General features: G+C 45.1%; 48 protein-coding genes and 7 tRNA genes (2 of these 55 running past the window's edge). 35 read left to right on the top strand and 20 right to left on the bottom strand.

Annotation, left to right across the window (positions count from 1 at the left end; all coding sequences use genetic code 11):
- From AC6R16_RS17705 to AC6R16_RS17725, 5 genes are all read right to left on the bottom strand, one after another.
- Positions 1 to 157 carry the 5' portion of a substrate-binding periplasmic protein gene (locus tag AC6R16_RS17705; protein WP_500675255.1) on the bottom strand. 626 nt of this gene lie to the left of the window's left edge, so 157 of the gene's 783 nt are visible here — the first part of the coding sequence; its start codon is at positions 155 to 157; its stop codon lies beyond the left edge, outside the window.
- Positions 158 to 317: 160 nt separating this feature from the next.
- Positions 318 to 1,463 carry a dihydrolipoamide acetyltransferase family protein gene (locus AC6R16_RS17710; RefSeq protein WP_500675256.1) on the bottom strand — a complete coding sequence of 382 codons (1,146 nt, stop codon included), beginning with the start codon at positions 1,461 to 1,463 and terminating at the stop codon, positions 318 to 320.
- Entirely contained in the window at positions 1,460 to 2,443 is a 984-nt protein-coding gene (locus tag AC6R16_RS17715; RefSeq protein ID WP_500675257.1) for an alpha-ketoacid dehydrogenase subunit beta, read from the bottom strand. The genes AC6R16_RS17710 and AC6R16_RS17715 overlap by 4 nt, the downstream gene beginning before the upstream one ends.
- Positions 2,436 to 3,542, bottom strand: a complete 1,107-nt coding sequence (gene pdhA / locus AC6R16_RS17720; protein ID WP_500675258.1) for a pyruvate dehydrogenase (acetyl-transferring) E1 component subunit alpha — start codon at positions 3,540 to 3,542, stop codon at positions 2,436 to 2,438. The genes AC6R16_RS17715 and pdhA overlap by 8 nt, the downstream gene beginning before the upstream one ends.
- Before the next feature lie 487 nt (positions 3,543 to 4,029).
- On the bottom strand, positions 4,030 to 5,577 hold the full coding sequence (locus tag AC6R16_RS17725; RefSeq protein WP_425666927.1) for an alanine/glycine:cation symporter family protein: 1,548 nt from the start codon (positions 5,575 to 5,577) through the stop codon (positions 4,030 to 4,032).
- A gap of 555 nt (positions 5,578 to 6,132) precedes the next feature.
- Here AC6R16_RS17725 and AC6R16_RS17730 point away from each other — a divergent pair.
- The 5 genes from AC6R16_RS17730 to AC6R16_RS17750 all read left to right on the top strand — a co-directional run bounded on the left by AC6R16_RS17730 (position 6,133) and on the right by AC6R16_RS17750 (position 10,343).
- A complete protein-coding gene (locus AC6R16_RS17730) occupies positions 6,133 to 6,384 on the top strand; it encodes a hypothetical protein (RefSeq protein WP_500640263.1) in 252 nt (83 codons plus the stop codon).
- Between the two features lie 154 nt (positions 6,385 to 6,538).
- Positions 6,539 to 8,539: a HAMP domain-containing methyl-accepting chemotaxis protein gene (locus AC6R16_RS17735; RefSeq protein ID WP_500640262.1), complete on the top strand. Its 2,001-nt coding sequence runs from the start codon at positions 6,539 to 6,541 to the stop codon at positions 8,537 to 8,539.
- A 142-nt stretch (positions 8,540 to 8,681) separates the two neighbouring features.
- Positions 8,682 to 10,037 (top strand): transporter substrate-binding domain-containing diguanylate cyclase, encoded by a 1,356-nt coding sequence (locus AC6R16_RS17740; RefSeq protein ID WP_500675259.1) that lies wholly within the window; start codon positions 8,682 to 8,684, stop codon positions 10,035 to 10,037.
- Between the two features lie 129 nt (positions 10,038 to 10,166).
- A tRNA-Gly gene (locus AC6R16_RS17745) sits at positions 10,167 to 10,241 on the top strand.
- A gap of 27 nt (positions 10,242 to 10,268) precedes the next feature.
- Positions 10,269 to 10,343, top strand: a tRNA-Gly gene (locus AC6R16_RS17750).
- Positions 10,344 to 10,355: 12 nt separating this feature from the next.
- Here the strand turns inward: AC6R16_RS17750 and AC6R16_RS17755 are convergent.
- The 7 genes from AC6R16_RS17755 to AC6R16_RS17785 all read right to left on the bottom strand — a co-directional run bounded on the left by AC6R16_RS17755 (position 10,356) and on the right by AC6R16_RS17785 (position 17,469).
- Positions 10,356 to 11,321 (bottom strand): GGDEF domain-containing protein, encoded by a 966-nt coding sequence (locus tag AC6R16_RS17755; RefSeq protein WP_500675260.1) that lies wholly within the window; start codon positions 11,319 to 11,321, stop codon positions 10,356 to 10,358.
- On the bottom strand, positions 11,318 to 12,301 hold the full coding sequence (locus AC6R16_RS17760; RefSeq protein ID WP_500675261.1) for a response regulator: 984 nt from the start codon (positions 12,299 to 12,301) through the stop codon (positions 11,318 to 11,320). The genes AC6R16_RS17755 and AC6R16_RS17760 overlap by 4 nt, the downstream gene beginning before the upstream one ends.
- A gap of 169 nt (positions 12,302 to 12,470) precedes the next feature.
- Positions 12,471 to 13,388: a hydroxymethylglutaryl-CoA lyase gene (locus tag AC6R16_RS17765; RefSeq protein WP_500675262.1), complete on the bottom strand. Its 918-nt coding sequence runs from the start codon at positions 13,386 to 13,388 to the stop codon at positions 12,471 to 12,473.
- A 4-nt stretch (positions 13,389 to 13,392) separates the two neighbouring features.
- Positions 13,393 to 14,205, bottom strand: coding sequence for an enoyl-CoA hydratase-related protein (locus tag AC6R16_RS17770; protein ID WP_500675263.1), 813 nt, complete (start codon positions 14,203 to 14,205; stop codon positions 13,393 to 13,395).
- Positions 14,206 to 14,209: 4 nt separating this feature from the next.
- Positions 14,210 to 15,817: a carboxyl transferase domain-containing protein gene (locus tag AC6R16_RS17775; RefSeq protein WP_500675264.1), complete on the bottom strand. Its 1,608-nt coding sequence runs from the start codon at positions 15,815 to 15,817 to the stop codon at positions 14,210 to 14,212.
- A 10-nt stretch (positions 15,818 to 15,827) separates the two neighbouring features.
- Complete coding sequence (locus AC6R16_RS17780) at positions 15,828 to 16,997, bottom strand: isovaleryl-CoA dehydrogenase (RefSeq protein WP_500675265.1); 1,170 nt, start codon at positions 16,995 to 16,997, stop codon at positions 15,828 to 15,830.
- A 94-nt stretch (positions 16,998 to 17,091) separates the two neighbouring features.
- On the bottom strand, positions 17,092 to 17,469 hold the full coding sequence (locus AC6R16_RS17785; RefSeq protein ID WP_500675266.1) for a MerR family transcriptional regulator: 378 nt from the start codon (positions 17,467 to 17,469) through the stop codon (positions 17,092 to 17,094).
- Between the two features lie 248 nt (positions 17,470 to 17,717).
- On the opposite strand from AC6R16_RS17785, the gene AC6R16_RS17790 reads away from it, so the two are divergent.
- The 8 genes from AC6R16_RS17790 to AC6R16_RS17825 all read left to right on the top strand — a co-directional run bounded on the left by AC6R16_RS17790 (position 17,718) and on the right by AC6R16_RS17825 (position 27,820).
- The gene (locus AC6R16_RS17790; RefSeq protein ID WP_500675267.1) at positions 17,718 to 18,929 is read left to right on the top strand and encodes a thiolase family protein; all 1,212 of its coding nucleotides are present in this window, start codon (positions 17,718 to 17,720) and stop codon (positions 18,927 to 18,929) included.
- Between the two features lie 28 nt (positions 18,930 to 18,957).
- Positions 18,958 to 20,451 carry a CoA-acylating methylmalonate-semialdehyde dehydrogenase gene (locus tag AC6R16_RS17795; protein ID WP_500675268.1) on the top strand — a complete coding sequence of 498 codons (1,494 nt, stop codon included), beginning with the start codon at positions 18,958 to 18,960 and terminating at the stop codon, positions 20,449 to 20,451.
- A gap of 11 nt (positions 20,452 to 20,462) precedes the next feature.
- Positions 20,463 to 21,617 (top strand): acyl-CoA dehydrogenase family protein, encoded by a 1,155-nt coding sequence (locus AC6R16_RS17800; RefSeq protein WP_500675269.1) that lies wholly within the window; start codon positions 20,463 to 20,465, stop codon positions 21,615 to 21,617.
- Positions 21,618 to 21,628: 11 nt separating this feature from the next.
- Positions 21,629 to 22,417 carry an enoyl-CoA hydratase gene (locus tag AC6R16_RS17805; protein WP_500675270.1) on the top strand — a complete coding sequence of 263 codons (789 nt, stop codon included), beginning with the start codon at positions 21,629 to 21,631 and terminating at the stop codon, positions 22,415 to 22,417.
- Positions 22,418 to 22,434: 17 nt separating this feature from the next.
- Complete coding sequence (locus AC6R16_RS17810) at positions 22,435 to 23,565, top strand: enoyl-CoA hydratase/isomerase family protein (protein WP_500640249.1); 1,131 nt, start codon at positions 22,435 to 22,437, stop codon at positions 23,563 to 23,565.
- Positions 23,566 to 23,595: 30 nt separating this feature from the next.
- Positions 23,596 to 24,501, top strand: coding sequence for a 3-hydroxyisobutyrate dehydrogenase (gene mmsB / locus AC6R16_RS17815; protein ID WP_500675271.1), 906 nt, complete (start codon positions 23,596 to 23,598; stop codon positions 24,499 to 24,501).
- A gap of 12 nt (positions 24,502 to 24,513) precedes the next feature.
- The gene (locus AC6R16_RS17820) at positions 24,514 to 25,272 is read left to right on the top strand and encodes an SDR family oxidoreductase (protein WP_500640247.1); all 759 of its coding nucleotides are present in this window, start codon (positions 24,514 to 24,516) and stop codon (positions 25,270 to 25,272) included.
- A gap of 235 nt (positions 25,273 to 25,507) precedes the next feature.
- Positions 25,508 to 27,820 (top strand): methyl-accepting chemotaxis protein, encoded by a 2,313-nt coding sequence (locus tag AC6R16_RS17825; protein WP_500675272.1) that lies wholly within the window; start codon positions 25,508 to 25,510, stop codon positions 27,818 to 27,820.
- Between the two features lie 54 nt (positions 27,821 to 27,874).
- Here AC6R16_RS17825 and AC6R16_RS17830 read toward each other — a convergent pair whose 3' ends face one another.
- Positions 27,875 to 28,852, bottom strand: a complete 978-nt coding sequence (locus AC6R16_RS17830; protein WP_500675273.1) for a sensor domain-containing diguanylate cyclase — start codon at positions 28,850 to 28,852, stop codon at positions 27,875 to 27,877.
- Positions 28,853 to 28,999: 147 nt separating this feature from the next.
- Between AC6R16_RS17830 and AC6R16_RS17835 the strand changes: the two genes are divergently transcribed.
- The 7 genes from AC6R16_RS17835 (at position 29,000) to AC6R16_RS17865 (ending at position 33,711) form a co-directional block, all read left to right on the top strand.
- Positions 29,000 to 29,344, top strand: a complete 345-nt coding sequence (locus AC6R16_RS17835; RefSeq protein WP_500675274.1) for a HopJ type III effector protein — start codon at positions 29,000 to 29,002, stop codon at positions 29,342 to 29,344.
- Between the two features lie 44 nt (positions 29,345 to 29,388).
- Positions 29,389 to 29,745: an MmcQ/YjbR family DNA-binding protein gene (locus AC6R16_RS17840; protein WP_500675275.1), complete on the top strand. Its 357-nt coding sequence runs from the start codon at positions 29,389 to 29,391 to the stop codon at positions 29,743 to 29,745.
- A gap of 175 nt (positions 29,746 to 29,920) precedes the next feature.
- A tRNA-Cys gene (locus AC6R16_RS17845) sits at positions 29,921 to 29,994 on the top strand.
- Positions 29,995 to 30,209: 215 nt separating this feature from the next.
- The gene (locus AC6R16_RS17850; RefSeq protein WP_500675276.1) at positions 30,210 to 31,112 is read left to right on the top strand and encodes a LysR family transcriptional regulator; all 903 of its coding nucleotides are present in this window, start codon (positions 30,210 to 30,212) and stop codon (positions 31,110 to 31,112) included.
- 459 nt (positions 31,113 to 31,571) lie between these two features.
- Entirely contained in the window at positions 31,572 to 33,278 is a 1,707-nt protein-coding gene (gene dld / locus AC6R16_RS17855; protein ID WP_500675277.1) for a D-lactate dehydrogenase, read from the top strand.
- Between the two features lie 227 nt (positions 33,279 to 33,505).
- A tRNA-Leu gene (locus AC6R16_RS17860) sits at positions 33,506 to 33,592 on the top strand.
- Between the two features lie 45 nt (positions 33,593 to 33,637).
- Positions 33,638 to 33,711: transfer RNA gene (locus tag AC6R16_RS17865), tRNA-Cys, on the top strand.
- 51 nt (positions 33,712 to 33,762) lie between these two features.
- On the opposite strand, the gene AC6R16_RS17870 is transcribed toward AC6R16_RS17865, so the two are convergent.
- From AC6R16_RS17870 to AC6R16_RS17880, 3 genes are all read right to left on the bottom strand, one after another.
- Complete coding sequence (locus AC6R16_RS17870) at positions 33,763 to 34,725, bottom strand: diguanylate cyclase domain-containing protein (protein WP_500675278.1); 963 nt, start codon at positions 34,723 to 34,725, stop codon at positions 33,763 to 33,765.
- A gap of 156 nt (positions 34,726 to 34,881) precedes the next feature.
- Positions 34,882 to 37,281, bottom strand: coding sequence for a hypothetical protein (locus AC6R16_RS17875; protein WP_500675279.1), 2,400 nt, complete (start codon positions 37,279 to 37,281; stop codon positions 34,882 to 34,884).
- Positions 37,282 to 37,398: 117 nt separating this feature from the next.
- Positions 37,399 to 38,634, bottom strand: coding sequence for an alpha-xenorhabdolysin family binary toxin subunit A (locus AC6R16_RS17880; RefSeq protein WP_500675280.1), 1,236 nt, complete (start codon positions 38,632 to 38,634; stop codon positions 37,399 to 37,401).
- Positions 38,635 to 39,395: 761 nt separating this feature from the next.
- On the opposite strand from AC6R16_RS17880, the gene AC6R16_RS17885 reads away from it, so the two are divergent.
- From AC6R16_RS17885 to AC6R16_RS17935, 11 genes are all read left to right on the top strand, one after another.
- Complete coding sequence (locus AC6R16_RS17885) at positions 39,396 to 42,011, top strand: nitrate reductase (protein WP_500675281.1); 2,616 nt, start codon at positions 39,396 to 39,398, stop codon at positions 42,009 to 42,011.
- A 9-nt stretch (positions 42,012 to 42,020) separates the two neighbouring features.
- Positions 42,021 to 42,905: a uroporphyrinogen-III C-methyltransferase gene (gene cobA, locus AC6R16_RS17890; RefSeq protein ID WP_500675282.1), complete on the top strand. Its 885-nt coding sequence runs from the start codon at positions 42,021 to 42,023 to the stop codon at positions 42,903 to 42,905.
- Positions 42,902 to 43,852, top strand: coding sequence for a glycosyl transferase family protein (locus AC6R16_RS17895; RefSeq protein WP_500675283.1), 951 nt, complete (start codon positions 42,902 to 42,904; stop codon positions 43,850 to 43,852). Before cobA ends, AC6R16_RS17895 begins: the two co-directional genes overlap by 4 nt.
- Before the next feature lie 231 nt (positions 43,853 to 44,083).
- On the top strand, positions 44,084 to 44,665 hold the full coding sequence (locus AC6R16_RS17900; protein WP_500675284.1) for an ANTAR domain-containing response regulator: 582 nt from the start codon (positions 44,084 to 44,086) through the stop codon (positions 44,663 to 44,665).
- Positions 44,666 to 44,932: 267 nt separating this feature from the next.
- Positions 44,933 to 46,306, top strand: coding sequence for a CmpA/NrtA family ABC transporter substrate-binding protein (locus tag AC6R16_RS17905; protein WP_500675285.1), 1,374 nt, complete (start codon positions 44,933 to 44,935; stop codon positions 46,304 to 46,306).
- A gap of 63 nt (positions 46,307 to 46,369) precedes the next feature.
- Positions 46,370 to 47,338 carry an ABC transporter permease gene (locus tag AC6R16_RS17910; protein ID WP_069668189.1) on the top strand — a complete coding sequence of 323 codons (969 nt, stop codon included), beginning with the start codon at positions 46,370 to 46,372 and terminating at the stop codon, positions 47,336 to 47,338.
- Between the two features lie 12 nt (positions 47,339 to 47,350).
- A complete protein-coding gene (locus tag AC6R16_RS17915) occupies positions 47,351 to 48,223 on the top strand; it encodes an ABC transporter ATP-binding protein (RefSeq protein ID WP_500675286.1) in 873 nt (290 codons plus the stop codon).
- A 12-nt stretch (positions 48,224 to 48,235) separates the two neighbouring features.
- On the top strand, positions 48,236 to 50,719 hold the full coding sequence (gene nirB, locus AC6R16_RS17920) for a nitrite reductase large subunit NirB (RefSeq protein WP_500675287.1): 2,484 nt from the start codon (positions 48,236 to 48,238) through the stop codon (positions 50,717 to 50,719).
- Positions 50,719 to 51,048, top strand: a complete 330-nt coding sequence (gene nirD / locus AC6R16_RS17925) for a nitrite reductase small subunit NirD (protein WP_500675288.1) — start codon at positions 50,719 to 50,721, stop codon at positions 51,046 to 51,048. The genes nirB and nirD overlap by 1 nt, the downstream gene beginning before the upstream one ends.
- 182 nt (positions 51,049 to 51,230) lie before the next feature.
- Positions 51,231 to 51,317, top strand: a tRNA-Leu gene (locus AC6R16_RS17930).
- A gap of 45 nt (positions 51,318 to 51,362) precedes the next feature.
- Positions 51,363 to 51,436: transfer RNA gene (locus AC6R16_RS17935), tRNA-Cys, on the top strand.
- A gap of 116 nt (positions 51,437 to 51,552) precedes the next feature.
- On the opposite strand, the gene AC6R16_RS17940 is transcribed toward AC6R16_RS17935, so the two are convergent.
- Complete coding sequence (locus AC6R16_RS17940; RefSeq protein WP_500640232.1) at positions 51,553 to 52,215, bottom strand: outer membrane beta-barrel protein; 663 nt, start codon at positions 52,213 to 52,215, stop codon at positions 51,553 to 51,555.
- A 186-nt stretch (positions 52,216 to 52,401) separates the two neighbouring features.
- Positions 52,402 to 52,839: a DUF4174 domain-containing protein gene (locus AC6R16_RS17945; protein ID WP_500675289.1), complete on the bottom strand. Its 438-nt coding sequence runs from the start codon at positions 52,837 to 52,839 to the stop codon at positions 52,402 to 52,404.
- A gap of 110 nt (positions 52,840 to 52,949) precedes the next feature.
- Between AC6R16_RS17945 and AC6R16_RS17950 the strand changes: the two genes are divergently transcribed.
- Complete coding sequence (locus AC6R16_RS17950; protein ID WP_500675290.1) at positions 52,950 to 53,468, top strand: GNAT family N-acetyltransferase; 519 nt, start codon at positions 52,950 to 52,952, stop codon at positions 53,466 to 53,468.
- A gap of 2 nt (positions 53,469 to 53,470) precedes the next feature.
- A complete protein-coding gene (locus AC6R16_RS17955; RefSeq protein ID WP_500675291.1) occupies positions 53,471 to 53,866 on the top strand; it encodes a nitrous oxide-stimulated promoter family protein in 396 nt (131 codons plus the stop codon).
- Between the two features lie 21 nt (positions 53,867 to 53,887).
- Here the strand turns inward: AC6R16_RS17955 and AC6R16_RS17960 are convergent, their stop codons facing one another.
- Positions 53,888 to 55,048 (bottom strand): MFS transporter, encoded by a 1,161-nt coding sequence (locus tag AC6R16_RS17960; protein ID WP_500675292.1) that lies wholly within the window; start codon positions 55,046 to 55,048, stop codon positions 53,888 to 53,890.
- Positions 55,049 to 55,245: 197 nt separating this feature from the next.
- A complete protein-coding gene (gene trxC, locus AC6R16_RS17965; RefSeq protein ID WP_500640228.1) occupies positions 55,246 to 55,680 on the bottom strand; it encodes a thioredoxin TrxC in 435 nt (144 codons plus the stop codon).
- Positions 55,681 to 55,783: 103 nt separating this feature from the next.
- On the opposite strand from trxC, the gene AC6R16_RS17970 reads away from it, so the two are divergent.
- Positions 55,784 to 56,866, top strand: coding sequence for a ketoacyl-ACP synthase III (locus AC6R16_RS17970; RefSeq protein WP_500640227.1), 1,083 nt, complete (start codon positions 55,784 to 55,786; stop codon positions 56,864 to 56,866).
- A gap of 110 nt (positions 56,867 to 56,976) precedes the next feature.
- Positions 56,977 to 57,671, top strand: partial view of an exonuclease SbcCD subunit D gene (locus tag AC6R16_RS17975; protein ID WP_500675293.1) — the 5' portion only. Its footprint extends 436 nt past the window's final position; 695 of the gene's 1,131 nt are visible here — the first part of the coding sequence; it begins with the start codon at positions 56,977 to 56,979; its stop codon lies off the right edge, out of view.

Raw genomic sequence — 57,671 nt, forward strand, 5'->3', positions numbered from 1 at the left:
TTCCGTATCCAGGCAGCTCTTTGGAATGATAGGGGGGATAATCACTGCCAACTGAAATGGTAAGAACTTGATTCGAAAACGATGAAAAAGGAAGCAGCACAAGTGCAACTAAAAGAAACGGGTTAATTGGATTGTAGACACTTTTTATCAAGCTCATCTACCTAACTCTCCCAGAGGTCGATATCCATAATCATAGCTGTTGTTTTTCAACTAACAAAAGTTTTGATTTCTCTAGGAACCGGGACAAGTTAATGGTGGTGTGGTTTATGTGAGAGAGAGCACGACGATGAAAGTCGTGCTCAGAAGTGTAGCCAAAACTAACCTTTGGGCTTCTGCAAGTGTTCGACAAGCTTCTTAGTAAACCTTGCAGCTTCACCACCAGTACAAGCTCGGTGGTCGAACGTGATCGACAGTGGCATGACTTTGACTGATATGGGTTTGTCACCTTTCATCACAACACGTTCGATAATACGGCCTGCTCCCACGATGGCAACTTGCGGTGGAGAAACGACCGGAGTAGCGAATATACCTGCTATTGCGCCAAAGTTAGATAGGGTTATCGTCCCATTTTGGAGGCTTTCTCTACCAATCTTACGTTCCCTGATCCCCTTGACGGTTTCATCGAGCCACTGACGAACTTGATTGCCTTCAAATTCATCTGCGTGTTTAAGAACCGGAACATAAAGTCCATGACTACTGTCAACGGCAATACCAATATTGACTCTACTGTGTACGCAGCGCGTCATGGTTTCTGCATCAAACCATGCATTGAGCGCAGGTTCTTCCTGGCAGGCATAGACGACCGCTTTAATCAGTCGGCCAGAGATATCTTCATTAGCTAGCCAGTCGCCTAAATTTGCTTCTTCAGTTATGGTCACCGCAGCAACATGATGGTGAGACTCCGACATGGTAGACACCATGGTTCTGCGCGCACCTTTGAGCACTTCAGTCCCCGGGCTTTGTTTACGAGCCTCATTGTAAATATCACTATCGTTGATCATGCCGTTAGGGCCCGTCCCTTTGACAGTCTTGAGTTCTACACCGAGTTTTTTGGCTAGGAGTCGAGCTGAGGGAAGTGCTGTAATGAGTTCATCAGCGGAAGGGTTATGTGTGCTCCCTATCCAAAAATCATCGACATCGACATGATGAGCCGCTTGCGAAACGTTACCCACGACAGTTGCGGCATCTTGTTGTTTTGCTTGACTCACCGTCGAGCCGACCAGCTCAGGTTGCTCTTCTATTTCTAGCAGTAGAGCACCAATATTGATTACATCGCCTGCCTCGCCATGCCGACTGACGACGACACCAGAGTAGGGAGCAGGGACTTCAACCACAGCTTTGGCGGTTTCTACGGTTAAGACAACTTGATCGAGCTCGACAGAGTCGCCGACGCTAATGTGCCATTCAACGATTTCAGACTCGGCTAATCCTTCGCCTAGGTCAGGTAATAAGAAGCTTTTCATTTCCAACCCTCCACCAATTCTCGCGCAGCTAGCACGATATCTTGCTCATGAATCATGAAGTAATCTTCATTGCGGTAATAAGGCATGATGGTATCCATTCCTGTGACTCTCCGTGGTGGCGCTTTGAGTAAACACATGGCGTGTTCGGCAGTTCGGGCGAGAATTTCAGCGCCTACGCCACAAGTACGACTTGCTTCATGTACAACCAGCAATCGACCGGTTTTTTCCAACGATTTAAGTATCGTGTCCATATCTATTGGTTTGATCGAGGCCAAATCAATCACTTCAGCTTCAATTCCTTGAGTGGAGAGTGTTTGAGCAGCTTGCAATGACTCAACAACGCAGGCCCCCCATGTCACCAAAGTAATGTCTCGCCCTTTTCGTAAGGTAAAGCAGGTATCGAGTGGAAGGGCTTCTCCGCTATCCACAACTTCAGATTTAACGGTGCGGTAAATACGTTTAGGCTCGAAGAACATGACAGGGTCATTGCTACGAATCGAAGCGAGAAGCAGGCCATAAGCTCTTTGAGGGGAAGAGGGGATAACCACCTTAAAGCCAGCAGTATGTGCAAATAGAGCTTCTACGCTTTCGGAGTGATGTTCTGGGGCGTGAATGCCGCCACCAAAAGGCGCTCTGAAAACTGCAGGGCAGGTTAATCGCCCTCGTGTTCGGTTGCGCATTCTTGCAGCGTGGCACACTAAATGTTCCATTGCTGGAAATACAAAGCCTTGGAATTGAAACTCGGCTACGGGACGTAAACCTTGGCTTGCCATCCCGACAGCAACCCCGCCAATCAGCGCTTCTGCGAGAGGAGAGTCGATCACTCTCCTTAAGCCAAACTTCTCTTTTAGACCCACGGTAGCACGGAATACCCCACCGTTATCGCCAACATCCTCACCAAGAACAATCACACTTTGGTCTTTGTTCATTTCATGATGCAGTGCAAGGTTGACTGCTTCTACTAACGTCAACTCAGCCATGTTTGCCTCCTTGCATTCGCATTGCTTTGTTGATCAGTATGTCTCGCTGCTGGTTTAACTCAGCAGGTGCGTGTTCATAAAGATAATCAAATGCACTTTCTGGTGCCTGAGGCGGAAGGTTCATGTAGTGATCTACGGCAATCTCTACTTGCTCTTTACACGCTAACAGCCAAGTCTCTTCTTGAGCGTCGCTCCAAGCGCCTTGATTGATTAAGAAGGTTTTTAACCGTTTGATTGGTTCGAACTGCCACGCTTGGTTGAGCTCATCGTCACTACGATAGCGGCTTGCATCATCAGCGGTTGTATGGTCACTGAGCCTATAGCTGACAGCTTCAATTAGGGTTGGTCCTTTGCCTTTTCTTGCTCTATCCAAAGCTGCAAGTACGGTGTCATAGACAGCGACCACATCGTTGCCATCGACGGTCACGCCATGAATGCCCGCGCCTTTCGCTTTGTCAGATAAAAACTCAGCAGCGGATTGAAGTGTTCTTGGCACAGAGATTGCCCATTGATTGTTATTCACCACAAACACTAATGGCAAGTTCCAGGTCCCTGCGCAGTTAATGCTCTCTAGGAAATCCCCTTTCGATGTCGCACCATCCCCACAAGTGACTAAAGCGGCATGGTGCTGGTTCTCGATTTTAAGCGCAGAAGCCACACCTACCGCATGTGTACACTGAGTGGCAATAGGCACACAGAAGGGGAGATCTCGGCAATGCTCTGGGCTTTCACCATTTGCTGGTATTACGTGAAAGTCACTGCCTCGCTCATCGCCACCCCAGTATTGGAGGTTTTTCTCCATCGGAATACCACGAACCCACATTGCGGGCATATCTCGGTAGTAGGGAATAAACACATCGCGTGGATGCATGGCATGGCCAATGGCAACGCCATAAGCTTCAGAGCCTAAATGAGAAGGGTAGGTGCCAAGTTTGCCCGTTCGTTGTAGCGCTACTGCTTTGTTGTCATACGTACGGGTTAGAACCATATCCTTATAAAAGGTGGTTAACGTCGTTAAGTCTGCCCAAGCTGGCAACTGATTTACTGACACACCTTCGTGGTCAATAAAGCGCAGCATGGGTAGTGTCTGAACATTCATTACTATCTCCTCTTTGTTTCGCAGAGATGGATCGCACCTAAGAGAAACGATGTATGACTCTAAGACCATGTTTCGGTCATGCAGAGCCAAGATAGATACTTAAATTTCATACAACTTATTTGCGTAAACTAAAACAACCTGCTGAGCTTTGAAGCTGCAACGCACTTTTAAACTGCAAACTTGAGAGAAACCAGAGATCAATTTCAGTTAATACGCTTAAGATAAGTGTAACCAAAATGTTAAATTTCGCCTGTTTGGTGTTTGTTTGAAGAGTAAAGCTGAGCTTACAGTCGGGAGATAGGTGGAGAAAAATGCCAGTTTTAAACAGTGCTGTGATGAAAAACTAGACAATTATACTTAGGTTGAAATACTTGTTGGAATATTGGTTTGCAAGTTTAGAAAGGAAAAATGTGTAAATGAGTGTCACTAATATGAAAAAACAGCAGACCGTAGTCTGCTGTTGATCATCGTATTTGAATTTTAGGTATTACTCTGGCTGTTCAGTTAGGTTTTGTTTTTGCTGAACCTTGTAAACTTTGCCTGCGTTAAAGCGTTCTAGGTAATCTGCTAGGTCACGCTTCACTTCTGGAACAAGAATGTATAGACCAACAATGTTCACAAGAGCCATTGCAAAGATCATTGCGTCTGAGAAGTCGATAACAGGGCCCAAGTTCATTGCTGCACCAATCACAACAAAGATACAGAATTTCACTTTAAAGATAAGCTCGGCTGTTTTGCTCTCACCGAATAGGTAAGTCCATGCTTTCAGACCGTAGTATGACCAAGAGATCATAGTAGAGAAAGCGAAAAGAACAACAGCGATTGCAAGGATGTATGGGAACCAGCTAATTGCGCTACCAAATGCCGCAGACGTCAGCTCTACACCAGCAAGGCCAGTATCTGTGTCTAGGTAACCAGTAATGATAATAACAAGGGCTGTCATCGTACAGATAACAACAGTATCAATGAATGGTTCTAGTAGAGACACGAAACCTTCAGACATTGGCTCTTTGGTTTTTACTGCTGAGTGAGCAATTGCTGCCGAACCAACACCAGCTTCGTTCGAGAACGCTGCACGTTTGAAACCCTGGATAAGCACACCAATCACACCACCTGCAATACCTTCACCTGTGAACGCACCGTTAAAGATAGCGCTGAATGCGTCATCAATGCGGTCGAAGTTCATTAGGATAATGATAAGAGCTGCACCGACATAAATCGTCGCCATGAACGGAACCACTTTCTCCGTTACCTTGGCGATTGATTTGATACCACCAATGATAACGATACCCACGATCACCGCTAGGATAAGACCAAATAACCAGCCTTTGTCAGCGAAGAATGACGCATCGCCACCTGTAACGCCTACTACCTGCTTGAACGCTTGGTTCGCTTGGAACATGTTACCGCCACCAAGAGAACCACCGATCGCGAATACAGAGAACAGAACAGCTAGGGTACGGCCAAACGCAGCGTTACCTCGTTTAGCTAGACCTTTGCTTAGGTAGTACATAGGACCACCTGATACAGAGCCGTCTGGGTTGGTGTTACGATATTTCACACCCAGTGCACACTCTACAAACTTACTCGACATACCAAGTAGGCCCGCAAGAATCATCCAGAATGTCGCACCAGCACCGCCGATAGATACAGCAACGGCCACACCAGCGATGTTACCCAAACCAACCGTACCTGAAAGTGCTGTGGTTAGAGCTTGGAAGTGAGAAACCTCACCGTCTTCTTTTGCTTTAGGATCAGAGAACTTCCCTGATACAAGTTGAATCGCGTGCTTAAAGCCGCGAACGTTAATGAAGCCTAAGTAGAAAGTAAAAAAGCTAGCTGCAACAACTAACCAAAGAACAATCCACGGCACCTGTACGTCAGTAAAAGGGAACGGAATAGTCGAAAAGATCATTCCTACAAAAGGGTTAACGATAGGTGCAACGACTTCGTTGATTTTGTCATCCAAACTGGATGCTGCAGCGCTACCTGCAAATAGACTTGCCAATACGGCTAGCGAAATACGCTTTGTCATGCTTTTCCTGCCTGTAAATAGGTGTTTATATGAATAATATTTATATGATGTTGTGTTTTGTTACATTTGTGTAACGTTTGCTATTATTCATTTTATAAATACCTAAGCAACATCTTTGTCGGAAAATATGATCCAGCAAACAATTCTGATTTTTACTAACTTTATGCAGCTAATTTGAACTTATTCACTGGTTTTTGACTGGTGTGCGGAGTAATTGGTAATTGATACCCTAGTAGATTGGTCGGATATTTGGTGTTGTTGGTAAATATATAAAACTGTGTGATTACTTAATGACCAGTAAAACATGACGCATAATATGGCAATTCTAGATAAAAGTAATGATTATGCGATAATGGTGAATTATAATTCACATGGCGAATGGGTTGGTCTGTTCATGTGGGCGTGAATTTATAGTTATCTAATGAAGGAAAGCATTTCGTATGCCATTCGTCACTTAGCTGTCATATTGGAAAGGTAACTTACGCCAGCAGAAATTCTAATCGATGGCATATATACGATTAGACAGGTTGTGTACTGGAAAGAATTTAGAAGAAAATGGCAAAGAGAACGCACGAATTAGATGAAGTGATCATCAGTGAGCTGCAAAGTCATGGCTATATAAAAAGTGAAGCAGAAGCTTACTTAAAGCGGAATGTTTACAACTTAAATAAAATTGAAGTGGATACGATAAAAAATTACGCAGAACACTTCGGGTTGAGCGCGAAAGAAAAGCTGATTGAAGACATACTCGAACTGCGACGAGAGAAGATACTTTTGAAACTCACTGTGCAAACTTCTTGCGTGTAGTGTTTCAACGATATCTATGGTTATCTTGAGAGTGGATGTGGCGATTTGAATATAGGTGAATAGTACGAAAGTTTATAATTTTACTGATACATATATTTAACAATAATGTCCAAAACGCTATAGTATGGATTGAACAAACTATAGGAGTTAAAGGATGAAACTCACGATATCAGGGAAGTTACAGCTGAGTTTTCTGTCGCTTGCAGTACTTTTTATCGTTTCCGCGTTCTTTATTTATCGCAGCTTAATTACCGTTGAAACCCATACCGCATCGCTATTAAACCGCGATCTGCCGACTGTTGATGCAGGGCGCTCTATTCAACAATCCATCCACGCTACCGTATCGTCACTTAGAGCCTACATGTTGTTGGGAGGTGATGAAGCGACAGGTGAAGTTGAAAAAGCTAAACTCGATCAGTCGCTTCTGAAAGTGGATGAGTCACTGCCTAAGTTAGAGCCACTACTAACTGAAGAAAACTATCAACAAATCCTTTCGCAGTGGACCTTAGTCGCTCAGTCGCTAAACGACATTGCTGAATTAAGCCATACGGACGAAAACCTTCCAGCTCATTCGCTATTTATTAACGAAGCAGCACCGATAGCTGAAGTGGCACTTGATCAGCTTCAAGGTCTAATCAATGATGAAGCGGGCAACAAAGAAGGGGGTGAGCGTAAGCGCTTGTTTAGGCTCTATGCCGACAGTTATACCTCTTTGGCAAATGCTTTATCTTCAATGCGTGATTTCCTCCTTTATGGAAAACAAGAACATTTAGATAAGTACCAAGATTTTCTCAAGTCTCATGCTAAATCGGTCAAAGAGATAGATTCGAAAGTGTCTTTGCTATCGAGCAGCGATCAAGGGCTCTGGGATCTATTCAAAGAGATGCAACAGCTCTATTTCCCTTTAGCTGATCAGGTGGTTGAATTGCGCCGTTCAAGTGATTGGAACATCGCTAACCAAAAAATGGCCAATGAGCTAGTACCTGCGGTTACTGCATTAGATTCGAACTTAGACTCAATCATTAATCAGCAACAGTCGTTAGCGGATCAAAGTGGCCAGGGCATCTTTAGCTCCGTAACTAGTGTGATTTCATTATTAGTAGCTTCGATAGCCATTGTGGTAATTGTCGCTGCAACGACTGCGCACTTTATGGGTAAGAGCATTGGTCGCCGAGTTAAGACGATTTCAAAACGCGCTCAAGCCATTGCCAATGGTGATGTTTCACAGTCCGCTCTTCCGATTGAAGGAAGTGATGAGTTGGCAAGCTTAACTCGTTCAATTAACAAGATGAACGATGAACTGGCTGCAATTGTTAAGGGTGTGAGCAACAAGGCATCAACCGTTAGTGACAGTATGAATACCTTACTTGATGCCAATGCTAAAACAGTCCATCAGGTCGATAGCCAGAAATCGACCATGGAACTTGTGGGGCACCAAGTGACGGATGTCAGTCATTCTGCTAGTGATACCGCAGCACAGGCTGAGCAATCGGCGAGCAAGTTATCTGAATCTAGAGCACAGATTGAGCTAGGTTCTCAAGCACTTGACCTTAACAAAACGACAGTGGGTTTGCTTCATGCTACGATTGAGAAAGCCAGTGAACAGGTCGATGCATTAAGTAAAGAAAGTGAAGCGATTGGACGTGTAACAGAAGTCATCGAAGGGCTTGCAGAGCAAACCAATTTACTCGCTCTCAATGCCGCGATTGAAGCTGCGCGCGCAGGCGAATACGGAAGAGGTTTTGCTGTGGTTGCAGATGAAGTGCGTCTACTTGCTACTCGAACAACCGAATCTACGACTGAAATCAACAATATAGTCAATGCAATTCAATCATCGACGGCTGCGGTGGTTGGCGAAATCGATAAGAGCAAATCTTTAGCTGAGGAGGGCGCCAACCATACAGAGCAAGCTTATGGCACGTTAAGTTCAACGACACAGCAGATTGAAGAACTGAACCAACAGATGCAGGATCTCTTGAGCTCTGCACAGCAACAGTCTCAAGCTACCGACGAAATTCAACTGTTAATGACGAAAGTGATTGAATCAGTAGAAGGGGTTGCTGATATATCGCAATCCTCGTCAGAAATCTCGAACCAAGTTCGAGGGCAAGTTGATGAGCTGAATGGGGAAATGAGCCGTTTTCAGATCTCTTAACAAGCGTTGACGACTTATCGAGTGATGTCTCATTCTTAAACCAGATCGGCATCATCTAATCGAAGTATCATCTATACCTAATATATCAATAATATAAAGCTCAATAATTCACTTATTGAGCTTAGTTTTTTTAGGGACAAAAGTGCTTCGAATCATATTCAGCCTATTCGTAATGCTGGCTTGTTTTCCACTGTATGCTGAGCAAAGTGACAAGTTGGTAATCGCCAACTCTAAGGCATGGAAACCTTTCTCATTTATCAACCATAAGGGCGATCCTGACGGTATTCTCGTTGACTACTGGCAAGAGTATGGGCGCAAAAATAACGTAGAAATCGAATTTGTTCTCCTTGATTGGCAGGCATCTCTCGACGCGGTTCGAGATGGGCGGGCAGACATTCACGCCGGTTTATTATGGTCTGAGCAACGCGATAGCTATCTGGACTACTCGCCTGAAATTCTCTCCATTGATACGCAAATGTACATTAGTCAGCAGCTGATAGGGACTAACCTTGATGTCTTTCTGCTCGGTGAACATCAACACTTGGTTGGCGTTGTCGCTGGTGGTTATGAAGAAGAGTTTACAAGACGCCATTTCCCTAATCTTAATTTGAAGAGCTTTTCCAATAATCAACTGATGATAGAGGCGGCATTTAGCGGGGAGCTTGACGCGTTTGTCGCTGATCTGCAAGTTGCTAATTTTTATCTGTTTAGTAGTGACGAGCCTCAGCGATTTGTTGGTGTGAGGCATCTCTATTCTGGGAACTTGCGGGCTGCTGTGCGAGAAGGGAACGTTGAACTTCAACAGGAAATAACACGCGGTATCAATGAATTTGATAATGATGAAAAGCAACAGATCTTTAATCGCTGGATGTATGTCAATACTGTCTACCCCGACTATCTTGTTCCTGTTGCAGCACTCATTATTGGTATCGTTACGTTTAGCTATATAGTCGCACTTAAAATTACAGTAAAAGTCAGAACCAATGCACTAGAGCAGGTTAACTTAGAACTCAAAAAACTCTCTGAAACGGACCAACTCACAGAGCTCAGTAATCGGCGCCACTTTGTTAACGAATTTCAACAAAGGCTGAAGGAGGGAGGCTCGATAACGGTTATGATTTTTGATATCGACGATTTTAAACAAATCAACGATAACTACGGCCATCAGACCGGAGACATAGTAATAAAAAGTGTCGCACATGCAGCGAATGACACCTTATCTGATCTCCATTTGATGGGAAGAATCGGCGGAGAGGAATTCGCTGTTTTGCTTTGTGGTGAGACGTACGAAGCGTCCGTCGTCGTAGCTGAAAAAATATGTGCCGCTGTGCGTCAGGTGAAACTGCTGGAAGATGAAAAACGAAAGGTAACGGTTAGCTTAGGTTGCGCTTACTACCCTAACATAGATTCAAGTACATCTCTTTCTGATGCAGATCACCTGATGTATCAGTCCAAGACAAATGGCAAAGATCGAGTGACCGCTAAAGTGTTTAGTTAGATTGATTGAGCGTAAATACGCCAACTACACCCCAAAGTGATGCTAACTTCACCACTTAACCTTATTAATGAAAGAAAACACTTTTCTTTTCAGTTATCTGTGGCATATTGAAACTGTCTTCACGATGATGCGTGCATCGTATAATGGCTATTACCTCAGCCTTCCAAGCTGATGATGCGGGTTCGATTCCCGCTGCACGCTCCAAGCCTAGTTAGGCTCATTCAATACAAAGCGTACTTCGTATAATGGCTATTACCTCAGCCTTCCAAGCTGATGATGCGGGTTCGATTCCCGCAGTACGCTCCAAACTTCTTAGGTCTACCTTATCAACGCTGGGTCAAACACTGTCGAGCGGTTTCTTCCCGATTGTTTCGAGAAATAAAGTGATTTATCTGCGTGTTCTAACCAAGTCAAATGACTAGTTTGGTAAGGGGAGAGTTCGCATACACCAAGACTGATCGTGTATTTCACCGAATTTTGTTCGTAATTGACACTTGCTTGTTCGATGCGTTTACGTAAACGCTCAGTAAAGTAGAGCGCTTGAGTGGCACATGTGCCTGGAAGAAGTACGGTAAACTCTTCACCGCCGTATCTGCCGCAAATGTCTGAACCACGCGAGGCTTTCTTGAGTTCGTTTGCTGTGTGGCGAATGACTTCATCACCTACAGTGTGCCCAAAGGTGTCATTGACCCGTTTAAAGTGGTCGATATCAAAGATAACCAGAGATGAGGTCGCCCCTGTTACTTGGCAATGTTCAAACTCTCTCAATAAGCAACTTTCCCAATGAGCTCGGTTGAATAGCTTAGTCAGGCCATCGGTTCTGCTAAGGTCGGACAGTTTCTGATTGGAATCGAGGAGGTGAATTTTGTTCTTCGCGATATCACTGACGTCATTGATGATGATACTAACGTGTGACACCTCTCCATTGACGGACGTTAGGGGGGAGAAGGTAATGTTTTGGCGCATCTCTTTGAGGCCATTGGATATTGGACTGAAGTTCTTGAACTTGAAAAGAAATGGGCGATCTTCCCAGCAAGAGAAGCCGCGACTATTCAACGTGAACGCAGCACTGACTTTGCTTCGAAGCCAAAGTTCGGGTAAATCTCCGACTGCTTCAAACAGGTTTCTACCTAGAATTTTGTCGGCACTGATTCCGCTATAAGACTGCATAAAGGTATTCCAGACACAGACTTTATATTCTCTATCAATGACAATCAGTCCTGCATCTAAATCGCCAAGGATTTGCATTGCCCAATGTAAGTCGCCTATATCCGTGGAGTTCATAATACACTCTCCAAAATGTCTTCTATCGCGTTCAAAGATTCGTAATCCATCAAGAAGATGATGTCGCAGGCGATATCGAGATTCTCGGCCTTATAAACGAACTCTATAGTGAAAATATCCTGCTCATAGTCTTTAAGAAATTGGTCGCAAGCTAGCGAAACCTGTAACAACTCTTTTTCTAAGACAATTGGTTGACGAAGTGAAACTGCAATATCGAGCTGTTTACTGAAAGAGTTGAGAAATGATGAAACCAACAAGTTGGATAGATCGAGAATCACTTCATTGACAGAGCTACTAAGCGCATCATCATCTGAGCGTGCAAGTAATTCAAATCCAGAGCCATGTAGACAGACAAGCGCTTCTCCATTAATACCATTGCCGACAAAACGTTGGGAAACTGCACGAGACTCTGAGTTGTTGACAATATCTTGAACCGTCATCGTTAACTCGGATTGATGCAATGAAGCGACATTAGGTAGAGGCATTTCAATAAAGCGACCCATCTGCCGAGAAATTAATGAAGCACTTGCCCCAAGCGCGACGTTACTCATTTCACGGATTGCCGCCATTAAATCGATGGACTTTCGACTTTGCTGGTTTGGTCTAACATCGGTGTTACGTAATGGCAGTCGATAGTATTCAAACAGTGATACTAAATCGGAGGTGACAAAAGGCTTCTCGATAAAGTGTTGGGCCCCCAAATCCTTACAACGAGATTTGGCTTCTAATTGAATATCCCCAGAAACTACCACGACCTGAGTTGGGTATTGGCTCACAGGCATTGAAGCCAGTACTTCAAAACCATCCATCACCGGCATCGTAAGGTCTAGGAAAAGCAGATCAATGTCGTGCACCAACATGACTTCGAGCGCTTCTTTGCCATGTTCTGCTTGGTGAATCGTGATATTGGTTGAGGGAGCAATTCTGCCGATTATTGATTTTCGGGCAATAACCGAGTCGTCACATACTAATATGTTCATTGTTGTAATTCGATAGCCTGTAATAAAGCGTCACTTAGATTGCAAAAGCGAAACTACATCAATAGTGTGACTTTAGTTCAATTATGTTGGTGATAGTTAACATATTTATGTTGATGATTTCACGTGCTTTTTAGAAAGCAGACCGAAAAATTGGAAGTTCGACACAGAATTATTGAAATGAGACGGGAGGAGTCGCGAGTGAAACTTTTGATGTGGGTTGTTTGTTTAGGTGCTGACAAATATTCCATGCAGTGTGCGTCACTTTGGCTAGATCCACTCCAGTGTCGATGCCTAATCCTTGGCAAAGGTAAAGCACATCTTCGGTGGCAACATTTCCTGCTGCCCCTTGCGCATAGGGGCATCCTCCCAACCCAGCGACACTTGAATCGATGGTTGATACACCCATAAGTAAAGCTTGGTATAAGTTGGCGAGTGCCTGACCATAGGTGTCATGAAAATGAGCGGCAATGTGAGAAGGGGAGCTCTTCTCGAACACGGCATCCAGAACATTGGCAACTTTGAACGGGGTTCCGGTGCCCACCGTATCGCCAAGGGAGATTTCATAGCAGCCCATATCCAACATTATCTTAGCAATGTCCGCAACTTGCTTAGGGTCGGTTGCGCCGTCATAAGGGCAATCGATGATACAAGATAGGTAACCTCGCACGGGCAGATTATGCTTTGATGCCAACTCAATCACGTCTTTAAATCGCCCTAAACTCTGCGAAATTGAGCAGTTGATGTTACGTTGGCAAAAACCTTCTGAAGCCGCTGTGAATACCGCTACTTGATCCACACCACAATCTAATGCCGATTCCAAACCACGAATATTGGGTGTTAAAGCCGAATAAACAATTGGTGGCTGGCGATTGATTGAAGTGAAAACCTGATGGGAGTTCGCCATTTGCGGTATTTTCGATTCAGACACAAAAGCGCCTGACTCAATATGAGTGAGGCCGGTTCTAGAGAGCTGATCAATCAATGCGACTTTAACTTCAAGCGGGAGTGTGGCTTCATTTTGCAACCCATCTCTGGGGCCGACCTCGACGATCTTAACGGATTTGGGAAGCGTAATATGTTGGCTCATTTGTTTACTCCGAATTCCATTTTGGATCGCGTTTTTCGAGAAAGGCTGACAATCCCTCTTGGCCTTGAGGCGAGACGCGAATGTTCGCAATCAACTCACTGGTGTAGCTTTTCATTGACTCATCAATTGGAGCTACGTGGCAATGATGGCAGAGTTTTTTGGCTTCAATCAAAGCTTGTGGGCTGTGATTAAGTATTGGTGTTAGCCATTCGATGGCTTGCTCTTTTAATTCATCGGAAACAGACAGTTGATGAACAATATTCAGTGATAAAGCAGTAGGAGCATCGATTTTTTCAGCGGAAAGCATATAGCGGCGAGCATTCCTAGTTCCAATAGTGCGAATGACATATGGCGCTATTGTTGCCGGGATAAGTCCCAGTTTCACCTCACTTAAACAAAATACGGCACTTTGATGGGCAATAACCATATCGCAGCAACAGACAAGGCCAAGCGCCCCGCCGAATACACCACCTTGAACGGCAGCGACGGTTGGGTGAGGGAAACGATCTAACTTATCGAGTAAAGTGGCAAGTTGGAAAGCATCAAGTTGGTTCTCTTGCTGACTTTTGGTTGCCATAGAGCGCATCCATTCAACATCGGCGCCAGCCGAAAAGTGTTTGCCATTGCCTGAAAGGATCAGAGCTCGGACACGAATATTTGATGATAAGGCATCTAGGTGAGAGATTAACTGCGATATAACCTCTGCGTTGAAAGCATTGGCGCTGCTTGGTCGATTAAGTGCCAAGTGAGCGATCCCATTTTCGTCCAGTTGCATGAGAACATCACTTTTCTTGGCTTTGCGGTTATTTCGCGTCATTTCATCACATCCTAAATATTCCAAATTGGCTTTCTTCAATAGGTGCGTTGTGAGCGATGCGAATAGCATGAGCCAAGATACTGCGGGTTTCTTTAGGATCAATTATGCCGTCATCCCATAGCCTGGCACTGGCATAGTAGGGATGCCCTTGGGTTTCATACAGTTCGAGGATTTCGTCACGAAACGCTTGTTCTTCCTCTGCTTTCCATTCCTTGCCTTGTCTTTGTATCACCTGGCTTTTTACTTGGGTGAGCACTCCGGCTGCTTGCTCACCACCCATTACAGAGATACGAGCATTAGGCCACATCCACATCATTGTGGGTTCGTAAGCTCGGCCGCACATACCGTAATTACCAGCGCCATAGGAGCCACCAATGATGATGGTGAATTTGGGCACATCTGCACATGCGACTGCCATTACAAGCTTGGCACCATTTTTAGCGATGCCCCCTTCTTCCACTCTTTTACCGACCATAAATCCAGTGATGTTTTGTAAAAACAGTAATGGTATCTTTCGCTTGGCACATAGTTCGATAAAGTGAGCGCCTTTTTGTGCGGACTCGGAAAACAAAATGCCATTATTAGCAACAATGCCAATAAGTTGGCCTTCAATTCTGGCAAATCCACACACCAAAGTGGTGCCAAACAGAGCTTTGAACTCATCAAACTCCGAGCCATCCACGATTCGGGCGATGATCTCTCTAACATCAAAAGACAATCGCAAGTTGTCGTTCACAACGCCGTAGATCTCTTGTGCGGAATAGTGTGGAGGCTCGAAGTCGTTGACTGCTTGGCTCGATTCAAAACCTAGAGTAGCGTTTGATACGGCTTCGCGCGCTAACAACATAGCGTGGTGCTCGTTTTCGGCATAGTAGTCTGCAACCCCCGATTTTCGGCAGTGGACATCAGCTCCCCCTAACTCTTCTTCAGTGACCACTTCACCTGTGGCGGCTTTCACAAGTGGTGGGCCAGCTAAAAAGATAGTGCCTTGTTGTTTCACCATGATTGCAACATCGGACATCGCGGGAATATAGGCGCCACCTGCTGTACAAAGACCCAAGACAACAGCAATCTGCGGGATGCCTTCTGCTGACATGCGGGCTTGATTGAAGAAAATTCGTCCAAAATGCTCTTTATCAGCGAAGACTTCCGCTTGATGGGGTAAGTTTGCGCCGCCAGAGTCGACCAGATAGATACAAGGTAACTTACAGCGTTTGGCTATTTCTTGTGCCCTGAGGTGTTTTTTGACGGTCAGGGGGTAGTAGGTACCTCCTTTGACTGAGGGATCATTGGCGATCACCATGCATTGGTGACCATTGATTTGCCCTATACCAGCCACAACCCCTGCGCAAGGTACGTTGTCTTCATAGACTTGCCATGCTGCAAACTGGCCGACTTCAAGAAATGGACTGTGCTCATCCAGTAACATTGCGATACGTTCTCGAACCGGGAACTTCCCTTTTCGACGTTGGTGCTCGAGTGCTTTTTCTCCGCCACCTAGCTTGATAGTGTCGATATCAGAGTGCAGTTTTCTTACGAGCTCATCCATTGCTGCAAAGTTGTCCGCATAAAGCTGCGCATCTGTTTTAATTTTGGTTTTTATCGCTGGCATGAGGACCTCATTAACGCGTTTCTTCGAATAGTTCACGGCCAATCAGCATGCGGCGAATTTCAGACGTTCCAGCCCCAATTTCATACAGTTTGGCATCTCTAAGCAGGCGTCCCGCTGGGAATTCATTGATATAGCCATTTCCCCCGAGAAGCTGAATTGCATCGAGGGCGATTTGGGTGGCGAGCTCAGCGCAATAGAGGATCGCACCTGCGGCATCTTTTCGGCTTGAATGACCTCTATCGCAGGCTCCAGCAACAGCATACAAATAAGCGCGAGCTGCATTGGTTCGCGTATACATGTCTGCGACTTTGGCTTGGACGAGTTGGAACTCACCTATGGATTGACCGAACTGTTTTCGGTCGTGGATATAAGGTATGACAAGATCTAAACAGGCTTGCATGATACCAAGTGGCCCAGCGGCGAGCACAACCCTTTCGTAGTCCAGCCCACTCATTAACACTTTCACGCCATGATTGACTTCGCCCAGCACGTTTTTAACGGGAACTTCGCAGTTTTCAAACACCAGTTCGCAGGTGTTTGAGCCACGCATTCCCAATTTATCGAGCTTTTGCGCATGGCTGAACCCCTGAAAGCTTTTCTCCACAATGAACGCGGTGATGCCATGCGAGCCTTTGTCAGGTTCGGTCTTGGCGTAAACAACCAAAACATCTGCATCAGGCCCGTTGGTAATCCACATCTTTGTACCGTTAAGCACGTAGTGGTCACCGTTTAGCTCAGCCTTAAGCTGCATGCTCACGACGTCTGAGCCTGCATTGGGTTCACTCATTGCTAGCGCGCCGATATGAGTACCGTCGATGAGTTTAGGCAGGTATTGAGTGCGTTGAGCCTCGTTACCGTTGCGAAATATCTGATTGACGCACAAGTTTGAGTGGGCGCCATAACTCAATGCAACAGAAGCTGAGGCGCGACTGATCTCTTCCATTGCAACGACGTGAGCTAGGTAGCCCATATCCGCACCGCCATATTGCTCACTGACGGTAACGCCCAACAAACCCATACTGCCTAGCTCGGGCCACAGCTGATTAGGAAAACTATTGGAGCGATCAATTTCAGCCGCGAGAGGGGCGATGTGTTGCTGGGCGAACCCACACACATGTTCACGTAAAAGGTTGATGGATTCATCTAACCCAAAATTAAGAGGGGTGTATTGTGATAGCATAACGCCTCCAAGCGATCGGTTTTTAGCTCATCATTTCCAAAACTACTGTTTTAAAAACCACTGTTTCAAAAAGCTCGAAGACGTATAAGCTAATCTAGCTGGCTTTACTCGTTGCTAATGCCTGTTCACATCGCTCGCGAGCAAGGTTGAGATCGCTTAGCATATTGTTAATGTCATCGAGTTGGCGCATGAGCACCGCTTCTTTTTCATCAATGATTTTCAGCATTTCAGTTAACTGAGTATCACCTTGATGAGTATCATAGAGCTCAAACAGTTCACGTATTTCTGCCAGAGAGAATCCCAGTCGCTTACCCCGTAGAATTAATTTGAGTCGGGTTCTATCTCTTCGGTTGTAGATACGCATACTGCCTTTGCGTTCAGGTTGAATTAGCCCCTCATCTTCGTAAAAACGGATGCTACGTGTCGTTATGTCGAATTCTTTTGCGAGATCGCTAATCTTATATTTTTCCACTGAAACTCTATTCCTATTTATCTAAATTCTTGGGTCGTTCATTGACTCTGAATTGGCTGAATCAAATAGTTTGCAAATTAGTTTGTTTTGTTTCTTTACGTTTACGTAAATGTTAGTGCTATGCTTACGTAAACGTCAAGAAATTAAGTTAGGTCGATTTGCCTTAGCCACGACAGTAAGAACCAAAGCGACCATAGATACAAACACTCACCACTAAGTAACAGAGCTACGTCAAAGAGGGCGGCGCAATGGAACAAAAAGAGATTTGGATAGTGTCAGCGAAACGCACCCCCATGGGAAAGTTTCAAGGTTTGTTGGCTGACTACTCTTCACCACAGTTGGGCGCACTAGCGATTCAAGGTGCACTTGACCAAGCAAAAATATCACCAGACTTGGTCGACGAAGTTTATATGGGATGTGTATTGCCTGCAGGGTGTGGGCAAGCTCCTGCTAGACAAGCAGCTTTGGGTGGAGGCTTAGAACAGAGCACCCCATGTACAACGGTAAATAAGGTGTGTGGTTCAGGAATGAAGTCAGTCATGTTGGTACACGATCTTATCAAAGCAGGCTCGATTCAAAGCGCGATTGCAGGCGGCATGGAGAGCATGACTAATGCCCCTTACCTGATGAAAGAGTCACGAAGTGGTATGCGCATGGGGCATAAAACTACCTATGACCATATGTTCTTAGATGGCTTGCAAGACGCCTATGAGGGGGAACTTATGGGCGTTTACGGTCAACAAATTGCAGATAAATTGGAGTTCACACGTGAACAAATGGATGAATGGGCTACGCAATCAGTCCATCGAGCCATCGCGGCGGATAAGCAGAAAATGTTTCGTGATGAGCTGGTTCCTGTCACGTTAAAAAATGGTGAGACGCTCAACTATGACGAGCAGCCACGTGCGATTGATCCCGATAAAATCCCCAAGCTAAACCCCGCTTTTACTAAAAAGGGGTCAATAACGGCAGCTAACTCCAGCGCTATTTCTGACGGTGCGGCTGCGCTTATCTTAATGGAGGCAGAGCAGGCTAAGCACCTTGAAATGAAACCTCTCGCGATCATCAAAGCGCATTCTAGCCACGCGCGAAAGCCTGCAGAGTTTACTGTTGCTCCCGTTTACGCGATTGAACAATTACTTTCAACGTTAGATTGGGAAGTTGGAGACGTTGACCTGTGGGAAATCAATGAAGCTTTTGCCGTTGTGGCTCAAATAGCGGCTAAAGAGCTTCAACTTGATAGTAGCAAAGTGAACATTAAGGGCGGCGCGTGCGCTTTAGGGCATCCGATTGGTGCAAGTGGTGCGAGAATTTTAACGACTTTGATTTATAGCCTCAGACAACTTCAGGCATATGGTGTCGATGGAGATGCGACGCAACGTAAGTCGATGAAAGGTATTGCAGCTATTTGTATTGGTGGTGGAGAAGCGACCGCAATCGCCATCGAAATTCCAGTTTAAGAGCAAAGTTATAGGAAAGGAAAACACAATGACACAGTTAGTCTCTTTATACATTGGTGGGGAATTCTGCCAATCTGAAACCAGTGAATGGATCGATGTTACTAATCCAGCAACCAATCAAATCATCGCTGAGCTTCCATGTGCTACTGAGGATGAGATGGAGCGGGCAATTCGCAACGCGGAGGATGTCTTTCGTCACTGGAAAAATGTCGCTGTGTCCGAACGGGCGCGTGTCATGCTTAAGTACCAGCAGCTACTTAAAGAGCATCATGATGAACTTGCTTTGGTTCTTTCGAACGAAACTGGAAAAACCACGGTTGACGCAAAAGGGGATGTTTGGCGCGGGATTGAAGTTGTTGAACAAGCGGGAAACATTGCCAGTAACATGATGGGAGAAACGGTTGAGAACGTTGCAACCGACATCGATTCTTACTCGCTAATTCAACCTTTGGGTGTGTGCTGTGGTATCACCCCCTTTAATTTCCCTGCGATGATTCCATTGTGGATGTTTCCGCTCGCCATTGCTGCGGGGAATACCTTTGTTCTTAAACCCTCCGAGCAAGTCCCTTTGACAGCAATGATGCTGGCAGAGCTTTTTGAAAAAGCAGGTGCACCAAAAGGTGTGTTGCAGATTGTTCACGGTGGTAAAGAGCAGGTGGATTACCTCCTTAATCACTCTGTGATAAAAGCGGTCTCATTTGTTGGTTCAGTACCGGTAGCTCGATACATCTACCATACGGGCACAGCTAACAATAAACGTGTTCAAGCGTTTGCGGGGGCTAAAAACCATATGGTTGTGATGCCAGATGCAAACAAAGCACAAGTCATCAATAACTTAGTAGGTTCCTCGGTGGGGGCAGCGGGGCAGCGCTGCATGGCAATTTCTGTTGCGGTTTTTGTCGGCAGTTCTAAAGAGTGGATCGGTGAGTTGGCAACTGAAATGGCGAAGGTTAAGCCCGGTGCGTGGAATGATGAACAAGCAGGGTATGGCCCACTTATCAGTCAGCAAGCGAAGCAACGAGTTGTGAGCCTAATTGAAGAAGGAAAGGCGCAAGGGGCTAAGTGTGAACTCGACGGGACGAATTGTACAGTTGAAGGTTTCCCTGATGGAAACTGGCTTGCTCCAACCTTGTTTAGCGGTGTGACCACTGATATGTCCATCTATCAACAAGAGATATTTGGCCCTGTATTGGTGTGTTTGGAGGTCGAGACGCTAGAAGATGCCATAGAGCTGATAAACAACAACCCTTACGGCAATGGGACATCTATATTTACCGCCAATGGTGCAGCTGCGAGAAAATACCAGCATGAGATTCTCGTTGGACAAGTTGGGATTAATGTCCCCATTCCTGTGCCGTTGCCTTTCTTCTCATTTACCGGTTGGCGAGGCAGTTTCTATGGCGATCTTCACGCTTATGGTAAGCAGGCGGTGCGCTTCTACACGGAAACCAAAACAGTCACAGCGCGTTGGTTTGATGATGATATTCCATCTGGGCCAAATATGACGATTCAGCTTCGATAAAGGGGGGAGATATGAACTTCGAACTCAATGAAGATCAAAGAGCGTTCGCCGATACCGCAATGCAGTTTGCAAGAGAAAAGTTAGCCCCAAACGCGGCAGATTGGGACGAACAGCAAATCTTCCCTAAAGCAGTACTGAGAGAAGCCGGAGAGCTTGGCTTTCTTAGCCTTTACACACCTGAAGAGCAAGGCGGCTTAGGCTTAAGCCGACTAGATGCTTCGATCATTTTTGAGCAGCTTGCGATGGGATGTACATCGACCACGGCATTTATGACCATCCACAACATGGTGACTTGGATGGTAGGAAGCTTTGCTCGTGACAAAGTAAAACAAGAAATATGTCCCAAGCTGATCACAGGCGAGTGGTTAGGCTCCTATTGCTTAACGGAGCCGAATGCAGGGTCAGACGCGGCTTCCCTGACCACGACCGCAAAACTTACCGAGCAGGGCTATGTCATAAACGGCGCAAAAGTATTCATATCTGGCGCAGGTGAAACTGACGTGCTGGTGGTTATGGCGAGAACAGGCGGTGAGGGTGCGAAAGGTGTTTCTGCATTTGTAGTTCCAGCTAATAGCGATGGTGTTAGCTATGGGCGTAAAGAACCAAAAATGGGGTGGAACTCTCAACCAACACGCAGCATTACGTTTGAGAACGTTGTTATCCCGCAAGGCAACTTATTGGGTGAAGAAGGGCAAGGTTTTGTCTTCGCGATGAAAGGGCTTGATGGTGGGCGAATAAATATCGCAACGTGCTCGGTTGGCACCGCCCAACACGCTCTCAATCAGGCAATTCAATACGTCACTGAGCGAAAGCAATTCGGTCAATCTATCGGCAGCTTTCAGGCCCTTCAATTTAAGTTGGCAGACATGGCAACCGAGTTAGTAGCCGCTAGGCAGTTGGTGAGATTAGCAGCAAGCAAACTGGATAAAGGCGATCCGGAAGCAACAGCCTATTGTGCAATGGCGAAACGTTTTGCCACTGATGTGGGTTTTAAGGTTTGCGATCAGGCACTTCAGCTCTATGGGGGCTATGGTTATATCAAAGAATACCCATTAGAGCGCCATTTCAGAGATGTGAGAGTACATCAAATTTTGGAAGGTACTAACGAGATCATGCGCGTTATTGTCGCGAGACGTCTTCTTAGTGAAGGTTCGGAATTACTCTAAGGAAAGAGACTATGGCACAGCAATCAGTGAACCCCATCGAACACAAGATACATAACCATGTCGCTGTACTGACGATGAATAACCCTCCTGCCAACACTTGGACAAAACAGAGTTTGAATCAGCTTAAACAGTTGGTGCTCGAGCTCAATAACAACATGGATGTCTACGCTCTAGTGATTACCGGCCATGGGGCGAAGTTTTTCTCCGCCGGAGCCGATCTGAATCTTTTTGCTTCTGGAGACTCCAGTATTGCTGCGGATATGGCGAGAGCCTTTGGTGAAGCCTTTGAGACTTTGAGTGCTTTTCGAGGTGTTTCAATTGCTGCAATCAATGGTTATGCGATGGGAGGAGGGCTCGAAGTCGCGCTCGCCTGCGATATTCGCATTGCAGAGAAGCAAGCTAAGCTCGCCTTACCAGAAGCGAAAGTCGGGTTATTGCCTTGTGCAGGCGGGACACAAAACCTAACAGCGTTAGTCGGAGAAGGATGGGCGAAGCGAATCATATTGTGCGGGGAACAAGTCAGTGCAGAAAAAGCGCTTGATATTCGTCTAGTTGAAGAGGTCGTTGAGCAAGGGCAAGCACTTGAAGCGGGGATCCAATTGGCGGAGATGGTGGCGAATCAGTCCCCTCCTGCTGTGGCTGCTTGTAAAACATTGATTCAGACAACTCGTTCAAATCCCATGTCTCACGGTTTGGTAAAAGAGCGAGAACTATTTATTCACCTATTTGATACAAAAGATCAGACAGAGGGCGTAAATGCCTTCCTAGAAAAACGTCGCCCAGAATGGAAAAACAAATAGGTTCAGGAGGAAGCTATATGAGTGATTTAGTCCATTTTGCGGAGCTGCCCTGTAGTGACAGTGAGCATAAAATCGCCGTTGCCACCTTAGATAACGCCCCCTCTTTAAATGCGCTATCAGTAGATATGTTGGCAAGTTTAAAGCACCAGTTAGACAAGTGGCATGAAGATGACTCGATTATATGTGTTTTACTTGAGGGAGCTGGAGAAAAGGCATTTTGCGCTGGAGGGGATGTTCGTACCATGTATAGCGTCATGAATGGTGCCAAAGACGAACAAATACAAGATTTTTGTTCACACTTTTTCACTGTTGAGTATCAATGCGATTATCTGATTCACACTTACTGTAAACCGATTATTGCCTGGGGTGAGGGAATAGTGATGGGAGGAGGAATGGGGCTTTATATGGGGTCGAGCCATAAAGTGGTCACTCCGAGTTCCCGCCTTTCCATGCCCGAAATAAGTATTGGTCTTTACCCCGATGTGGGCGCAACCTGGTTTCTCAACCGCTTGGATAATGGTATCGGGTTGTTTCTTGGGTTAACAGGAATGATGGTAACTGCAACGGATGCAGTCTCACTTCACTTAGCCGACCATATGGCGCTGCCTGATCATAAATCTACATTGCTACAGCAGCTACAAATCGCAGATTGGGATTGTGTCGATGACGCCTATGAAGTCGTGACAGAGATGCTTGAGTCCTTTGAAGCTGAAGTGAACGGGCACAAGCCCCAAGCGCAGATTTTACCTTATCTCAATCACATTCAGTCAGCTTGCCACGCTGACAGTGCTATTCAAGTTGTCGACAACATCAAAGCACTCTCGTTTGGAGAAAAGTGGTTGGATGTCGCTAAAGATAACCTCGCATCAGGTAGCCCTATTACTGCACATATTTGTTATCGCCAGATGACTCAATACCAGCAGCTATCCCTTGCAGATTGTTTTCGTCTTGAACTTAATCTTTCTGTCCGTAGCGCTCTACTCGGCGAGTTTCGAGAAGGTGTACGTGCGCGATTAATAGATAAAGATGGCAAACCCAACTGGCGCTATAAAAATGTGGCTGAAGTCGAAGATAAAGTCATCGACGGCTTGTTTAGTTCCCTTTGGTCAGACGATAACCACCCATTGTCTCAGCTAGGACACTACTAGGTTGATAAAAGCAAAAACTGGAGAAACGTCATGGAAACAATCGCATTTATAGGGCTAGGTAATATGGGCGCGCCTATGGCAACCAATTTGGTCAACGCAGGTTTTAACGTTCAAGTGTATGACTTAGTAGAAAGCTTGACTCGACCGCTTGCAGAGATAGGCGCGAGAGTGTGCGACTCACTTGAGAGTGTAGTGGATCAAGCTGATGTGGTTATCAGCATGCTGCCAGCGGGTGAACATGTTAAGTCTGTCTACCTTGGCGGGCAAGGCAAAGAGGGTCTACTAAGCCTGATAAAGCCAGGAAAGCTAGTCATTGATTCATCGACGATTGACCCAGAGTCGGCGCGCTTAGTCGGGCTAGCAGCTGATGAAAAAGGGGTGTTCTTTACTGATGCGCCTGTATCAGGCGGGGTAGCGGGAGCAAAAGCGGGCACACTGACCTTTATTGTTGGCGGTAGTGACGAGGCATTCCACAAAGCCGAGAAAGTGCTCCAGCATATGGGGAAAAACACCTTCCATGCTGGTGAAACGGGTAGCGGGCAAATGGGTAAAATTTGTAATAACTTGATGCTCGGTATTCTTATGTCTGGTACTTGTGAGGCGCTCAATTTAGGTATTGATAATGGGCTAGACCCTAAAGTGCTATCAAACATTATGCTACAAAGCTCGGGTCGAAACTGGGCACTAGAACTTTACAACCCATGTCCAGGAGTAATGGAAAATGCTCCTGCATCAAATCAGTACCAGCCGGGTTTTATGAGTAAGCTGATGCTGAAAGATCTTGGCCTAGGATTAGAAGCCGCTTCAAAAAGTCAGTCTTCTGTGCCTATGGGCTCATTGGCACGAAACCTATACGCATTCCACAATATGAATGGTAACGCAGAGCTCGATTTCTCTAGCTTGTTTGAGTTTTATCAGTCGAACAAAGATAAGTAGAAGGAGCCTACTATGGAGCTAAAAGAAAGTGTTATTGCCATTACAGGGGCAGGACAAGGTTTAGGGCAAATGATGGCCGTGACGTTAGCGCATGCAGGCGCTGAAATGGCACTGATTGACGTCAATGAGCAAGCATTGAGATACACACAAGAACAATGTCATATGCTGGGCGTAAAGGCGTTAACGTATCGAGCTGATGTGACCAATGAAGCTGAAGTTGAACAAGTTTTTAGTGACATTGTCACAGACTTTGGTCATTTAGATGGTTTAGTTAACAATGCAGGCATTTTACGAGATGGTCTATTGGTGAAAGTCAAAGATGGTGAAATCTCAAAAATGTCGCTCGAACAGTTCAATTCAGTGATCAACGTAAACCTCAATGGTACGTTTCTTTGTGGGCGTGAAGCTGCGTTGAATATGATTAAAACTGAACGCAAGGGGGTGATTATCAATATCTCCAGTGTCGCTCGTGCCGGAAACATTGGCCAAACTAACTATGCCGCTTCAAAAGCAGCGGTGGCGACATTAGCGACAACATGGGCGAAAGAGCTTGCGAGATTTGGCATTCGGGCAGCGGCGATTGCTCCAGGTGTGATTGAGACGCCTATGGCGGCACAGATGAAACCTGAAGCTATCGCAAGGCTGGAGTCTATGATTCCTGTCGGGCGTATGGGGGAGACGGCAGAGATAGCAAATACGGTTAAATTTATATTCGAAAACGACTATATCAATGGCCGCATTATTGAGGTTGACGGGGGTATCAGAATGTAGTGCTTGCTCAGCACTGCCAGTTTTTATAGTTCGGAAAACGGTAATTCTTTTCTCGATCTCATCGAAAAGTTTAGTTTTTCTGCTTACACTTATAGAACTGTGTGCATAATTTATTACAAACACCTAGTCTTGTTGTTATACGTACACTGTATAAGATTGGTTCACAAAGCGTTGGCTGGCGATTGTCCTCTAATAAGAAAATACAGATAAGGAATATCTGTGAGGGGTTGTCGTTATGAAAATTGCAACGAAGATAGTGTTGGCTTCGACACTATTGTGCACCTTAGCGGTTGTCGCAACCGGTGTCATTGTCGGATGGCGTTCTTCAGGACTTTCTGAACAAGCGTTATTTGAACGGGCAACCAGTCAATTGATCTCCGTTCGTGAAATTAAGAAAAACGAAATTGAAAGCTATTTCAAGCATATAAGTGGTCAAGTCGTGACGACCGCGAACTCTATCGGGGTTAAAGATGCGATGATAGCGTTTAGTGAAGCTTTCAAGTCTTACCCAGTAGAGCGGGTTTCTCAAAGTGATATCGGGCAGTTACGATCTTATTATCAAGCGAATTTTGGCGCCACCTACAAGGGATCAAATGGCGGCGCATCTGCCAATGAAATGCAAAAGCTCAACGCCTTATCCACTCGCAGCAAAGCCCTTCAAGCCCGTTACATTGGTACAAACCCCAACCCACTTGGTGAAAAACACAATTTAATGAGTGACTCTCTGGGTACAGAATATGATTCTGTCCATGCGACTTACCATCCAAGTATTAAAGGTTTTCTCGAAGAGTTTGGTTACTACGATATTTTCTTGGTCGATTTAGAGGGCAATATCGTTTATTCAGTGTTTAAAGAACTCGACTATGCAACGAATTTGAATACGGGTCCTTATGCCAATAGTGGTATAGCCAAGGCATTTAAAAACGCCTTGAACTTGTCAGCCAATCAATATCACTTAGAAGATTTTTATCCCTATTATCCTTCTTACGAAGCGGCGGCTTCATTTATCGCTACACCAGTAAAAAAATCCAATCAAACCTTGGGTGTGTTGATCTTCCAAATGCCGGTTGATGAAATCAATCGAATCATGACTTTTAATAGCAATTGGAGCTTTGCAGGGTTAGGTGAGAGTGGTGAAACTTATCTAGTTGGTCAAGATGGTTTGCTTCGGAGTGAATCCAGATTCTTAATGGAAAACCCAGATAGCTATTTTACTGCCTTGAAGGAGGCGGGAATCTCTCAGTCTGTGCTCGCTCAAATTGAAGGTAAATCTTCAGCTATAGGTCGCCAACCTGTTGCGACTGCAACATCAAAAGCCGCGCTTAGAGGTCAGAGTGGTTCAGACATAGTTGCTGATTATAGAGGCGTAGATGTACTTTCAGCTTATTCTCCGGTTAACGCTGCTGGGCTAACTTGGGGGATTATTACTGAAATCGACAAAGAAGAAGCATTAGCAGACCTAGAGACACTAGTGAGTTCTCTTTTTGTCACTGTAGTGAGCAGTATTATTGTTGTTGTGATTGTAGCTATTCTCATTTCCTATGTGCTCGGTAACAGCATTGCGAAACCAATAAAACTCGCCAGCGAGAAAGTCCAGTGGATTGGGAAAAACAATGATCTAACCCAGCGTCTGGAAGAGTCTGGTAAGGATGAAATGACCGATCTCGCTATCTCGCTCAATACGCTGTTTGCTCATCTGCAAGATATCATTGGCCAGTTTGCACAAACCACCAATAACCTCAATAGCAACACCCAAAGCATGGCGGGCAATATGAACAGTGCGCGTGAATCTGTTGCTGACCAAAATCATAGAACCGAGTCGGTTGCGACTGCGGTCAATGAGATGAGTGCTTCTATTGCTGAGGTGGCACAGTTTGCTACACGGGCAGCAGAGTTTGTAAAAAATGCCAATGATACAGGCAGTGAAGGGGTTCAGGTTGGCCAGAGTCTAGGTAGTGAAATCTCTCGTTTAGACGCTGAGATGAAAACTGCGGTCGATGCCATTCAAAGGTTGCATACAGAGACTAACTCGATTGCCGAAGTTCTGGATGTTATTCAAGGAATTGCGGAGCAAACTAATCTTCTAGCGCTGAATGCTGCGATAGAGGCTGCAAGGGCGGGTGAGCAAGGTCGTGGCTTTGCGGTTGTTGCTGATGAAGTTCGCTCTCTTGCGGGTCGAACGCAGTCCTCGACTGAAGAAATTCGTGAAAAAATAGAATCACTCCAGCGTGAAACTCAAAGTGTTTCGCAGAGTATTGAAAGTGCGAATAACACGGTATCTGAAGGGGTCACAACTTGTGATAAAAATACCGAGATGCTCGAGCAGATTGTTGCAATGCTCAATGATCTAAATGAAATGAATGTGCAAATAGCCGCGGCAACGGAAGAGCAAAAAGCAGTAACAGATGAGATAAGCGGCAGTATTACCTCTATTGCCGATGCCTCTTCAGCGGTATCGGTTCAGGTGCAAGATGTCGACGACGTTCTTCAAGGGTTGTCTAACGAAGCCGACCGATTGAATGCGGAAGTGTCGCAATTTAAATATTAGACAAATGTCCAGGTAATGTGGCTCTTGGAGCGAGAGCCACTAATTTTCAAATTTCTAACTAAGTGCTTTGTGTTCACTCTTTACATGATACATGGCGGTGTCGGCTAAGGAGATCAATGATTGTAAACAAAGTCCGCTTTCACAATGTGCGAAATGTATACCAATGCTCACATCTGTTACATCTAGCTCCTTAGTGGTGGCTAGCTTCTCTGAGTAGCGATTACTGATGGTTTTTGACAAGTCTGTGAGCTCATCATGCTTAGAAACAAGAGTAAGAATAGCAAACTCATCTCCGCCAATGCGCGCAACTATGTCACTGGGGCGACAGGCCGTTTGTAGAATACTCGCTACGCTAGTGATCGCGACGTCCCCAAATTCATGACCATGTGTATCGTTAACTTTCTTTAAGTTATCTATATCAATGTACAGAAGGCCGATATTTTGATGATAGCGAGGTGCGTCTTTAAGCTTTTGTTCTCCCAATAAGGTGTAACCGCGACGGTTCAAGAGTCCAGTAAGCTCATCAGTTAATGCCATATTTTCAGCCTCTTGCAAGCGGCAAGCGGTTTGAATATCCGAAGCTATGAGCCGTGCGAGTTGTTCTAGTAGCTTAGATAGAGAAAGCGGATAGACAGTTTCTTTCGTATCGATGACACAAATAGTGCCGAATAGCTCTCCATCTGGCCAAAAGATAGGAGCTCCACAATAAGATCGCACTGGTCCTTGAGCGACGGCGGGAGCGTCTAGCCAATTTGCATCTTCAACAGCACAACCTACATATAAATCGTCGCGCGTTTCCATAATGTGGCGACAAAAGCTCTTCATTTCCCAAGGCCAGGTGGTGTTGTTAGGCAAAAAATTATCTTCGTTTTGGCTTGATACCACGACATTAAATTCACCTTGTCTAAGCTGTACGATTGCTCCGGTTGAAGCTCCGTATAGTTCGGAGAGCAAGTCAACGAGCTCTTGCCACTTATCAAGGTCGATAAAATCGCTTTTGGTGTTTGCTACACAGTGTTCTGGGCTGATCATGTTTACTACCTGTTGAACATGGGATATTTGGAACAATTCAATAGATTAATTATAGAACTGTCTTGGTTGGGCTAAATGGTAAAGTCTCCTTTTTTTCTTTGTATCAATATCATAGACTCAAGACAAACCAAATGGAGTAATTTAATTATGGATTTATCAGTATTTTTAGAGCGCCTCTCAAAGTCACCGAATTCAGTTCAATTTGAAGACACTATGGCGGTCATTGAAGCAAACTATGAGTTCACGCCAACCGCGTTTGTCAACGGAGAAACCTTAAACGACGCAAACCAGAATAATGGCTCGTGTAAGATCTTTGCTTTCGGCCTTCTAAATCAATTAGACCCATCATCAACACTGGCTTGTTTTGGCAAGTTTTATCGTGAAGATGTCTTGGGTAACCCAGATGGACAAGACCACGCTAACATCCGTAATTTTATTCAGTTTGGCTGGCAAGGTATTAGATTTGAGGGTAATGCACTCGTTACTAAATAGTAGATAAAGGAGCCTAGTGCTCCTTTTTAGTTGGAGCCTTTGATATGAACAACTCAGATTTGGCTAAGTATTTAGACAGTTTTAAATGTGCAGAGTCCGGTTATCCGTTTGGCCCTGATGCCTTAGTATATAAAGTAAAAGGCAAGATGTTCGCGATACTTGCCGAGCGCGAAGGGCGCGAGTACGTGACGGTGAAAGTTGTTCCTGGAGATGGAGAAGTTCTCACCTCTCAGTTTAACGATATTACTCCCGGTTATCACACCAACAAAAGACATTGGGTGACGGTTTACTATCCTGGTGATGTTGAAGATGGGCTTGTACAAGATCTTTGCGAGCGCTCATACGAACTGGTGGCGAAGAAGCTTTCAAAGGCCGATAGAGTCGAGTTAGGCATTAGTTAATGGATCGCTGGTGGAAGTGTGCAGGAAAATTCGTCTTGGTTGCTCGAACTCGCATCATGTTGCTTTAAAACTCAGCAAACAAACGCAAAAATTCGATTTTTGTTTGACTCTATAACTTCAATCCGTAGAGTATGCATCGAACGCAGCGGTGGGTAACTAAAGCGTTGGAAAGAAGGGCGCGTTGGCAGAGTGGCTATGCAGCGGATTGCAAATCCGTGGACCTCGGTTCGACTCCGGGACGCGCCTCCATTCTTTTCTCGGGTACGGCAACAGCAATATCCGAATGTGAAAACACAGGTGTGAATGCATCAATACTAGACCAGCGAAAGCTGGTTTTTTTGTATCTATAGCTAGGTACTTCTTCCTAGCTCAGGCTGACACAGCGCACAAGTGCGACTCTAGGATCTGCATTTATCCTCTAATCTACATACAATACTTGTTCTCCAGGTTAGTAGTGAAGGCGCATGAGAAATACCGACGATTATATTATTTTCTACCATTTGGTTGAGCAGGGATCATTTAGTGCTGCTGCGAGACACATGGAAATGACGAAATCGGTTGTCAGTAAGCGTATCGCTAAACTTGAGCAAGATATCGGCGTTCAACTCCTTTACCGAACGACTCGAACCCTCAAACTGACAGAGTCTGGGCAATCCTTTTTTGAACATGCTAGAAGTGTTTATCAAGCGGTAGCAACGGCTGAGGAATCGATTGTAGGCTTAGGTAAGAGCTTATCTGGCAACATTAAAATTACCGTTCCTATCATATCGGGTGAGTTGATCTTACCTACTGTTATTGCTGAATTTAACCAAGAGTATCCCGATATCAACATTGATATGGAGCTGGATAATCGTTTTGTGGATATCGTCAATGAGCGCTTTGATTTAGCAATTCGCACAGGGGTTCTTCCAGATTCGAGCCTCATCGCGCGCAAGTTAGTCGATGCTAATTGGATTGTTTGCGCCTCTCCTAAGTACATAGCGAAAAATGGTAAGCCTAAAACGCCAAAAGAACTAACAAACCACAATTGTTTAGCCTACGCCTATCAGGAAACGGGAGCGAGAGAGTGGGCGTTTAAAAACGGTGACGATGTGTATCAAGTCAAAGTGGACGGCAACCTATGTACTAATAACTCTTCAGCTTTACGTAACGTTGCTTTGTTAGGGCAGGGAATCATTTACGTACCTCGTGTGCTGGTTTATGAAGATTTACAGCAAGGTCGGTTGATTCAACTGTTCAAAGAGGAAACGGCAAAGTGCCTCGGTATCTATGCGGTCTACCCATATACTCGCCAACAGCCTGAAAAAATTAAGCTTTTCATTGAGCATATGTATCAGTGCTTTCAAGAGCGTAGCTATCAATTTTAATCAAAATCGCCCTCTTGCTTAACGGAATCTAGCCTAGAACACTTTTTCAAACTTAAGACTTGAGTTTCTATCAGCTGTTTCTTTGTTGAGAGCCTTGGCTTGTCACAATAATCCAACACTCTCGTGATGTTTTTAGTTCGATTTGTTGCTGGCAGTATTTAGACCTTGTAGGCATTAATTGTACATAACTCCTTTTAAAATATAGAGTTTGTACACCAAATCGCATTCGCTCGATTCTCAATATGAATCTATTTGTTAACATTTGAATCTTGTATTGTTTCTTTATGGAAACGATATGTTTCTTTGTTGATATTTGGCTTTTGAAAATATTAACTATCTGAAACTATTTAAGAAATTAACATTAGAGTGATTGTGGCTGTCACAGGGTTCACTTGCGGTCATGGACGTAGAGAATTGGACTGCTTATATTGGTTGGGCACAATAATTAGAGATACGGATATGAAACAGAAGCAGCTGATTGACGCATTTACCGCGATCGTAGGGGAAGAGAACGTCCTTACCGATCAAGTTAAAAACAAGTATTACCGCAGCGGCTTTCGCTCCGGAAGCGGTACTGCTCTAGCCGTGGTTTTCCCCAATACACTTGTTGAACAATGGAAAGTCATTCAGCAATGCGTTGAGAACAATTGCATTATCATTATGCAGGCTGCGAAAACGGGACTGACAGAAGGCTCTGCACCAAGCGGAAATGATTATGATCGCGATGTCGTCGTCATCAACATTACTAAAATGAAGCAAATCTACCTCGTTGACGGTGGCAAACAAGCAATCTGTCTTCCAGGTGCTAGTCTTCATTCTCTAGAGAAAGAGTTAAGAGCAGTCAATCGAGCGCCACATTCAGTGATTGGTTCTTCTTCTCTAGGTGCGACAGTCGTTGGCGGCATTGCAAACAACTCCGGTGGTGCATTAGTAAAACGCGGCCCTGCTTACACTGAGCTAGCCATTTTTGCTCAGGTCGATAAAAAGGGGCAACTTCACCTTGTCAATCACCTCGGGATCGATGGCCTTGGGTCGACACCAGAAGAGATTTTGCAAAACCTCCAAGATGGAAACTTTGACCCTGCTGATGTCATTCATGACGAACGTATGGCATCAGACAAAGAATATGACGAGCGTGTTCGTGATGTGACTTCTGATATTCCATCGCGTTTCAATGCAGATGAGCGTCGTTTGTTTGAGGCAAGTGGCTGCGCAGGCAAATTAGGTGTATTTGCAGTGCGAGTAGACAGCTACCCAATCCCGCAAAAAGAACAGATCTTCTATTTGGGTACCAATGATCCGAATAAACTGACCAAACTAAGAAAAGACTTTCTAACTCAGTTCGAAAACCTGCCAGAAATGGGGGAGTATCTCCACCGCGATATCTTCAACATGGCAGAGAAGTACGGCAAAGATGTGTTTTTATCGATTGATAAGTTGGGTACCGACAACTTACCTAAGATGTTTTCATTGAAAGCGAAAGTGGAAAACTTCTTAGAGCGCGTTCCTTTAGTCAGTAAATATCTTCCAGATACAATTTTGTATTACGCGAGCAAGTTGTTCCCTCAACACTTGCCACAACGCATGTTGGAGTACCGTGACAAGTACGAGCATCACCTTGTGCTTAAAATGAGTGATGGTGGTATTGCAGAAGCGCAAAAGTATCTGCAAGAAGTGTGGGCGGTAGAGCCTGATAGTGACTTCTTTGAATGTACTGCGGATGAAGGGAAGAAAGCCTATTTGCATCGCTTTGCAGCAGCAGGGGCCGCCATTCGTTATGAAACGATCCACCGAAACGAGGTTGAAGATATCGTTGCGCTAGATATTGCATTAAGACGAAATGACGAAGAGTGGTTAGAAACCTTGCCGCAGGAAGTGAGCCAAAACTTGGTTAAGTCCCTCTATTATGGACACTTTATGTGTTACGTGTTCCACCAAGACTACATTTTCAAGAAAGGCACTGATACCAAGCGAATGAAAAAGTTGATGCTGGAGCATCTAAACAGCCGAGGGGCAAAATACCCCGCAGAGCATAACGTTGGGCACTTGTACGAAGCAGAAAATTCGTTGCAAAAGTTTTACCATCAGTTAGATCCTACCAATACCTTTAACCCAGGTATCGGTAAAATGGACCGCTATAAACGTAACTGTAATTGCTGTGCTTAAGCGATGAATACCCTAAGAGCCACATTCTAAGTGGCTCTTTCTATTTGAGGTGGCGTTGAAGTTTTGATCGAATTGCTTAACTGGCAAACGTTAAGTTGTCTTTTTAACCAGTTGAATCAAAATGAATAAATTTCTTGTTGACCTTGAATCTCAATCCGTTAAAGTACACCTCGTTCTCACGGCATAGGTCGTTAGAACAGGTGGTGTTACCATCGCATGATTGCGTTGCCCTGGTGGTGGAATTGGTAGACACAAGGGATTTAAAATCCCTCGGCGTTCGCGCTGTGCCGGTTCAAGTCCGGCCCGGGGCACCATCTACTTTTCTGGCTGAAGCCGGTTAGGTAAAAAGCACAATTTGAGGCGCGTTGGCAGAGTGGCTATGCAGCGGATTGCAAATCCGTGGACCTCGGTTCGACTCCGGGACGCGCCTCCATTCTCTTAAGAGAAAGTAACCAGCTTAGGCTGGTTTTTTTATGCCTGTTAATTAGCTCTCGCACAAATCCACATACGCAACGCCATTTTTTCCACCTTTCTTGACTTTATACATCGCAGAGTCGGCTTTCTCGTAAATCTCATCAAAACGATATTGAGTTCCCGAAAACAGACATACACCAATACTAAAACCGATTTTGGCGTATGGGGAGTCCGGCTGAATTTCTGGTGTGACATGAGCTAGCAAGGTATCGCAAAACTCCTGAATCTGATTTTGATTGTGGATGTGACTTAACATAACAAACTCGTCTCCACCCAGCCTTGCTACGATTGAACCCGGAATAGCGTTACGTTCCAAACTACCTGCGATTTGGATTAACAACCGATCACCAGCTTGGTGGCCCAATTGATCATTGACTGATTTAAAGTTGTCGATATCAATAAAGACAAGTGCAGAGCAATCCGAATTACTGGGCAGAGTGTGAGTTAAGTAGGATTGCTCAAAGGCGCTTCTGTTCAGTAGGCCAGTCAGAGGGTCGCTATTGGCGAGTTTAGCGAGCTGTTGTTCATAACGTTTCTCTTGGGTGATGTCGACGTGTGTTCCCATCATTCTCAGCGGGTTGCCATTCGAGTCATACTCGACAATTCTGCCCCTGTCAGAGACCCAACTGTCACTCCCGTCTTTGTGAATCATCCTATGAACGACTTCATAGAGATCAGTTTTTCCTGCTAAATGGTCCTCAAATGCGCCCACAGCCAAATCGTAATCTTCAGGGTGAAGTTTGCTTTTCCAAGTATCGACGGTTGCGGTCAGCTCGTTTGATTGGTAGCCGAGCATTTTCCCCCATTCCATATTAAATATTGTCAGGGTTCCCGAAGGTACATGCTGTTCCCACAAACAAAGACCCGTGCCATCCAGTGCCAAGTTGAGCTTTTCTTGTAATCGTTCATTCGCCTGTTGTAGTGACTCAACTTGCGCTTTCAAATCTTCAATCTGCTTTTGGTATTCTTCCATGAATATCACCTGCCTTTCAGACATCAACCAGGTGAATGTGACTATACGAAATTCGTGGCGAGATTTCTAACTATAAAGACCTCCTTCGCCAATCAGTGAAGGAGGTTTTATGTTGAGAAGATTAATAGGTAGAAGTGTTTGTCGACTTAGCTTTCTTTAGTTTGAACAACTCCTCCCATTTGGAATTCCGTTGCCTGAGAACTCGACTCTCAATCGCTCAACCGAGTTCAAGTACTGATTATTGCTGGTATCTGTACTATCAAAATTATTGAGTGTTACATTCCAGTTGGTAAATGGAGTCGGCTCAAAATAGGCATAAGCAAACTTGTCTGAAAGTGATCCGTCGGTAATGATACTTACTTGGTTGTTAACCGCATCATCGAGTCGGTAGTAAAAGGCGCGTGTTATAGGGTTAGCGCTAAACTTAAACTCTTCTTGTCTGAAGCGATCATAGTAGTTTCCGCCGTTAGAAATACTCAAATTGAATTGTTTACCGTAGGGAAGATTTTCACCTTCGATGAATACGCGAATCTTGTCTAATCTCACGCGGTCAAAGGCGCAGAATTGCGATTGCTCCAGTGGGACATTGAAGTTGAACTCACCCGTTTTGAACAAGGCTTCAATTTGTTTTGCATCGTCAATGATGAAGTTGTCGATATTGAAATCTTGCGGCGCAGGTTGAAAACGATTGAGCGCGTTGACGTATTCATTCTCAATAGCAGCCAGATCAAATTGGTATTCTAAGTAGGATTTACCTAAGCTCGGTTTCACATCACTATCTTTAAGTGCCCAATACTCATAGGCGGCGACATAGTTTGAAAGGGCCACGAACATAGGACGTTTGAAGTGCAATGAGACTCGTGATAGCTCTTGCTCAATACGTTTTTGTACAGCGCTATCTTCGCTGGCACTCGCGATTAGACTTGTTAAGCGACCCTTTTGATTGAGTGTCACTTTACGCGTTAGGAGTAAATCAACCAGTTTTGCTTGCTCCTGAACAAGATTTAACTGCGATGCATTAATGGCTTTGCCTAGCAGAACTTGTTTTTCCATTTCAAGAAGATAAACGCGAGCGCCCTTAATACCTAATGAGTCAGCGTAACGTAGGTTGCTTCTTACCTCAGTTAGCATCAAATCCCATGCGAGATTACTCTCATTTAAAGAGGGGACCGCGAAATCAAACGAGTCCATAGTCTCTGAAATTCGCTGTTGCTTAATCGTTGACTTAACTTCGTTGGTAAGAGAAGCAATCCCCGCAACAGTCTTGGTGATGCTATCAATGATACCAGTAACATTCTTAACGTTTGTTACTAGGTTCTTTGCCTTATCGAGCGCTTCTGGCGTTTTCGCCAATTGCTCGGTTACGTCATTAATGCCAGACAAATTACCTGTGAATACACCACTTACCGCGCCTCCAATTTCTGCGATGGCTTTAAAAATCGCCAGTGCTGCGTTGAGTTGTTGTTGAGTCTTCCAGACTTCGACACCATACAGGTAATCACTGCGGGCGCTTAACGCCGTAAGCTCCTGAGTTTTGTATTGCGCTTCAACAGCGGTAACACTATCGAGCAGTTTAGCGATGTTTTGTTCGGACTGTTTTACGATGGAGTCCTGAGACTCTAGAACATCATCGATGTTCGCTAGAGCCAGGCGGGTATTTTCAATTTTGTCTTCGATGCGGCTATTTCTATCTGAGACCAGTTCACGCTTCTGCTCAAAAGTGATCATTGCCTGAAGGTAGGCTTTGTATTTCTCTTGATACAGTGAACGGTCGAGATAAGGGACAAAGTTGTCCGAGCGGCTACTTAAGTCGGTGAACTGTTTGAAAGCAACGGTCTGAAGATAAAGGTCAGTTAACAAAGGATCCTCAGAAACAGTTTTACCCGCGTTTCTCATGCTCACTTCGAGCCAATTGAGTATTGCCAGACTTGTCGCTGGTTGAGTGTCGTATAAGCTTGTGGCCATATCGAAAGAGCGGTTAGCAATATCAGAGAACTGTTGTTTCGCCAATTGTATGTTGGCAGCTAGTTCACTGGAAAGTTGTTGCTTAACATAGTGCTCTTTCGACAAAATAATCGAAGTGCCTTGACTCTCTTTAGTATCAATTGTGTCCGCGGTAACAGTGCCCTCTGGTGTGAAAGCCAACACATTAAATGGTGTTTCCATTTCTTGGGCAATAACGGTGACGGAAGCCGCAGCACCTTGTTGGCCGAGCACAAATGTTGGCACGCCTGCGCCTACCACTCGGCGAGCAAAGATCACGATATTTTGGTTGTTCATGACCAAATTAAAGTTTTCATCTACTTCCAAAGTGTCCGCGAAAATATATATCTTGGTAGGTTTTACTTTGTATAAATTTTGTTGGTTAATCCAATCTTTAAGGTTTACATACAAGTCAGAGGTAGAGCGTGTTACAGAATCATTTTGTACGTATGGTGTGTTTAGCCATTCTGGGTATTCAGTATTTGCAGGCAGGTCGTTGATATTAAGCCAATCAGAGGCAATGACGCCATTTGAAAGCGCTGCCGTAACAGCAAGGACAAGGATCTTCTTCATTTTTATTTCCTTATTTTTCGCTACCTTTGGTTTATTTGAGGTAGCCTTGCCCACACCCGACGCAACTGCGCGGGTGGGGAAGTGAGGGGTAATCCCGTTATTGGTTGTTGGAAGAGATTATTCGGCTTTTTCTATGTATGCGTTGTTGGCAAAGGTTTTCGCTTTATCACTGATATTGCTCCAGTTTTGCTCTGCAACAGCGGTATTCGCCATCGCTTCTGCGGCGGCTCTTAATGCATTAGATTGTAATATTTCAGTGCTTGATTCGGCTGCTTCGAGCGCAACGATGAGAGAATCAAAATCCGTATTCATTTTCTGCCAATGCAGTTTCAGCTTATTGACGTAAGGTATGGCGTTTTCAATTTTACTTGAGATGTAATTGATACTGTCAGTTGAACGCTTGTAGGAGTTGTAAACCTTCTGAGTCGTTGAAAGCTGAGCTTCAAGTACTTTTGCTTCATCCTGAAGTTGATTGCGCAACTTTCTGGCCTTTTCAGCTTTGTCGCCATAAACACCCATAATAGGAACTGCTACCAACGGGAACCAAGCATAAGTGACAGCAGTAGAAGCAACAGTAACGTAGTGGTTGTAATCTTTGTTTAGCTGATTAATGCGGTTATTCAAGTCATTCACGCGCTGTTGAAGTTCACTACCATCATCATCTAGGTATCCACTGTGTGTGCTTTTTAGTACATCAAGTTGGAGTTTTTGTTCTTCCATCTTTGCTGAGAATGCGAGCAGGTCATCGCTAGCCTTTTCTACTTTCTTGTGATTTTCTACCGAGAAGTTTTTCAGAGCGCTAAGGTAGGCAATGGCAAGTTGACGAGCTTGATCGACCGCTTGAACATCCGCGGGTAGTGGAGAAAAGGATTTAGACAGAATGATCGTTAACTGATCACTAAGCGGCTGGACCATATATTTCTGAATGTCATTGTAGTTGGACAGTGACAGCGCTAAGCCCACAATGCTTGGATAGAGATCTTTCTTCCAATAAAACGCTTCGGAATGTACTTTCCCATATTGTTCTACCAGCGCTTTAAAGTTTGAAAACGGAACGTCATCAGCAATGTTGAAAGCAGACTTCATACTCGCTTCAGTAATAGGTAACGATAGCGCACCTTCAACGTAGGTTTGAATTTGAAACCACTCTTTCTGGTTAAGGATGAATTCATCGGTATCTAGGTCAATGAACGCACCGTTTTCACCGATAATTGTTTCATAGCTAATCTGCCCAATCTGCTGTTCAGTTGACGATGGGACGAGTAATTCACTTGACGTTGAAGCCTGAACTCCAGCACTAATTAAGCCTAAACAAATAGTGGATAAAAGGAGTGGCTTTTTTATTTTTTTCATTCTAATACCTTATATTTATGCGTGCTCACGCCTACCGTTATTATATTTATGGTAATGGTGAGATTTATATTTATAGCAAGCTGTATGGTTTAATTTGTCTATGTATTAAATGGATTTTATAAATTCCTCCGATCAATGTTTTGGTTGAATCTATAGCAATAGGAATGAACTAAATGAGTTGTGGCTCACATAAATGGTAATTTATTGATCAATGTTTAAGCTATTGATATTTAGTAATATTTAAATTAGTAAATGTTAAATAAATGGTAGGCTACGTAATTAAAAGCTTTAGAAGGGAATTCGAATTTAAAATTTCAATAAACTGATAGTTCTATTATTTTAAGGTTTGAGGTTTTTTATTTACATAAACACTTGTTTTAAATAACTGTATAGTCACAAAATATGTAAGGTGAATTTAATTTGAAAATTATACTAATGGAATTAATGGCTCAAAAGTGATCAATATAATATATATAAATATAAGTTACGGATTGGCTTAGCTTTGAGGTCCAGAAGAATAAAAGCGACTCGCGAATGGCATGTCGAACCATATTGGCCTTTTCTTGCACATAGATGGTGCACTGAAAGCACTGGGTTGAATGTAACATGTTGATTGTATTGGATTATCTGTCTGGCATCTTACTTGCTGTTGTCAATAAGCCTGACTTAATTAGGCAACAAATACAAATAACAACGTCACAGGCGATGAAGCCTCCTCCACTTTTATGGTGGAGGAGGTTTTTTATTTCAAGGAGTAAGTGATGACAAGGGAATGTACAAAAACGGCCTGCCCATATTGTGGAGTGGGATGCGGTGTGGAAGTGAATCAGTTGGGAATAGAAGGGGATAAGGCGCATCCTGCAAATCAAGGGGCTTTGTGTGTTAAAGGTTCCGCATTAGCTCAGAGCTTAGACATGCCTTCACGATTGCTGTATCCAAAGTTGGATGGCAAAGAGATAAGCTGGGAGCGAGCAACGGAGTTGATCGCGACTGCCTATAGTGAAGCGATTCAAAACCATGGCGCAGATTCCACTGCAATGTATGTTTCAGGTCAGCTACTTACTGAAGACTATTACGTAGCCAACAAGTTTATGAAGGGCGTGGTAGGCAGTGCGAACATCGACACCAATTCACGCCTATGCATGTCTTCTGCCGTTGTGGCTCACAACCGTGCGTTTGGAGAAGATGTCGTCCCTGTTAACTATGACGACATAGATGATGCGGAGCTAATCGTGATATGTGGGGCGAATACCGCATGGACGCATCCCGTCTTGTTCAGGCGGATTCAGCAGGCTCGAGAACGTAACCCTGAATTGAGGCTAGTGGTGATTGATCCGCGCGAAACAGTGACGGCCCAGCAATCCGACTTACATCTATCTATCCCTAATGACGGTGATATTGCGCTGTTTAATGGGCTGCTGCGTTACTGTGTTGAAAGTGGTTCTCTAGACGAGTCCTATATTGAGTCTCATACTTCTGGATTCGGCGCTTTAGTTGATCTTGTCATGAGCAAAGAGTTCGGCATTGAAGCGCTGTGTGAGCAACTAGAGCTGAGCCAAGAGCAACTTAAAACCTTTTATCGCTGGTTTGCTACGACCAGAAAAACCATCACTCTTTTTTGCCAAGGGGTAAATCAATCCCAATACGGCGCGGACAAGGCCAACACCATTATTAATGCTCACCTTGCGACGGGTAAGATTGGTATTCAGGGCGCGGGGCCGTTTTCAATTACTGGTCAGCCGAACGCCATGGGAGGGAGAGAAGTCGGTGGGCTAGCGAATCAGTTAGCAATTCATAGAGGGTTTGACCCTGAATCGATAAAGCTTGTCAGTGAGTTTTGGAACACAGATACCCTTGCTCAGCAACCGGGTCTAAAAGCGATTGAGATGTTTGAAGCCGTTGACCGTGGCGATATTCAGGTGATTTGGATCATGGCGACCAACCCTGTAGTTTCAATGCCTGACAACGCGTTTGTAAAACGTGCACTCGAAAAATGCCCGCTCGTTATCGTATCGGATGTAACCGCTGATTCTGATATCGCCAAGTATGCCGATTTGTTGCTGCCTGCCTCAGGTTGGGGGGAGAAGCAAGGAATGGTGACCAACTCCGAGCGTATGCTCACTCGCCAAAGGCAGTTTATGCTCGCGAAAGGTGCAGCTAAGCCAGATTGGCAAGCGATCAGTGATGTGGGCGCAAGGCTATGTGAGTTACAAGGCCGAGAAAATGCCTTTGATTTTGCTCGTGAGGCCGACGTGTTTAGAGAATATGCGGCTATGACTGGATTGAATACGCAGAGCTCATTGTTACTTGATCTGTCCGAGTTCGCGAATATGACCGATGAAGAGTACCTAAACTGGCAACCTATTCAGTGGGGAGGAGAAAGACCTTTACACAACGGCCAATTTAGCTTTGCCGATCGTAAAGCGAGGTTCGTTATCCCTGCACTGCCATCAAAACAGCAGGGCCAATCATGGTGGTTAAATACAGGGAGACAAAGAGATCAGTGGCATACCATGACTCGTACTGGCTACATTTCCCATCTTGCGGCGACCGAACCTGAACCAACGGTGTATATGAGTAGTCGTTCTGCAGCTTATATGGACGTTAAATCAGGCCAGTTGGTCGCCTTAGCTAGCTCAGAGACAGAGAGAAAGATTATTGCGAGAGTAGCAATTGATGATGGGTTAGGAAAAAGACAACTGTTTATGTCGATGCACTGGGCAGGAGAGTATGGAGGCGAAAGTCAGGTTAATGCTGTGGTAAGCCGCATTGCTGATCCTTCTTCTGGACAACCAGCATTTAAATCCCAACCAGTGGAGTTGTTCCCGGTAAAAGCACAAACTTATGGCCTTTACCTTGGTGAGCGATTTGTTGAGTACGATTTCATTTACCAATCATTTCAAACTGAAGAGCGAGTCGGCGTTTGGCGTTTTGCAGATAGTAAACCTTATGACAAGTCATTTGCGACAGAGCTTGGTGAAACTCCGCACAAACGCAAAGTCGTTTTAGAGCTTGCTAGTGGGTGGCTAACAGTTTGTTATGACGAAGTGGGAGAAGACAAAATCATTCGTTCTCTACTCATGCTCTCTCAGCTCCCGATTGAGGTCGATGTGCCAAATCTTGCAGGTTTAATCGGTAAACCTCTAACTTTTTCAGCATTGCTGTCTGTCTCTAGCCAGCAAGAAGCCAGTGAGCTGATCTGTAGTTGTTTTAGAGTGAGCGATAAGCAGATTCTCCGCGAGTTGGAGAGTGGAGATTGCACAAGCGTTAATCAACTGAAAACTAAACTCAAGTGTGGAACAAACTGCGGCTCATGCTTACCTCAAGTTGAGCGTCTTGTCGCAAGCCACGAACAAACAATACTGATTGCGAAATAGGAGCGTGCTATGAAATTAGACAAGAGAGTCAAAGAGGGTTCGCAATTAGGGCTACGCGGTGCAGGTTTCATTGCTCATCGATATGTAAAACAGCCGATTCTTACGTGTAGTGGCTGTGATTCAGAAGGCATCAAACGAGGAAAGGTGCAACTGGTTGGTGCAGGTCCCAATGACCCAGAGTTACTGACAATAAAAGCGCTGAAAGCGATTCAACAGGCTGACGTGATTGTATTTGATCGTTTAGTAAACAGAGAGATATTGGATTTTGCTGCGGATAAATGCCAACAAATTTATGTGGGTAAGCGCTGCGGTCAGCCAAGCTTAAAACAAGAAGAGATTAGTCAAATACTGGTCGATCTGGCGAAATTAGGTAAACGTGTCGTCAGGCTAAAAGGCGGTGACCCCTTCATATTTGGTCGTGGTGGTGAAGAAGGATTGCTACTCGCAAAGCACAACATTGAGTTTGAGGTTATTCCAGGTATCACTGCTGCTATAGGTTGCGCGGCGTCTTCTTATATCCCTTTAACTCATAGAAAAATCGCTAGAAGTGTTACCTTTGTGACAGGGCAGGTGGTGACAGGAGCGCTACCTGCTTGGTCTCAGCTTGTTAGGGCAGGACAGACTCTGGTTTTTTATATGGGGCTGGAGAAAGCGCAAGAGATTCAGCAAGGACTGGTCGAGCAAGGTCTAAAAGCAGACTTTCCGCTTGCTATCATTACTCACGGCTGTAGCCGCCAGCAAAAGGTGCATGTGTCATGTTTAGACTCATTAACTTCTAAAGCGAGAGAGTTAAAAGGGGTCAGCCCAGCATTGATTATCTTAGGCGAAGTCGTCAAACTGCGAGAAGAACTAAACATGACCATAGAGTCAGTGATCTCACAAGAGGAAGTATGAGCTCAATTTTAGAATGTATCCGAACGGTTGGACGAGGAGAACGAGGACGCAAGCCGCTTACCTTTGATCAGGCTTACCAAATCATGGACGAGTATCTTGATGGTCAATGCGGTGACGACCAAATGGCGATGCTACTGATGTTGATTCGAGTACAAAATGAAACCAAACAGGAAATTGCAGGTTTCGTAAAAGCGTTTCAGTCTCGTGTCCCTAGCTTGGGCGCTGATATTGACTGGCCGTGTTATGCGGGTAAACGCAAAAGTGCAGGGCAACCTTGGCACCTATTATCAGCCAAGATCCTTGCAGACAGCGGCTACAAAGTACTGTTACATGGTTACCACGATAGGCCCGCCGGACGATTACATGCAGAAGATTACCTTGAAGCCTTTGGTATTGAGGTTGCCCAATCACCGCAAGAGGCGAAACAGCTACTAGAGACTAAGCGTATTGCTTATCTACCTCTTAAGCATTTTGCTCCACAAGCTGAAACTATGATTGGCTGGAAGAATCGCTATGGTTTGCGTACACCGATCAACACGGTCGTCAGAGCTTTAAACCCGGGAGGCGCCAAACTGGGGGTGCGCGGCAGCTTTCATCCAGGCTTCCAACAGCTGCATGCTGAAGTCGAAAGCGAGATAGGATTAACCCGACACGCCGTCGTCTCTTTTAAAGGACAATCTGGCGAATCTGAATATAACCCTAAAGTCAGCCAAACCGTTTGGGTGAGCACACCGACAAGCGTAGAATCACATTATTGGACTGAACGCATGCTGACTGATATTCCTTTGCCTAAAAAGTGCCTGTTTGGTACGACAGAAAATGACCTTAATATGATGGCTAATACAGTGGTTTCGACAATGGCTGCGACACTGTTTGCTGAGTCAAACGATCTAGAAAAGTCGTTTGAAAAGGCCTATTTACTCTGGTCTGGTTACTGTGATAGTTAGTAATACCAACCAGAATAAATATCTGGTCATTCTTGCTAGTTAAAATCGCTGATAGCTGCGTTATAGATTTTGTAGGTAGAGAAACTAGCTAGCTGCAATCTATGCCTTGCTCTAAGCGATTTTTCCAGCGCAATTATCTGATCAGCTATTTATCCCGATTGGTATAAATAGAACAATTGGCACATTCCTTGTTATGTCTCTTTTAGATAGAGAGCAAAACAAGGAATGTTCATGCACAAAAATCTCTCCAAAAATCCGCTCATCATTTGCAGCGATCGTGTTGAAGAATTGGCACGATTATCGACGCTGCTCGCTCAAGAGTTTGACAATATCATTAGTTGCCAACTTAATCAGTTTGAACAAATGTTAGACCGGGAACCCAACGCTTATGTCGTAGTGGGCTGGTTGCAACCGAGTGCTGAACTGCGCGTGGTTATTGAAGAATGCCGTGTTAGAAAGTACCCACTCTTGGTGGTGTTGAAGCAACTCGACTCTAATGATATCAGTCGCTTACCGGAAAGAATGGATTATGTCCTCGTTCCGGCAGATACCGAATTTTGTTTGACTCCGTGGATAGCCAATGCGTGCCAGATTCGCCGTTCAGTGGTTGCTCTTGAAGATGAAATCGAACAGCTTGAGCTGCGATTAGAAGAAAGAAAGATCATCGAGCGAGCAAAAGGGCTACTGATGAAAATGCACCAAGTCGATGAAGACGCAGCTTACAAAGCGATGAGAAAATCAGCGATGCAATCGAGTCAAACGTTGGCGCAAGTAGCGAAAAATCTACTGCAAACTTTAGAGGTGCTTAAATAGTTTATCTACCACTTTGGGGTTATGAGAAAAATTCCGCATTGGTGCGAAGTGCACTATTAGTAAGCAAGGTTAAGGTGATATTGAAAGTGGGGAAGGGTAAGTTATTGAATGTAAAGTATTAAATAAGTTGGCACGCAACTTGGAATATTTAGATTAGAAACAATCTGTTCAATCGTAACCTTACATTATCAACGGCGGTAATCGGCAAGGATGCAATGGCGCTACGACTCTTCGGAGGCGTAGCGCCTTTTTTATTGGAGAAAAGTTATGAAATGGAAGTCAGCAATCAAGCGTACTCTGGTGGGTGCAGCGTTAACCACCACCTTTTATGTACCTAGCACCTTAGCCGAACTGGGTGAGCCGGAACTCGAAGACCTTAAATTTGGCTTTATTAAACTTACCGATATGGCGCCACTCGCTGTTGCCTATGAGAAAGGTTATTTTGAAGACGAAGGCTTGTACGTCACGTTAGAAGCGCAAGCGAACTGGAAAGTCTTGCTCGATAGAGTCATTGACGGTGAGCTGGATGGTGCCCACATGCTGTCAGGGCAACCGTTAGGCGCAACAATTGGCATTGGTACCCAAGCGGAAGTAATTACCGCATTCAGTATGGATCTCAACGGCAATGCGATTACGGTGTCAAACAAAACATGGCAGCAGATGAAACCCAATATTCCGACCGAGGCAGATGGGAAGTTAGTTCACCCAATTAAGGCCGACGCACTTAAGCCTGTTGTCGAGAGTTATCTTGATGAAGGTAAGCCGTTCAACATGGGAATGGTGTTTCCTGTCTCTACTCACAACTACGAACTACGTTATTGGCTTGCTGCGGGTGGTATACACCCAGGTTACTATGCGCCCAAGTCAGGTGATAACAGTGGGCAACTCAACGCAGACGTACTGCTTAGTGTAACTCCACCACCACAAATGCCAGCGACGATGGAAGCGGGAACGATTGAAGGTTACTGCGTTGGTGAACCTTGGAATCAGCAGGCAGTATTTAAAGGTATCGGTGCGCCGGTTGTGACTGATTATGAGATCTGGAAAAACAACCCTGAAAAAGTTTTTGGCGTCTCCAAATCGTGGGCCGAAAAATACCCCAACACGCACATTCGTGTGGTGAAAGCGCTTATCCGAGCTGCTCATTGGTTGGATGAGAACAACAACGCCAACCGAGTTGAAGCGGTCAAACTGTTAGCAAAAAGCGAATATGTCGGCGCGGATTTCGAAGTGATAGCGAACTCCATGACAGGTACTTTCGAGTACGAAAAAGGCAATGTTCGAGAGGTGCCAGATTTCAATGTATTCTTCCGCCACAATGCCACTTACCCTTATTACAGCGATGCGATTTGGTATCTGACCCAAATGCGCCGCTGGGGACAAATTCCTGAAGAAAAATCTGATGATTGGTATATGGATGTCGCGAAAGAGGTTTATCGCCCAGATATCTACCAACAAGCTGCACAAGCGCTGATTGAAGACGGGGTACTCTCCAGCAAAGACTTCCCAGACTTTTCCACTGAAGATGGTTTCCGCGCTCCACAAACACATTTTATCGACAACATCGTCTACGACGGCCGTTCACCTAACGCGTATCTAGAGAAGTTCTCAATCGGTCTTAAAGGCAAAGACAAAGTTTAAAACAAATGGAGGAGGGGCGAGTCCCCTCCAACAAAACAATAACAAGGATGTATAGGAGTTGTTATGTCGAGCAATGTAATCTCACTTATTCCGAGTAAGCAGTTGGTGGCGAACAAGAGCAAAGCTTTTTTGTTACCTGTGATTGGAATCTTGATGTTCTTGATGATGTGGCATTTCAGTGCACGTCAGGTAGAAACTTCACTAGGAACACTTCCTGGTCCGGCTCAAACCTACCAGCAATTCAGTAACTTAGTGGTAGAGCACTGGGATGAAAGAAAAAAAGAAGTCGCCTTTATCGAGCGACAAGAAAAACGTAATGCTGCAAAGCTAGCAAAAAATCCTGATGCTAAGGTCAAGATTAGACCTTACACGGGGAAGCCCACATTCTTTGATCAAATCGTGACTAGCCTAATAACAGTCGCCAGTGGATTTTTATTGGCCACTTTGATTGCTATACCGCTAGGTATTGTCCTTGGCTTAAACCAAGGTGCTTATCAGGCATTTAACCCCATTATTCAGTTGCTTAAGCCAGTCTCTCCACTGGCGTGGCTGCCGATAGTCACCATGGTGGTGAGCGCAACATACGTTAGTGACGATCCAATGTTCGCAAAATCTTTTGTTAACTCGTTGCTGACAGTTGCTCTGTGTAGTTTGTGGCCAACGCTGATTAACACGGCAGTCGGCGTCACTAGCGTGGATAAAGATCTTATCAATGTCAGCAAAGTGCTGCAGTTATCTTGGTGGCAACATATCAGAGTCATCGTGCTTCCGTCTGCAATTCCGATGATCTTTACCGGATTGCGTTTATCGCTCGGTATCGCATGGATGGTACTCATTGCCGCAGAGATGCTGGCGCAAAACCCGGGACTAGGAAAGTTTGTTTGGGATGAATTCCAGAATGGCAGCTCGGCTTCACTGGGGCGCATTATGGTCGCTGTCATCACGATTGGTTTCATTGGTTTACTGCTAGACCGAGGCATGTTGCAACTACAGAAATGGTTGTCTTGGAATAAGCAACAGGCATTGCGATAAAAGGAGTTTCCTATGTCTAAAGCACTACTCGATTTAACTCAGTTGGGGATGAGATTCCCAACCCCGAATGGCGAATTTATCGCTTTAAAAAACGTCAATCTTCAGATTAATAAAGGCGAATTTATTTCGCTGATCGGACACTCAGGTTGCGGAAAATCGACAGTACTTAATCTAGTGGCGGGTCTTCACCTGCCTACGGATGGCGGAGTGATTGTTGATGGCCGTGAGGTAAGTGGGCCAGGGCCAGAGCGCGCAGTCGTATTTCAAAATCATTCGTTACTGCCTTGGTTGACGGTTTATCAAAATGTAGAACTGGCAGTAAAGCAAATTGCACAAAGCCAGCTGTCGCAAAACACCACTTCTGACCAAAGTTCTAAACAGTGGATCAAAGAGCAGGTCGAACATTATCTCGACTTGATTCAAATGTCTCACGCTGCGGATAAAAAGCCTGATGAAATCTCTGGCGGTATGAAGCAGCGAGTCGGTATTGCCCGCGCGCTTGCCCTTCAGCCAAAAGTCCTTTTGATGGATGAACCCTTTGGCGCGCTTGATGCACTGACTCGTGCTCATCTGCAAGACTCACTGATGAAAATCCAAGCCGAGCTGAACAATACCGTGATTATGATTACCCATGATGTAGATGAAGCGGTCCTGCTTTCAGACAAGATCGTGATGATGACTAATGGCCCAGCGGCAACCATTGGTGAGGTGTTGGAGATTGAATTGCCCCGCCCACGTAACCGTGTTGCGCTTGCCGATGACCCGCAGTATCAGAAATACCGTCAGTCAGTGCTGCGTTTCTTGTATGAAAAGCAGTCTAAATCAAGTACTCAACCTAAAAGTGCCGAGCAGAAAGAGCTCGAAGTACCCGCTAAGACGGCATAAAGGAGTCAGACAATGGAACATGTAGTAATCGTCGGTAACGGTATGGTTGGGCATCACCTTGTTGCTCAGCTTGTTGAAAGAGGTGCTCACCTTGAAAAGCGCATTACGGTGATTGGTGAAGAGCGTTTCATCGCCTATGACCGAGTCCAACTTTCATCGCTTTTTTCTGGCAACAGCCATCAGGATCTGATGTTAAGCAGTGAAGAGTGGTACAGCAAACATGGCATAGAGTTGATGCTAGGCAGCCAAGTAACCAAAATCGAACGGGACAACAAACGCTTGGTTTTAGATGAGGACAGTGTCATAGGGTACGATCAGCTCGTGCTCGCAACAGGTTCTTATCCATTCGTACCGCCTATTGAAGGTCACGATAGAGACAATATCTTTGTTTACCGAACGTTAGATGATCTTTCTGAAATAAAAACAGCGTGTCAGGGCGCGAAAACCGGTGCTGTCATTGGTGGTGGATTACTCGGCTTAGAAGCTGCAAACGCCTTGAAACTGCTGGGGGTGGAAACCCACGTCGTGGAATTCGCGCCGCGCTTGATGCCTGTTCAACTTGATGATGGTGCGGGCTTAGTTCTAAAAGAGAAGATAGAAGAGCTAGGATTAACGGTCCATACCTCAACGGCAACCGAGAAAATCTGTGATGGCGAAGGTGCAACACATCGGATGGTGTTTAAAGACGCCGACCCTCTCGAAGTAGACGTCATTGTTTTCTCTGCAGGTATTCGACCGCAAGACGCACTGGCTAAGCAGGCGGGTATCAATATTGGTGAGCGCGGCGGCATTGTCATTGACGATCAATGCCGAACCAGTGATGAAAGCATTTTTGCTATTGGAGAATGTGCGCTTTGGCAAGAGAAGATATTTGGCTTGGTGGCTCCGGGTTATACCATGGCTCGCGTTGTAGCCGATAAGCTCGTTGATCGTGAAAACGCAGGCTTTACGGGTGCAGATATGAGCACCAAGCTGAAGCTACTCGGTGTCGATGTCGCTTCGATTGGTGATGCGCATAAAGCGACGGATGGCGCGCAGGAGATGGTGTTGCAAGATGCGGTTGCTGGCGTCTATAAAAAACTCGTCGTTGATCAGAGCGGAACCAAGCTGCTAGGCGCCATTCTTGTGGGGGATAACTCAGACTATGACGCTTTACTGCAATGCTATTTAAATGAAACGACCCTTCCTGACCATGCGGCAAACCTACTTTTTGATACGGGAATGCTTAATGGCGAAATGGCAGATACCGCTATTATTTGTTCGTGTCACAACGTGAGTAAAGGTGATCTAGTTAATGCAATACAGGCTGGCGCTCATGATCTTGACACCCTCAAGGCCGAAACCAAGGCAGGCACAGGTTGTGGCGGTTGTAGCAACATGGTGAAAAGTGTCTTAGATGCTCAGCTGACAGCGATGGGCGTCGAGGTGAACAATCATATCTGTGAGCACTTTGAGTTATCGCGCCAAGAGTTATTCCATGTTTGCCAAGTCGAAGAAATTAAAGACTTTGATACATTGATAGAGAAGCACGGTAAAGGTCACGGCTGTGATCTTTGTAAACCCACCGCTGCATCAGTGTTTGCCTCATTGTGGAATGAGCACATCATGGAGCCCCAGCACAGCTCGCTGCAAGATTCTAACGATGCCTTTATGGCAAACCTGCAAAAAGATGGTTCTTACTCGGTTGTTCCTAGAGTGGCGGGGGGAGAAATCACGCCCGACAAGTTGATCGCATTAGGAGAAGTGGCGAAGAAGTACGACTTATACACCAAGATAACAGGTGGTCAGCGTGTTGATTTATTTGGGGCTCAAGTCGAACAGCTACCGGATATCTGGCAAGCGCTAATTGATGCGGGATTTGAAACCGGCCACGCGTATGGTAAGTCACTCAGAACGGTTAAGTCCTGCGTTGGTTCGACTTGGTGTCGCTATGGCGTCGATGACTCGGTTGGCTTAGCAATCGAATTGGAAAATCGTTACAAAGGGCTGCGCGCACCGCACAAAATCAAGTTCGCAGTATCTGGGTGTACCCGTGAATGTGCTGAAGCACAAAGTAAAGATATTGGTGTCATCGCGACTGAGAACGGTTGGAATCTGTATGTGTGTGGTAACGGAGGAATGAGACCAAGACATGCTGACTTAATTGCCTCTGACCTGTCTAAAGCAGAACTGGTCGCGTTGATTGATCGTGTCTTGATGTTCTACGTTCGAACGGCGGATCGTTTACAAAGAACCTCGGTATGGATGGAAAATCTAGAAGGTGGTTTAGACTACCTAAAACAAGTGGTGATTGAAGACTCATTGAGTATTGCTGATTCGCTTGAAACGCAGGTGCAACATGTCGTTGATACCTATCAATGTGAATGGAAGAGCACACTAGAAAACAGTGACAAACTGGCTAAGTTCAAACCGTTTATTAATGCAGAAGAAGCCAGCCAAGTACTTCCATATCAAAGAGTACGCGGGCAACGCATTCCAGTGAAGGAGGAAGTGTAATGGAAGTCGCTGAGAAACTAAAAATATGCAGACTATCGGATCTTTCACCCTACCAAGGTAGAGGCGCTCTGATAGACGGTGAGCAGGTCGCACTGTTCTATATTCCGAACCAAGGTGTTTTCGCTATCCAGAATTGGGACCCAATTGGCAAGGCCTACGTGCTTTGTCGAGGGATAGTCGGGGATATTAATGGCGAGTTATGTGTTGCTTCTCCACTCTACAAGCAGCACTTCAATCTCATTAGTGGCGTGTGTGTGGAAGAGCCGGCAATAAAGTTAACGGTTTACCCGGTAGCTGTAGAGCAGGGCGTTGTAACATTATCACTTTAATAAAACCATCGCGCTGATAAAACCACCGCATTGACGGTATGTTGGTCGATGCGGTGTTCTTTTTAACCATTTGAACAAAAATAGAAATTAATTGATTGACCGGAAAATTTATTCCGTTAAAGTACACCTCGTTCTCACGACATTGCTTGTGGGAATGGTGGTGTACCATCGCTTTTAGCGTTGCCCTGGTGGTGGAATTGGTAGACACAAGGGATTTAAAATCCCTCGGCGTTCGCGCTGTGCCGGTTCAAGTCCGGCCCGGGGCACCATCTACTTTTCTGGCTAAAGCTGGTTAGGTAAAAAGCATAATTTGAGGCGCGTTGGCAGAGTGGCTATGCAGCGGATTGCAAATCCGTGGACCTCGGTTCGACTCCGGGACGCGCCTCCATTCTCTTATGAGAAAGTAACCAGCTTAGGCTGGTTTTTTTGTATCTGAAATTTGAGCTCGTCTAGATAGACCTCAATACTTTCGAGGTCTATCCGTGCAATCAGCAACTTTAAGCGTTAGAAGTAGTAGCGAACGCCACCTTTGATACGGTCTTGGTCCATATCTCCAAACTTGTATCCCTCGATTGAAAAATCGACGGCATTGAACTTACGCTCGTATGCAAGGTTGGCTGAAAAAGAGTCTGTGAAAAAGTATTCAGCACCAAGCTCTAGGTTGAAATGAACTTTATTGTTGGTCACGTCTTTGTCGACTTTGATGTCTGGATGTGATGAGCCACCATTGAGTTCCAATTCTGTGCGCGTGTACCCAATTCCTGGTTTAGCGTATAGGTTTAGATCGAAGCCTGTGGCGTAGCTCATCTTAGCTCCAAGATCGAACGAATAGATTCTAGCGTCATGGAGCTGGTATTCATAACCTTGAGCACCCAACCCAATATCGTAATAATTTGAATAGTCTAGAAGGTCAATGTAATCGTGGCTTAAGTTTGCTTCGATGGCTAGCCATTCGTTCACCTTGCGTCCAAGCATGATTGAAAGACCCGCACCGCTATCATCAGCATTCTTCGCACCCGAGCTAATTGTCGGGAATGATGAAACTTCAGAGTCTAGGTCTAGTTTACTTGAATGAACATCAAGACCAACATACCAGTTGTTTTGTGCAGACACGGCGAAAGAGCCGCTTAGAAGTGCAAGAGCAGCAATAGATAGTTTAAAATTCATTATTTACATCTTAGTTATGAATATGTGATCGGTGCGGTTGTAATTTTATATAGGCACCTATTGAGGGCGTGAATCTTATGTGGTGTAACAAATTGTGTCAAATTTTATATTTTGTTAATTAACTTTCATAAATAGAAAGTTAGAACACTTAGAGTTTGCGTGGGAGACTTTGGGGATGTTCGCTTTTTACGCAGAGCAAGGGCTAACTTTTTTCGCCTTTTCATAGCGTCGCATCGGCATTACGTCTATGGTTTGTTTCACGTGCTCCCAGTCAGTATGTTTTCCCCAACGAAGCTTTTCTCCGCCATCTTTACCAATTAATACAGCAGTGTGAGAGCCAGGCTCAACATCATACATATTAAACAGCGCTTTGACGTTAAACTCATGCTTAACCCATTTAGGCATACTAAAGCCGTCTTCAGTGACCACTAGAGTGATAAGGTCTCTGTCTTGAAGCTCACATTCATTAATCAGTGTTTCCAACAGAAACTGTTTGACGTGCTCGTCATTGGTAGGGGCAAAGTAAATCACGCTGCGGTGTGACCATTCAGCGGAATAAGAAGTGTAGGCCCAGCTCATGGTTGAGTTGAGTAGCGCAATGGTGAATAGCAGTGCAGCACGCATAACGACAATCCTCCGATGATGGCCTATAAAAATGTGTTAGTTACACATGTTCTACGTTAATTGTAGGTGGTAAGCTCAAACCTCGGACAAAAATAGACGGAAATTTTGCCATGCGAACACTGCAATCTGAGCGCTTGACGCTGAGAATGGTTGAGCTTAAAGATGCTCCATTTATTCATGAACTCTACAACAGCGAAGACTTCTTACAGTTTGTTGGTGATAAGAACATCCGCAGTGAAAGTGACGCCAGAGCGTACATTGAAGAAAAGATACTGGGCATGTATAGAGAGTTTGGCGTTTGTCTATTGCTGGTGGAAGTCACAGATAGTGGTGAAAAGATCGGCGTATGCGGCTTAATCAAAAGACCAGAACTTGAAGCTTACGACATCGGTTATGGATTTATGCCAAGCTCTTACGGCAAAGGCTATGGGTATGAAGCAGGAAAAGCGGTCATCAACTACGCGTGTGAAACCAATAAAATTGAAGATTTGGTCGCGATTACCACTTCAGATAATCAGGGAAGTCGCGCCCTACTATCTAAACTTGGTTTTACTTATGTCAAAGTTCAAGATACGTTGAGTGATACAGTAGACTTACTGTTGTACCAACTGAATCTTTGCCGAGAGTAACTATGGCTGTTTCAAATATTCTTCGTGGTGAGTTGTTGACCGAATTCAAAACGGTTCGCGCAATGATGTTTATTTATTGCCGTGCGCGCCACGGCAGCAAGGATAGGCTGTGCGTTGAGTGTCAAAGCTTGCTTGAATATGCTGAAACTAAATTGGATCGTTGTCCCTACGGACAGAGTAAGCCCACCTGTAATCAATGCCCGATTCATTGTTATAAAGCAGATCAGAAAGAGCAAATGCGCCAAGTCATGAGATATTCTGGACCAAGAATGTTGCTGCCGCATCCGATTTTGGCTATTCGCCATCTACTACATGAACGCAAACCTGTTCCCAAAAAGCCCGAAGCTGGCGCGTCAAACAGACACCAGAGAAAGCTCGAAGAAAAGGGGACGCAATAAGCGTCCCCAATTACGAGCCTGTTACTCCCCAGCGACCGCCTGATGTTTGGTCTTGATGCTGGCGATTAGCATGTAGATACAAGTCGCGAGAAGTGCCGCGAACAGGTAGCCCATCAAGCCTTGAGAACCTGCCATAAACCCGTCCGCCGCAACAGGACCTGTCACTGATCCAATGCTGTAGCTAAACAGCATCACCTGAGTCGCAGATACGATGTAGTTGGCATCAAGTTTGTCGCAACCAAGGTTGATCGCGACTGGGTACAAAGCGAAAGTCGCCATACCTAATAGAAATAGCCCCATTCCTAAAGCTTGCAGTCCGGTGACCATTGAAGTGAACGTAATTGCTGCCACGCCTAGTAGACAGAACAAAGCCATAAGTAACGTACGCCCAAGGAATTTGGATAGCCAAGGCACGATTGGTTGAACGGCCATGCCACCAAGAATGACGACCGCCATTAGTCCACCAATATCACTATGTTCAATACCACGATTTTGCAGCTCAACTGGCATCAGCCCGTAAATGGCGCCTAGAGTAAGACCAGAAACCACGCAACCGATAATCGCCGCATGATTTAGCTTACTGATCTGCTTTAGTGACAGTGGCGTGCTATGTTCACTTTCCGGTTGGTCGCTGTCACCGAAAACAAGTACGATTACAGCAAGTAACAATAAGGTGACGATTGCAATAAATGGTACACCACCAGAGATCCCAATAATGCCAATACCCAACTGGCCGATTGCGCTACCACCGTAAAGAGAGCCCATATACAGCCCAAGTCTTCTCGCTCGAGCGCTTTCGTCACCGTGTAGTAACCAAGACTCAACGATGACAAACACGCCTGCGACAGCAACACCCGCAATAAAACGAGCAACAAGCCAAACCGTGACATTGGCGGCCAATGGTAAAACCATAATGGTGGCAATAAACGTCACTAAGCACCAGACAAAGGCGTTCCGGTGGCCCACTGTTTTAACCAAAGGCTCGACGCCAGCCGCGCCAATCAATAGCCCCGCATAGAAAACACTGGCGAGCCAACTAGCCAGCGATGAATCCAAGTTATACTCAGAAAGCATCAAAGGAATTAAGCTCATCAAATATCCCGACGCGACCGCATAAAGAGCAAGCGCAATAACCGGTACAGAAATGCGAGCTTTTGGAGCAGGTTGAAGGGTAATTTCCAATGTCGTGGCCTCTTTAGTTGTAGTAAAACTGAACAAATTTCGGCGCGACTATGGGGTTAAAGAGGTGAAAGGTAAAACGAAAACTTTTGACCATGACGATAAAGGATATTTATCGTTGCGTTAGCTAAATAAATTCATGAAAAAAGCGAGAAAATGTGAATATTTTCTCGCTTTAAACTAGACTAATAAGAAGGCGGTTATTTGGCTAGTGCTTGATTAAGCCATTGATCAAACTGACCTTTAGGAAGTGCACCGTTTATCACATCAACTCTTTTGCCGTTTTTGAAGACCATAACGGTAGGAATGCTTCTAATTTGATATTTGGCAGCGAGATTTTGCTGGCTTTCAGTGTCAATTTTTACAAATCGAACATCTTTTGTTCGTTCCGCGGCAACATCAGAAAAAACTGGAGCAAACCCTACACAAGGATTGCACCACGGGGCCCAGAAATCGACTACAACTGGTGTATCGCTATTTAAGATTGCCTCGAAATTGCTTTCAGTGCCCTCAACGGGCGCTCCATCTAAAAGTAGTGTTTTACATTTTCCACAAGTTGGGGCTTCTGAAATGCGTTCCGATGGCACACGGTTAACGCCAGAGCAAGATGGGCAACGTGTATTGAAGGTGGACATGATATCTCTCTCGTTATTATTTCTAGTAGATGACAGTGACTGTCGCTGCTAGTTATACTCTGTTTATACCAAGAGATACAAATAACTAAATTAAAGGCTCTAAATGAAAAATTTCTATGCAGAAATTACTGGTTGGGGAAAATGCCTACCTCCAGCAACGCTTTCCAATCAAGACCTAAGTACTTTTCTAGACACTTCTGATGAGTGGATCCGCACTCGTACCGGGATTGAAAATCGACGTATTAGCCATGTGAACACCTCTGATATGGCTACTGTTGCGGCGCAACATGCACTCGCTTGCGCTGGAAAAAGTGCAGAGGATATTGATTTAATTATTCTTGCCACTTGCTCACCAGACTCACTGATTCCAAATGCAGCTTCAAAAGTTGCGCAAAACCTAGGTATCACGGCGGCGGCTGCATTTGATTTGAACGCAGCCTGTACAGGCTTTGTCTATGGCTTAGAAACGGCGACTCGCCTAATACAAGCAGGCAATTACAGAAACGCAATCGTAATCGGTGCAGAGCGGTTATCTTTCTTTATCGATTGGACGATGCGTGATACCGCGGTCTTGTTTGGTGACGGCGCTGGTGCGGTTGTCTTAACCAGAACAGAAGAGCAGGTTGGCCTACAAAACGCGCAGCTTGGCTGTGATTCTGCGGGGCGCGATATTTTGGCTGTACCTAAGTTTGGTACCTGTATGGATAGGTTTGCTGCTGATAATGGCCATTGGGATTTCAACTTTGTTGGTAAAGAGATCTTCAAGCGCGCAGTAAAAGGCATGGGTGCTGCGGCTCAAAACGTGTTGGCACGTAGTGAGCTGTCTACTGATGACGTTGATGTTGTGATTCCACATCAAGCGAACATTCGTATTATTCAAACCTTGTGCGATCTATCAGGCATTAGCCAAGATAAAGCGTTTGTAAACATTCAAAAATACGGCAACACATCGGCAGCCACTGTGCCTATCGCCTTATGTGAGTCTTTAGAGCAGGGCTTTGTTAAACCGGGTGATAACCTGCTTCTTGCCGCATTCGGTGCGGGATTAACGTGGGGAGCAAGCCACTTAAAATGGGGCGAGCGAGTCACTCCACTGGGTGAGAGCGATGCATGCCTACCAGAATGTGAAAAATCTGCATTAGAGCTTATAAAAGAAGCCGTTGAACATTGTAAGAATCGTCCATAACTCGATAATTTAAGTACAAAAGTCGCACACTCGGTGCGACTTTTTATATCAATGAGCCTCGCATTGATATTATTATATTGGCCTAAGTATAAGAATTACACTGGGCTTACATGAAATTCCTCCACACTTCTGACTGGCACCTCGGTCGTCAATTTCACAATGTTTCTCTTTTAGATGATCAAAAAGTCGTTCTTGAACAGATCATTGACTACATTCAATCCAACAAGGTTGATGCTCTGGTTATCGCAGGAGATGTCTACGATCGCTCTGTGCCTCCGACAGCAGCCATTGAATTGATGAATCAGTTTGTAAGTCGAGTATGCGGAGAACTAAAGCTGCCAATTATTCTAATCCCAGGTAATCATGACGGCGCAGAGCGCTTAGGGTTTGCCTCGCAGCAAATGGCAGAATCAGGGCTCCACATTATTGCCAATTTCAAAGATATGCTGACACCGGTTGAGCTGGAAACAGACAAGGGTACAGTGCGTTTTTATGGCATGCCTTACAATGACCCGGAGCTTGTGCGTCACCACTTTAAGCAGCCAGTCTCTACCCACGATGATGCGCATAAGCTGTTGTGTGAAGAGCTCACTGCCACTTTTGACCCGAATGCAACCAATGTGCTGATTTCTCACTGCTTTGTTGATGGCGCGATTGAGTCAGAGTCAGAAAGGCCGCTGTCTATTGGCGGCTCTGATCGCGTTAGCCACGAGCATTTTACTCCGTTTGATTATGTTGCCCTTGGGCATCTTCATCAGCCACAGAAAAAAGGTGAAGAGTACATCCGCTATTCAGGCTCGTTAAT

This window comes from Vibrio sp. R10-SG3-ISO10, from assembly GCF_059834185.1.

What these genes read in the sequence shown, in the direction of transcription:
- AC6R16_RS17895 (WP_500675283.1), top strand. Translation starts at nt 42,902, where the DNA reads ATGAGCTCAATTTTAGAATGTATCCGAACGGTTGGACGAGGAGAACGA.
- AC6R16_RS17905 (WP_500675285.1), top strand. Translation starts at nt 44,933, where the DNA reads ATGAAATGGAAGTCAGCAATCAAGCGTACTCTGGTGGGTGCAGCGTTA.
- mmsB (WP_500675271.1), top strand. Translation starts at nt 23,596, where the DNA reads ATGGAAACAATCGCATTTATAGGGCTAGGTAATATGGGCGCGCCTATG.
- AC6R16_RS17825 (WP_500675272.1), top strand. Translation starts at nt 25,508, where the DNA reads ATGAAAATTGCAACGAAGATAGTGTTGGCTTCGACACTATTGTGCACC.
- AC6R16_RS17765 (WP_500675262.1), bottom strand. Translation starts at nt 13,388, where the DNA reads ATGAGCCAACATATTACGCTTCCCAAATCCGTTAAGATCGTCGAGGTC.
- AC6R16_RS17730 (WP_500640263.1), top strand. Translation starts at nt 6,133, where the DNA reads ATGGCAAAGAGAACGCACGAATTAGATGAAGTGATCATCAGTGAGCTG.
- AC6R16_RS17970 (WP_500640227.1), top strand. Translation starts at nt 55,784, where the DNA reads ATGAAAAATTTCTATGCAGAAATTACTGGTTGGGGAAAATGCCTACCT.
- AC6R16_RS17875 (WP_500675279.1), bottom strand. Translation starts at nt 37,281, where the DNA reads ATGAAGAAGATCCTTGTCCTTGCTGTTACGGCAGCGCTTTCAAATGGC.
- nirD (WP_500675288.1), top strand. Translation starts at nt 50,719, where the DNA reads ATGGAAGTCGCTGAGAAACTAAAAATATGCAGACTATCGGATCTTTCA.
- AC6R16_RS17805 (WP_500675270.1), top strand. Translation starts at nt 21,629, where the DNA reads ATGGCACAGCAATCAGTGAACCCCATCGAACACAAGATACATAACCAT.
- AC6R16_RS17790 (WP_500675267.1), top strand. Translation starts at nt 17,718, where the DNA reads ATGGAACAAAAAGAGATTTGGATAGTGTCAGCGAAACGCACCCCCATG.
- AC6R16_RS17795 (WP_500675268.1), top strand. Translation starts at nt 18,958, where the DNA reads ATGACACAGTTAGTCTCTTTATACATTGGTGGGGAATTCTGCCAATCT.
- AC6R16_RS17870 (WP_500675278.1), bottom strand. Translation starts at nt 34,725, where the DNA reads ATGGAAGAATACCAAAAGCAGATTGAAGATTTGAAAGCGCAAGTTGAG.
- AC6R16_RS17770 (WP_500675263.1), bottom strand. Translation starts at nt 14,205, where the DNA reads ATGACGCGAAATAACCGCAAAGCCAAGAAAAGTGATGTTCTCATGCAA.
- AC6R16_RS17910 (WP_069668189.1), top strand. Translation starts at nt 46,370, where the DNA reads ATGTCGAGCAATGTAATCTCACTTATTCCGAGTAAGCAGTTGGTGGCG.
- AC6R16_RS17760 (WP_500675261.1), bottom strand. Translation starts at nt 12,301, where the DNA reads ATGAACATATTAGTATGTGACGACTCGGTTATTGCCCGAAAATCAATA.
- AC6R16_RS17775 (WP_500675264.1), bottom strand. Translation starts at nt 15,817, where the DNA reads ATGCCAGCGATAAAAACCAAAATTAAAACAGATGCGCAGCTTTATGCG.
- dld (WP_500675277.1), top strand. Translation starts at nt 31,572, where the DNA reads ATGAAACAGAAGCAGCTGATTGACGCATTTACCGCGATCGTAGGGGAA.
- AC6R16_RS17820 (WP_500640247.1), top strand. Translation starts at nt 24,514, where the DNA reads ATGGAGCTAAAAGAAAGTGTTATTGCCATTACAGGGGCAGGACAAGGT.
- AC6R16_RS17900 (WP_500675284.1), top strand. Translation starts at nt 44,084, where the DNA reads ATGCACAAAAATCTCTCCAAAAATCCGCTCATCATTTGCAGCGATCGT.
- AC6R16_RS17715 (WP_500675257.1), bottom strand. Translation starts at nt 2,443, where the DNA reads ATGGCTGAGTTGACGTTAGTAGAAGCAGTCAACCTTGCACTGCATCAT.
- AC6R16_RS17725 (WP_425666927.1), bottom strand. Translation starts at nt 5,577, where the DNA reads ATGACAAAGCGTATTTCGCTAGCCGTATTGGCAAGTCTATTTGCAGGT.
- AC6R16_RS17780 (WP_500675265.1), bottom strand. Translation starts at nt 16,997, where the DNA reads ATGCTATCACAATACACCCCTCTTAATTTTGGGTTAGATGAATCCATC.
- AC6R16_RS17885 (WP_500675281.1), top strand. Translation starts at nt 39,396, where the DNA reads ATGACAAGGGAATGTACAAAAACGGCCTGCCCATATTGTGGAGTGGGA.
- AC6R16_RS17915 (WP_500675286.1), top strand. Translation starts at nt 47,351, where the DNA reads ATGTCTAAAGCACTACTCGATTTAACTCAGTTGGGGATGAGATTCCCA.
- AC6R16_RS17800 (WP_500675269.1), top strand. Translation starts at nt 20,463, where the DNA reads ATGAACTTCGAACTCAATGAAGATCAAAGAGCGTTCGCCGATACCGCA.
- AC6R16_RS17755 (WP_500675260.1), bottom strand. Translation starts at nt 11,321, where the DNA reads ATGAACTCCACGGATATAGGCGACTTACATTGGGCAATGCAAATCCTT.
- trxC (WP_500640228.1), bottom strand. Translation starts at nt 55,680, where the DNA reads ATGTCCACCTTCAATACACGTTGCCCATCTTGCTCTGGCGTTAACCGT.
- AC6R16_RS17835 (WP_500675274.1), top strand. Translation starts at nt 29,000, where the DNA reads ATGGATTTATCAGTATTTTTAGAGCGCCTCTCAAAGTCACCGAATTCA.
- AC6R16_RS17840 (WP_500675275.1), top strand. Translation starts at nt 29,389, where the DNA reads ATGAACAACTCAGATTTGGCTAAGTATTTAGACAGTTTTAAATGTGCA.
- AC6R16_RS17830 (WP_500675273.1), bottom strand. Translation starts at nt 28,852, where the DNA reads ATGATCAGCCCAGAACACTGTGTAGCAAACACCAAAAGCGATTTTATC.
- cobA (WP_500675282.1), top strand. Translation starts at nt 42,021, where the DNA reads ATGAAATTAGACAAGAGAGTCAAAGAGGGTTCGCAATTAGGGCTACGC.
- AC6R16_RS17940 (WP_500640232.1), bottom strand. Translation starts at nt 52,215, where the DNA reads ATGAATTTTAAACTATCTATTGCTGCTCTTGCACTTCTAAGCGGCTCT.
- AC6R16_RS17710 (WP_500675256.1), bottom strand. Translation starts at nt 1,463, where the DNA reads ATGAAAAGCTTCTTATTACCTGACCTAGGCGAAGGATTAGCCGAGTCT.
- AC6R16_RS17850 (WP_500675276.1), top strand. Translation starts at nt 30,210, where the DNA reads ATGAGAAATACCGACGATTATATTATTTTCTACCATTTGGTTGAGCAG.
- AC6R16_RS17955 (WP_500675291.1), top strand. Translation starts at nt 53,471, where the DNA reads ATGGCTGTTTCAAATATTCTTCGTGGTGAGTTGTTGACCGAATTCAAA.
- pdhA (WP_500675258.1), bottom strand. Translation starts at nt 3,542, where the DNA reads ATGAATGTTCAGACACTACCCATGCTGCGCTTTATTGACCACGAAGGT.
- AC6R16_RS17945 (WP_500675289.1), bottom strand. Translation starts at nt 52,839, where the DNA reads ATGCGTGCTGCACTGCTATTCACCATTGCGCTACTCAACTCAACCATG.
- AC6R16_RS17950 (WP_500675290.1), top strand. Translation starts at nt 52,950, where the DNA reads ATGCGAACACTGCAATCTGAGCGCTTGACGCTGAGAATGGTTGAGCTT.
- AC6R16_RS17735 (WP_500640262.1), top strand. Translation starts at nt 6,539, where the DNA reads ATGAAACTCACGATATCAGGGAAGTTACAGCTGAGTTTTCTGTCGCTT.
- nirB (WP_500675287.1), top strand. Translation starts at nt 48,236, where the DNA reads ATGGAACATGTAGTAATCGTCGGTAACGGTATGGTTGGGCATCACCTT.
- AC6R16_RS17810 (WP_500640249.1), top strand. Translation starts at nt 22,435, where the DNA reads ATGAGTGATTTAGTCCATTTTGCGGAGCTGCCCTGTAGTGACAGTGAG.
- AC6R16_RS17880 (WP_500675280.1), bottom strand. Translation starts at nt 38,634, where the DNA reads ATGAAAAAAATAAAAAAGCCACTCCTTTTATCCACTATTTGTTTAGGC.